The following is a 56512-nucleotide window of genomic DNA, read 5'->3' on the forward strand; positions in this document are numbered from 1 at the left end:
CCGTGCTTGCGCAAGAAGAGCAGCAGATCGAGCTCGCGCTTGACCTCGATCTCGCTCTTCACCTCGTCGATCTTGACGACAAACCTGCCGCGCCCCGTCTCGAGCAGGTAGTGCGTGTTTACAGAGCCCTCGCGGACGGTTCGAACACCCACCACCTTCGGCAGCCCATATTCGGCCGCGAGCAGGTTGGCGTCCTTCTTGGTCAGGTTCGTGTTTGCGGCCATCGTCGCGAGCCGGCGCTCGGGCACCCGAGGGCGTCCAAGCGCCTAACCTCTCAATTTTAGAGCGAGATATGTGGGGGATACATCATGCGTGCCAAAGGTGTCAATCAGAATCTCCGGCGTCGTGATGTTTTTGCAAGCTCCTGCACACCATTTGGGCATGCCGTCATATAATCTTGATTTAGTTCAGGTTTTCCACTGGGCCATGAAGCCATACCGGAGTGTTGCGAATGAGAATTCAGCAAAATAATCGGGCATTTGACCGAGTTGGTCGCGGCGATGAGCGCAGATTCGGTTTCGCCCGCGGCAGCGAGCCGCACGCTGCGGATTGGCGGATCACCGATGCCTGATCACAGAGGGATCGGGGCACGCGTTCATTGGATGGCAAGCATCTTGTGGGTCTGTGGCAACACGCGGACGTCGGCGGCGTGACGCCGGGCGGTGCTGAAGAATCGCTGCAGATCGGTGGCACCGATGGCCACGACGGCTCCGCCGCCGCTGGTGATCGGCTGCAGGTATACTGCCGCTCGATCGCCGACAATGGCGGCGGCGCGCTCGACCTCGACGAGGTCGGTTTCGGCGTCGACCAGCACCTTCACGTAGGCCTTGTCGCCGGCGAGTGCCAGAAAGCGGGCGTGCTGGTCCCAGAACCCGCGTTCACCGCTGTTCGAGGGCAGCTTGATGTCCATGCTGACGACGTCGATCAGCGGCAACACGGCGCGCAGCGACTCGGGCAGCATGCCGTTGGTCTCCAAGAGGACCGGGCGCGGCCAGTCGCCGCTCGCCAGCAGGGTGGAGAGAAACTCAGCCTGCAGCAGAGGCTCGCCGCCGGTGAGCGCGGTGCCATCGACGGGCCCATCCGCGTCCAACAGCGGGCGGACCGCAGCGACAACCGTTTCGGCGGAAAGCGGATTGGGAAGCTCGCGCACGCTCCCGTCGATGCCGTGGACGCGGCAGGTCTTCTCGCGTTCCAGGGAATCCGGCGTGTCGCAGTAGCGGCAGCGAAGGTTGCACCCGGAGAGGCGGAGGAAGAGTTGCCGCCGCCCCACCTGCGTCCCCTCCCCCTGGAAGGAGAGGAAGATCTCGGAGAGGTACCCGTCAGCCACTGGGGCGCACCTATCAGCGTCGTTCACGAGGCGGAACCCACCCCGACGGCGATCTTGAGGTCCATGACGTTGGTGCCGGTGGGGCCGGTGCGGAACAGGTCGCCGAGCCGGTCGAAGAACGCGTAGGCGTCGTTGTCGGCAAGGGACTTCTGCTGGTCGAGTCCGCGCTCGCGGGCGCGGGCGAGGGTGCTGCCGTCCGCGAAGGCGCCGGCCGCGTCGGTCGGACCGTCGATGCCATCGGTACCAGCGCTGAGCAGAACCACCGACGCGCCTTCGAGCTCGGCGGCGGCGGCGAGCGCGAACTCCTGGTTGCGACCACCCCGGCCGGCGCCGCGCACCACCACCGTCGTCTCGCCGCCGGCGATGACGCACCAGCGCGCGATGCCCGGTCGGCGTGTCAGGCGGGGCGCCCACCGGCGGGCCGCGGCGGCGGTGTCGCCGCTGAGCGGGGTGTCCTCGACAACCGGCTCGTACCCCAGCCTGGCGGCGTGGATCGCGGCGGCGCGCCGGGCCGTGGCGTTGCTGCCGATGACGGTGGCGGTCGCTCGACGAGCCTCTGGGTCGCCCGGCTTCACCGTCTCGACGGTCTCCCCCCGCGCCCCCGCCTCGAGCAGGTCTCGCACGGCGGCTGGTACGCGATCCAGCAACGCGTAACGGCGGAGCACGGCGATGGCGTCGGCGTAGGTGCTGGGATCTGGCATGGTGGGGGCCGAGCCGATCACGCTCGGATCGTCGCCGATCACGTCGGAGAGGATCAGGGTCGTCACCGTCCGTCCGCCGGCAGCCCGCAACACTCCGCCTCCCTTGATCGCGGACAGGTGCTTGCGGACGGTGTTGAGCTCTTCGATGGCGGCGCCGGAGGCCAGAAGGAGGCGGTTCGCGGCGATCTTGTCGGCCAGCGTCACTGGCGGCCGCGGCAGCGCCAACAGACTCGATGCGCCACCGCTGATCAGCGCCAGCAGCGTGGCGTCCGGAGCCGCCCGCCCGACGGCGCGGAGAATCTCGTTGGCGGCCGCCACGCTGGCGCGATCCGGGAGCGGATGGCTGCCGATCGCGATGCGGATCCGCCGCAGCGCGGCTTCGCAGCCGGGCGCGGTGACGACGATGCCATCGAGCCGTTCCGAACCCAGCGCCGCTTCCACGCCGGCAGCCATGCGTGCCGCGGCCTTGCCGGCGCCGACCACGAACAGCGGGCGGGTTTGCGGGGACGCCGTCAGGTGGTCCCGCACCAGGCGCGTCGGGTCCACCGCCGCGACGGCGGCGGCGAAGATCGCCTCGAGGTCGCGCCGGGCGGCGGCCGGCGATGGCTGCCCGCCCGGGGGATGTGCGCCGCCGCTCAGGTGTTCTCTTCGTCCACGTCGGCCGAGGCCAGCCGGCGGTAGGCGCGCTCGTCTTCGAAGCGCCGCTGCTGCTTGGCTTCCTTCTCGCGCTCCGCCTGACAGCTCACGCACAGCCGGCTGAAGGGCATCGCCTCCAGGCGGGCCGGCGCGATCTCCGATTCGCAGCTCTCGCAGATCCCGTAGGTGCCGTCCTCGATGCGCTCGAGCGCCTCCTCGATCGCCTGCAGCTTCTCGCGCTCGCGATCGTTGAGAATGAAGCTGATCTCACGGTCGCGCTCCTCGCTCGCCAGGTCGTAGGTGTCCATGCCGTCGTCCTTGGCGCCCTCGCGACCGTGCTTCAGATCCTCGTTGATCTCGCGCAGGATCGTCCGCTTCATGTTCATGAGCAGTTGCTTGGCGTTCTTGAGCGTCGTCTTTCGCATACGTCCTTCCGAGCCCGGAGTTTGAGGGGGCCGGAGCTTAGTGATGGCACCTCGTACTGTCAACGGCGGATGGCAATGACCGCGATGCAAGAAAACGATTGCGTGAAAAGTTCTCTCACAGTATACGAAATTGTACGGGCTATCCCCTGACAAGGGCGGTGGGGATTCTTGGAGTGGTTGGGCTCGGGACCGGGTCGCCCGTTGTGGTCCCCGATGAATCGCCAGTCCAAGCATCATAAGGCCAGGTCAGCCGTGGCCTCCAAGCTCGGCTCCATGGGCTTCGGAGTCGAGGATGTGCCCCGGGCCAAGGGTTACGACCTGCTCGTCAATGGCGAGATTCGCGTCGCCCTGCGGGTCGCGTTCCCGGGTCGCTACGCGCACACGGTAACGGTCGGCGGCAAGCGGTACACCTACAACTACAAGAGCTGGAGCTTCAACTTCCACCGCCACGGCAGGTGGGATCGCAAGTACTGCGACGTCTTCGTCTGCATCGCGAAGCGGCGCAGCGGCACCGACGAGGTGTTCGTCATCCCGGCCAGCGCCGTCTCCGGCCCGACCTTCAGCCTGCACGGCGCCGGCACCAAGCCGTATCGCGGCCGCTACGCTCCCTTCCGAGATCGTTGGACCGTCTTCGCCGAGAGCGAGTTGCTGCAGGCCACGCAACAGCCGCAGCCCGCGGTCGCCTGAACCGGCCGACCGCCCCCTGACACGATTCGCTGACACGATTCGCGGCCGTCCCGCATCGAAGCGGTGATGAGCCAAGCGGATCGCACGCGCATCGTCGTCCTCGGCGGAGGTTTCGGCGGGATCTACGCGGTGATGGAGCTCGAACGGCTCCTCGGCCGCGACCCGTCGATCGAGATCACCCTCGTCAATCAGGACAATTTCTTCGTCTTCACGCCGATGCTGCACGAGGTCGCGGCGTCGGACCTCGACCTCACCCACATCGTCAATCCCATCCGCAAGCTGTTGCGGCGAGCCACCTTCTTCCATGGCGAAGCCCTCGAGGTCGACCTCGCGAGCCGGGCGGTGACGGTCACCCACGGGGTCGAGGGCAGTCACCCGCACCGTCTCGAGTACGATCACCTGGTGCTGGCCCTGGGGTCGGTGACCAATTTCTTCGGCACGCCCGGCGTGGCGGATCGCGCCTTCACGATGAAGACGCTCGGCGACGCCATCGCGCTGCGCAATCGCATCATCGACAGCCTCGAGGAGGGCGATTTCGAGTGCTGCCCGAACATCCGCCGGCGCATGATGACCTTCGTCGTCGCCGGCGGCGGCTTTGCCGGCACCGAGACCGTGGCCGCCGTCCACGATTTCATGCTCGAGGCGCTGTCGCACTATCCGAACCTGACCCCGGCCGACGTGCGCGTCGCGCTCGTCCATCCCGGCGCGGTGATCCTGCCCGAGTTGAGCGAGAAGCTCGGCCGCTACGCCCAGCGCAAGCTCGCCGCCCGCGGCATCGAGCTGCACCTCGAAACCAAGGTGCAGGCCTTCTCGGCCGACGGCGTCACGCTCTCGGACGGCACGTTGATCCCGACCGCCAATCTGATCTGGACCGCCGGCACGGCGCCCAACCCGCTGCTCGCCGATCTCGACTGCGCCAAGGAGCGTGGCCGTCTCGTGGTCGACGAGTTTCTCCAGGTGCCGGAGCGGCCTGGCGTCTGGGCGCTCGGCGATTGCGCGCACGTGCCCGACCGCGCCACCGGCGGCGCCTGCCCTCCCACCGCTCAGCACGCCAGCCGCCAGGGCACGCTGGTGGCGCGCAACATCGCCGCCGCCGTGCGCGGTCGCCGGCCGCGGCCCTTCGCCTTCCGGACCCTGGGTCAACTGGCGGCGATCGGCCGCCGCACCGGCGTCGCCAACATCCTCGGCGTGAGCTTCTCCGGCTTCGTCGCCTGGTGGCTGTGGCGCACCATCTACCTGCTGAAGCTGCCTCGCTTCGAGCGCAAGGTGCGCGTCGCGCTCGACTGGACCCTGGACCTGCTGTTCACCAAGGACCTGGTTCAGTGTCCGACCACACGGGCGCGCGCCGCCGCCGATCCGGCAGACGTCGCCCCCCTACCGGCGCGCGCCGTGTCGTGACCACGGCGGTGGCGCGACCTCGAACGACCGTCCGGCGCCGAGACTGAACCGCCGACACCCGAGCAGCCTGCGGTGGAATCAGGCCGCGGGCTGCCCGGCCACCTTCATGGCGCCAGGAAACCGTCGCAGGTGGTGCGGGTCAGAATGTCGATGACGTTGACCGTGTTGGAAAGGAGGATGCCCACGGAGCCGGCGTTGAAACTGCCGGCACCGGCGACGGCAATGGCGTGGATCGCCGCCTGGGCGTTGCTCAGCGCTGTCTGGTCGGCCGGAGCGAACAGCGCCAGGTCGGCCAGGCCGGCGGTCAGGACCTCGTCGAGGATCACGGCATCGCCGTAGGTCGCCAGCAGCGGCACGCCGGGGGTCGTGAACACCGGTGGGTTGGCGGTGTTGGCCAGCTCGATGGCGACGTCGTAGCCGCGTCGCGTCTGCTTCTCCAGTTTGCCGAAATCGACGACCGAGGGCTCGTCGGCGTTGGTGTGGTAACAGGGCCCCGTGGAGTCGCTGTAGAAGACGGTCGGCACGTTCTTGACGACGAAGTTGACGTAGTCGCTGCGCCCCTGGCCGAAGATGAAGCTGAGCTGCCGCTCGCCCGACAGCCCGACGTCGCCCGCCGCCTGAGCGACGATCGCGCCCAGGCCGATGCCGGTCTCGGCGCCGACGGCGAAGGTGAAATCGCGCAGGCTGGGCAACAGGTTGGCGCCCTGGATGTCGAAGTTGATGTAGCCCACCGTGGCCGCCAGCGGCACCAGCGGATTGTTGGTGTAGTACTGCGAACCGAGCAGGCCGTCCTCTTCGGTGTCCCACAGGGCGATGATCACCGACCGGCGCGGCGCCACCGGCAGCGCGGCGATGCCGCGCGCGATGCCGAGCACGGCGGCGGCGCCGGCCGCGTTGTCGGTCGCGCCGTTGCACACCGTGTCGCCGACGTTCACGGCGCGGCAGCTCGCGAGATGGTCGTAGTGCGCGCCGACGACGACGTACTCGTTGGGCACATCACTGCCCGGAATGATGGCGAGGATGTTGGTGCCGGTCTGGCCACTGAGCACGTAGTGCTGCTTGTACGCTTCGTCACCAAGCTGGCCGACGTTGAGGCCGCCGGCGCCGATCGCCTGCAGCTCGCCGATCAGGTAGCTCTGCGCCACCGCCGATCCCGCGGTGTTGTTGTTGCGGCCGGCGAGCGCGTCGTCGGCGAGCGTGTAGACGTCGTCGGCCCGGAAGCCGGTGAAGCCACCCGGCGGCTCCGCGCACTGCCCCGGCGCCGGCGCATCCTTCCGTTTCAGACCGCCGGCATCGTTCCGCGCGTCGCTGCCGCCGAGCGCGGCGCAGTAGCGCACGGCGGCGACCGTGCCGGCGGGGATCGCCAGATTGACCGCGAGCGTCGCCGCCAAAGGCGGGGTCACGGACACTGCCGCCCCCTTGCACACCGCCTTGATCACCGTGCTCTTGATCAGCACGACGCTGCAGGGGCCAGCGCCGTCCGCCGCCCCCTTGTACTTGTAGCCCTTGCTGCCCGCGGGATTGCCGAGACCACTCCACCCGGCGGCGCCGAGCGCGAAGCTCGCCGCACCGGCGCCGGGCGCGCCGGTGTCGAAGAACGTCAGCGTGGCGCCGCCCAGCGTCGGATCCCCGGCGCCTCCCGGCGACGGCAGCGCGAAGTCGGCCTGATCCTTGGCCACCAGCTTCGCCAGCTTGCCGGGCTTGATGACGCCGGCCTGAGCCGGAATGCCAACATCGAGAGCCGAAGCGGCGACCGCGGTACCGCTCACCGCGAGGCCACAGAACACCGACAGGCCGCGAACCAGTGCCTTCATGATCCCCCCTGAGCAGTCGCCAGCGGGCGCGACGCACCCCAATCTGCCCCGGAGGGGCGGCGATGGTCAATCGACGAAGGCCGCGCGGCGCGGGGCGCTCACTTCACGAGGGTGAAGGTCACCCCCGACACGGCGGCCTTCAGATCGGCTCCCTCGGTGGTGGACACCATCTTGATCTCGACGCCATTGCCGTTGCGCATCGCCTCGACGTCGAAGCCGCCGCCGAACGTCGCGCCGGCATCGCTGCTGGTGTAGGTGCCGTTGAAGTCGCTCAGATGCTTCAGATGATAGACATCGCCGTGCGCCTGGATCTTGGTGCCGCCGAGCTCGCCGGCGCTGAAGCCGCTGATGGTGATCGGGTACGCCTTCCCCTGGAAGTGGAGCGTGCCCCTGCCCCACGTGTAGCCGATGCCGACGCCGCCCGAGCCTTCCTCCAGCTCGATGGTCGCGTCCGCCTTGCCGGCCGTGTCGGCACCGCGCGACATCGCCGGCGCCACCGCGATCAACGCCACCAATCCGACTGCGAATCGCCACATTGCACGCTCCCTCCTGCGGCGCCGTCTGGCAGACGATCGGTTGCAGCGCAAACGCCACGCGCCCGCGGCGCGACGCCCTAGTCCCGGAAGTTGGTGAACTGCAATGGCAGGTCGATGTCCTGCTGCTTCAGCACGTGCATCGCCCGCTGCAGATCGTCGCGCGCCTTGCCCGAGACCCGCACCTGCTCGCCCTGGATCTGCGCCTGTACCTTGAGCTTGGAATCCTTGATCGCCTTGACGATCAGGCGCGCCTTCTCGATGGCGATGCCCTGCTGCACGGTGACGGTCTGCCGGGCCCGCCCACCGGCCGCGGCTTCGATCGCGCCGTAGACGAAGGCCTTCAGCGGGATCTGGCGCTTCGCCGCTTTGCCCTGCAGGACCTCGACCACGGCCTTCACCTTGTACTCGTCCGACGAGGTGATGCGGATCTCGGTCCCCTCGTGCGCGATCTCGGTGTCGCTGCCCTTGAAGTCATACCGCTGCGCGACTTCCTTGCGCGCCTGGTTGACCGCGTTGTCGACCTCCTGCAGGTCAACCTGCGAGACCACGTCGAACGACGGCATCGCTCCCCCTAGTTGCCGATCGGCGCCTCGACCACGTCCACTCCCGGTGGCGCCTCGAACTGGAACGCCTCGTCGGCGAGCCCGACGTTGCGTCGCAGATCCGAGAACTGGAGCTTGGTGACGTTGCCGATCGGATCGGTGACCTCGGCACCGGTGATGTCATAGGTGTGCGGGTCGACGGTCAGGATCAGCGTGCCGAGGTCGGCGTCGCCGCGCGGCTTCAGCCGCAGGCGCAGCGGACCCGCGCCGCTCGCCTCGACGGTGACGTCGAAGTCATCGCGCAGCTTGCCGACGCCGGTGAGGAAGGAGATCGGCGTCGACGAACGAAAGGCGTTCTGGAACGGCGCCTTCAGCACCTGCTGCTCGTCGGGCTCGTAGAACCACAACGTCCTGCCGTCGGCGACGATCACCTGCGACACCCCGTCGCGCAACGTCCAGCGCATCTTGCCCGGTCTCTTGAAGGCGACCGAGCCGCTCGCCTTCATCGTCTTGCCGCCGCTCGCCATCACCAACTCCTGCTGCACGGCGGCGGTGAAGTCCTTCGTCGCGTCGTAGCGCGCCTGCACCCTGTCGACGACGTCGCTGGCCGACACGCGCGTCGCCCACAGACAGAGAGCGAGCATCGCCGACACGGCGACGCGGATCAGCGGAAAGGCGCTGCTCGCGTACGGTCGCATTGGCATTCGCGCTCTCTCTGTCCTGCACTCTCAGGGGGATGGCTGGTGGGGGCCGTCGATGTACGGCCGCCGGACCTCCCTGCTTGGCGGTGTCCTAGTCCGCCTCGATCGGCGGTGCCAGCACCTCGCGCGGGCGGCCGCCCTCGCTCGCCGACACGACGCCTTCGCGCTCCATGCGTTCGATCATGCGGGCGGCGCGGTTGTAGCCGACGCGCAGCCGGCGCTGCACCCACGAGATCGACGCCTGGCGACTGCTGGTGACCAGCGCGACAGCCTGGTCGTACAACTCGTCGCTGAGGTCGTCGGCATCGCCGCCGCCCTCCTCCTCGCCCTCTGGCGCCTCGAGCAGCGCGAACGCGTACTGCGGCTTCCCCTGCCTCTTGATGAATGCGACGGCCTTGTGGATCTCGTCCTCGGTCACCAGCGGCCCGTGTAGACGCTGCAGCCGGGCGCTGCCCGACGACATGTAGAGCATGTCGCCGCGGCCGAGCAGCCGCTCGGCGCCGATCTGGTCGAGGATGGTGCGGGAGTCGACCCGTGCCGTCACCTGGAACGAGACCCGGGACGGGAAGTTGGCCTTGATCAGGCCGGTGATGACGTCCACCGATGGGCGCTGGGTGGCGACGATGAGATGCACGCCGGCGGCGCGCGCCTTCTGCGCCAGGCGGGTGATCGGCTCCTCGACCTTGCGTCCCATGGTCATCATCAGATCGGCGAGCTCGTCGATGATCACCACCACCTTGGGCAGGCGCTCGGGCAGCGCCGTGGCGGTGACGACCTCGTCGTCGTCGGCGTCGTCCGCGACCTCCTTGAGCTCGATCACCGAGCTGCCCGCGTCCTCGGCCCGCATCTCGTCGATCAGCGCGTTGTAGCCGTCGATGTTGCGCACCCCGTGCTTCTTCATCAGCCGGTAGCGCTCCTCCATCAGCTCGACGATGTTGTTGAGCACGTACACCGCCTGCTTCGGATCGGTGACCACCGGCACCAGCAGGTGCGGGATGTCCTCGTAGACCGACAGCTCGAGCATCTTGAGGTCGATCATGACGAAGCGCACCTCGCGGGGCGGCGCCTTGTAGAGGATGCTCATGATCATCGCGTTGATCGCCACCGACTTGCCGCTGCCGGTGGCGCCGGCGATCATCAGGTGCGGCATCTTCACCAGGTCGCCGACCACCGGGTGGCCGGCCGTGTCCTTGCCCAGGGCCATCGGCACCGGCGTCTGCGCCTGCTGGAATTCGTCGACCTCGAGCAACTCGCGCAGCGCCACTTCCTCGCGCCGCGGGTTGGCGACCTCGATGCCAACCACCGCCTTGCCGGGCACCGGCGCCAGGATGCGCACTCCCGGGACGCGCAGCGCCATCGCCAGATCGTCGCCCAGGCTGGTGATGCGGTTCACCTTCACGCCCGGCGCCGGCTCGATGTCGAAGGTGGTGATCACCGGCCCCGGCCGGACTTCCACCACTTTGCCGACGATGCCGAAGTCGGCGAGCTTGGTCTCGAGGATCTGCGAGCTGCGGCGCAACCCGTCCTCGTCGATCCGCACATCGTCGTGCTTCGGCGCGTGCAGCAGGCGCATCGGCGGCACCTGGTAGTGCTCGTCGCCGAACGGCAGCTCCTCCTGGACGACGCGCTTCTTCTTCGGCGCCGCGGCGCGGCGGTCGAGGATGATCACCGGCGCCGGCTCGTCGTCCGGCGGCGGCGCGCGCTTCACGTTCGCCTTCGGCTTGCGCACCAACTGCTGCGCCGCCGGTTCGGCGATCTCCGCCACGGTGCGGGCGCGTCGCAGCGAACCGGCGATGCCGCGGCCGATGCCGCGCGCCATGCCGCCCAGCGAAAGGTGGGTGGCGACGATGAACGCCAGCACGGCGATGCCGCCGATGATGATGAAGGAGCCGCCGGCGCCGAACGGCTCGGCGAGGACGGCGGCGAGGAAGCCGCCGATCCAGCCGCCGGCGCGCGCCACCGGATGATTCGGTCCCAGCGCGAGCCCGAAGAGGACGGCGACGCACGGCAGCAGCAGCGCGCCCGCCACGGCTCGAGACGGCCCGATCTCATGGGCGCGGTGGCGGAAGAGCGCCACGGCGACGGCGAGCAGGCCGAGCGGCAGCAGATAGGCGGCGTAGCCGAGCGCTTGGACCACCAGATCGGCGAGCCCGTGCCCGACCTTGCCGGCGACGTTCAGGCTCGGCAGGTCGCTCTGGTAGGCGAGGAACCCGATGGCGAGGAACCCGGCCGCGGCGAGGCAGACGATGGCCGCCACCTCGTCGAGCAGGCCCGCCTCGCGCTGGATCTCGACCGGCTCCGCCGCCTCGGGGGCGGTCTGGACGCGCGCCCGCGCCATCACATCTCCAGGACGAACGGCACCACCACCGGGCGGCGGTCGAGGGTCTTGCTGAGATAGCGGCGCAGCGCCTTGCGCACTTCTTCCTTCACCTCGAGGGTGTCGGTTCGCGACTCCGGCGCCAGCTCGGCCAGCGTGGCGATGACGACGTCGCGCGCCTCGTCGAACACCCGCTGCTGGTCGCCCTCGGCGACGACCCCGCGAGCCGAGAAGTCCGGGCCCGCGATCACCTCGCCGGTGTGCTGGTCGAGCGCCAACACCGCCAACAGCAGCCCGTCCTGCGACAGGTGGCGGCGGTCGCGGAGGACGATGTCGCTGATGTCGCCGATGCCCTTGCCGTCGACCAACACCCGGCCGGCGCTCACCGGATCGATGCGCCGGGCGCCCTGTTCGTCGAGCGCCAGCACCTGCCCGTCCTCGAGCAGCATGGCGCGGTCCTCGCCGAGGCCCAGCGTGCGCGCCAGACGCAGGTGCTCCGAGAGGTGCCGGAACTCGCCGTGGACGGGGACGAAGTAGCGCGGCCGCACCAGGTTCAGCATCAGCGCCAGCTCGTCACGGCTGGCATGACCGGACACGTGCACGTCGGCGTCGCGCGAGGTGATCACCTGGGCGCCGCGCCGGTACATGTGATTGATCATGTTGGAGATCGGCCGCTCGTTGCCGGGGATGATGCGCGAGGACAACACCACGGCGTCCCCCTCCTCCATCTTCACCGCCGCGTGATCGCCGAGCGAGATGCGGGTCAGCGCCGACATCGGCTCGCCCTGGCTGCCGGAGGTGAGCACGGTGACCCGCTCCGGCGACAGCGTCGCCAACTCGGCGACCTCGGCATAGATCGCCGGCGAGGCGCGCAGATAGCCGAGGTCGGTGGCGATGCGCAGGCTGTTGATCAGGCTGCGCCCGACCACGACGACGCGTCGGCCGGTCGCCTCCGACAGATCGATCACCTGCTGCAGGCGGTGGATGTGCGAGGAGAAGGTGGAGAAGAAGATGCGACCGCGGACCCCCTGGAAGACGCTCTCCAGCCCGGCGCGGACGCTGCGCTCGGAGCCGGTGGAGCCGCCGTGCTCGACGTTGGTCGAGTCGGACAGCAGGAGCAGGACGCCGCGGGCGCCATACTCCGCGAACGTCTGGATGTCCGGGCTGCGGCCGTCGATCGGCGTGTAGTCGATCTTGAAATCGCCGCTGTGCACGACGACGCCGAGCGGCGTCGTGATGGCGAGGCCGACCGCGTCGACGATCGAATGCGTGACGTGAATCGGATCGATGGCGAAGGGACCGGTCGTCCAACCCTGGCGCGGGCGGTAGGGGCGCAGGTCGACGCGGCCATCGAGATTGTGCTCGCGCAGCCGGCTGCCGATCAGGCCCGCCGCCATCGGCGTCGCCCACACCGGCACCGGCAGATCGCGCAGCGCGTACGGCAGGGCGCCGATGTGGTCCTCGTGGCCGTGGGTGATGACGAAGCCGCGGAAGCGATCGCCGAGCTGGCGCAGGTAATCGAGCTCCGGGATCACCAGGTCGACGCCGAGCAGGCTCGGGTCCGGGAACATCACCCCGCAGTCGATCGCGATCGCCTCGCCCTCGTACTCGAGCACCAGGCAGTTGAGACCGATCTCGCCGAGCCCGCCGAGCGGGATGACGCGCAAGGTGCCGCTCACCGCACGCACCTCGGACGGCAGGCACGTTCCCCCGCCTCCCTTCCGCGCCGACGCGGAGCGCTTGGACACCCTGGCGCGGTGAGATCGTTCCACACCTTCCGCAACACCACCGAGGCGGACAGTAGGCCGGGGGGCTGAGGGAGTCAACGCGCCGAAGGCGCCGAGCGACCGCCGTTTTCTCTTCAACCCGCTGTTTCGCGACCACGAGTGGCGGGATGGCTGCATGCCACACGACTTGTGGAGCCACCGCATGCGCGATCTGCCGGAGGGCTTGGTGACCACCGGCGCATTTGTGGTCGATCCCCCAACGTCAGTCCGTCGTTCCCGTTCAGCATCGTCTCGGGGTGGCGGGTGGGCAGGACGAGAATCCTCCCGTGCATGGACCCGGAGGGTCCGCCCGCCGGCGGGTGGGCGGCAGCGCGGTGGCGTCGGTCTGGCATGCGCGCAGGCATGCCCGGGGGCGCTGTCGCGCTGCCTTGACGCTGCCGGAAACGCGTTGCTACGGTCCGCGCCCGGACACACCGGGGCGCCGCCGCCTCGGCTCTTCCCGCCGTCACAGCGAAAGCGAGGGCACCGTGGTCAACAAAGCCATCATCATTGGCAATCTCGGACGCGATCCCGAGGTCCGCTTCACCCCCAGCGGCCGGGCGGTCGCCAAGTTCTCGGTCGCCACCACCGAGCGCTGGACCGACCAGAACGGCCAGAAGCAGGAAAAGACCGAGTGGCACAACATCGTCGTCTGGGGGAAGCAGGCCGAGACCTGCGGCCAGTACCTCGCCAAGGGTCGGCAGGTGTACGTCGAGGGCCGGATCACCAACCGCAGCTACGACGACAAGGACGGCAACAAGAAGTACATCACCGAGATCATCGCCCGCGACGTCCGCTTCCTCGGCGGTCCGGGCCAGGGCAGCGGTGGCGGTGCCGGCATGCGCGACAGCGGCTTCTCGGCCCCGGCCGGCGAGGACGCGCCGCCGCCGGACGACGACATCCCGTTCTGAGCCCTACGGCAGCGCCGCCAGCCGCTGCGGCGGCGCGAGCGAGCCGGGCGCGGCGCACCACGGCACGAGCGGCGACTGCCGCGCCGCCGCCCGGCGCAGCCGCGCCGCGGCGATGCGCAGCCGTAGACTGGCCGTCGGCTCCGCGGCGGGGTCGACGGCGGCGCCATCGGGCGGCGCGTCCGTCTCCAGCGCGAGCAGGGAGGCGCGGGCGAAATGCAGGCAGCCGGCGGTGTCGGTCGCCACGGCGCAGCCAGCGAGCACCCGTTCGGCGTAATCCAAGCGGCGGTCGACCTCGTCGTCCGCCCATCGACCCGCGTCGAGGTCGGCCGGCGAGAGATCGCTCGGCAGCTCGGCCAGGAGGGCCGCGGCGAAGTCGGCCGGCGGGTCGTCGACGGTCATGGTGCCGGTCGGCGTGTCGACCAGTCGCCGCCAGCCGAGGCGCACGGCGCGACGGGCGGACGTCCAGAGGATCTCCGCGTGCGCGCCGCGGATCAGATGGATGACGGTGGCGCCGGCGACGCGGCGCGCACCGACGGCGCACCGCTCGCGCGGACGCGCCGCGCAGGCGCTGGCGCGCCGCGCGTAGCCCTCGAGCTCGTGGCGCAGCCACGCGGCATCGCCGACCTCGTCGATATCGGCATAGGCGCCGACCGCCGATTCCACCCGCTCGTAGCGACGCGGCTCCTGATGGTCGCCGACCATCGCCGGGCGCTCCGGCGAACCGATGATGAAGCGGCCGCGCGGACTGGCGTCGCGCGCCAAGGGCGCGACCGGCGCGGCCAGCGCGAGCAAAGCGAGAATCGCCGTCGGCAACATCGGGAAGGTCCTCCTGTCGACCAGGAGACGCGATCACCGGTGGCGTCCTCAAGAACGCGCGATATCGATGTGCCGCCTCGGCGCGCAGGCTCGATCGCGCGCGGCGACCGCGGACGATCGAGCCGACGCCTGACGGCGGCGCGGAGCCGCACGCCTCCCGGCCGGGCACAGAGCGAGCGACGGTTGCCTTCTCGCCCGCGCTGTGGCGCTGTCGGATCGGCATGGACCCGCTCACCGCCCTCGGCCTCACCGCCGCCACGCTGACCACCTGCTCGTTCGTACCGCAGCTCACCAAGGTGTGGCGGACGAAGTCCGCGGCGGACCTGTCCTACGGCATGTTCACCGCCTTCAGCATCGGCATCCTGCTGTGGCTCCTCTACGGGGTGCTGCGCGCCGACGTGCCGGTGATCATCGCCAACGCGGTGACCCTGGTGCTGAGCGTTGCGATCCTGGTGTTGAAGGGACGCTACGACCGCTGAGCGCGCGCTCAGGTGAGCAGCGCGCGGACGCCGCGCGCCCGCACGGCGCGCCGCCAGGCGTCCTCGATCTCGGCGTGCGAGAGCCCCGCCACCATGCGCTCCGCCTCATCCGGGGTCGGAAAACCCCAGAGCGCGCTCTCGGCGAGGGCCACCGCCAGGTCCAGGCGGCTGTCGGCGAGCACGGCATAGCGGTAGCGCAACTTCTTGCGGGCGCGGTCGAGCTCATCGGCGCCGAAGCCCTCGTCGGCGGCGCGCCGGCAGGTGTCCTCGACGGCGCGGGCGAGCCGGGCGGCGCGGCTGCGGGCACCGCTGGCGGCGACGACCGCGCAGGCCCAGTCCGGCCCCCATTCGAGGTGGGCGCCGACCTCGTAGCTCAGGCCGAGGCGCTCGCGCAGCTCCTGGAAGAGGCGACTGTCGGGATCGGCGCCGACGATGTCGACGGCGACGCCGGTGGCGAGCAGCGTGCGCGGCGCCGAATCGACCGGCATCAACAGCGTCAGGTACGCCTGGCTGCTGTCGCGGTCGCGCACGCGCACGCTGCCGCCCAGGCCGTGCCGCACGGGCATCACCGCGGGCGGCTCGCCCGGCGAGCCGCAATGGAAGTGGCGCCGGACGGCGGCGCGCACGCGCGCCTCGGTGGCGCCGCCGACCACGGCGAGCACGGTGTTGGCATGGGTCAGGCGTCGCCGGAGAAAGCGGGCGACGTCCGTCGGCCGGATGCGCGCCACGCTGGCGATCGTTCCCGCCACCGGATGCGCCAGCGCGCCGCCGAACATGCGTCCCCAGGCGCGGCGGTAGACGCGCTCGGCGGGATCGTCGAGGCGGCCGCGGATCTCCTCCATCACCACCCGCTGCTCCTTGCGCAGCCGGCGCTCGTCCACCGCGGTGCGGTAGAACTGCTCGGCGAGCAGCGCCAGGGCCTCGTCGAGATCCTCGTTGAACACCTCGAAGGTGAGCGAGATGTCCTCGTAGCCGGTGTCGGCGTTGTGTTCGCCCCCGAGCTCGGCGGCGCGGCGATTGAGCGCCACCTGGTCCAGGGCGTCGGTGCCCTGGAAGAGCATGTGCTCGGCGAGGTGGGCGAGGCCGGCGTGCCGGCCATCGCAGCGCGCGCCAGCGCGGACGGTGAGGGCGATCGCGGTGAGGCGTCCCGGCTCGTGCCGGTGCACCACGCGCAGGCCGCGCACGCGGAAGCGATGCGTCATCGACGATGGGGGGAGTCAGGCCGCGCCGCTGCCGAGGAAGTCCAGGGCGCGGTCGATGTCGGCGGCGGGCACCGCGCCGAGGGCGCGCAGGTGCGCGAGCAGGCTGCGGACGTCGAGCACGCTGTGCAGACGCAGGCCGGCGGCGGCCAGCGCGGCGGTGGCGCCGTCGCTGCGATCGACGATCACCAGCACGTCCTCGACCACCAGGCCGGCGTCGCGAAACGGCGTCACCGCCTCGAGCTTGGCGCCGCCGCTGGTCACCACGTCGTCGACCATGAGCGCGCGCTCGCCGGGCGCGTACTCGCCCTCGATGAGCCTCTTGGTTCCGTACGCCTTCGCCTCCTTGCGCACGTAGATCATCGGCCGCTCGGCGACCAGCGACATCGCCACCGCCAGCGGCAGTCCGGCGTAGGGGAGGCCGGCGATGCGGTCGTACCGCAGGTCGGCGGCGCGCTGCAGCAGCGCCCGCGCGATCCGCGCCAGCGCCGCTGGATGCGAAACGAGGACGCGCATGTCGAGGTAGAACGGCGAACGCCGGCCGTCCTTCAGCGTGAACTCGCCGAAGCGCACGACGCCGATGCGGTGCAACAGCTCGCTGAGCTCGCGCGCGACGACCGCTTCCTGATCTGCTCGCTGCATCAGAGCGCTCCTTCGCCTACCGGCGGCGGCGGCGCAAGACCGGGGCGCGGGCTACTTGATGAGCCGGTGGATCGCCTTGAAGCGCGGCGACTCGGCGCTGCGCACCCATTCGAGGCAGACCATCTCGACGCTCGCCGGGACCGCGCCGGAGCCGACCATCTTCTCCCAACCCGCGCGCAGGTCCAGCGCATGCCGGGCGGAGATGGCATCGAGCGGCACGTGGACCTGATGCCCGCGCGCCAGCAGGTCGTGCACGGTCTGGCTGACGCACGCCTGCGCCTCGATGCCGCAGACGACGATCTGGCTCCGGGCGAGGGCATCGACGGCGGCGACGAAGCGCGGTTGGCCGCAACAGCTCATCGACAGCTTCTCGATCACCGGCGTGCCCGGCGGCAGCGCCTCGGCGACTTCCCGCTGCGTGCGGCCGAGGCCCTTGGGGTACTGCTCGGTCACCAGCACCGGCACCTCCATCACCGCCGCGGCCGCGATCAGCGTGCGCACGCCGCGCACCATGCGCTCGTGTTCGACGGTGCGGCCGCGATAACTCTCCTGCACGTCGATGACGACCAGGGCGCTGCGCGCCGCGTCCAGCATGCGGGGATGCGTCATGGCTCGGCCGGCGCAGTCGCGCCGCCGCGGCGGCGCGCGAGGCGATCGCTCATCGTCGCAGACGGCCGGCGGTCAGCGGTAGAGGACGCGGCCGTACTGCTGCACCGGCAGCGGCAACCCACGCGGCAGGAAGGGCGCGAGAGCGGGGCCGACTCCTGGTCGATCCCAGCGGTGGTAGGCGTATGGGCCGGCGCGATCGATCGCGAATTGGTCCTGGAGGAGCATGCGCAGCGTCTGATGGCGCGAGCGTCCGCCGTCGAAGCCGGTGGTGACGAACGGGTAGTAGCCCCCGGGCCAGGCGCCGTACGGTCCCCAGCCGGAGCCAGCGTCGGTGGCGTGCGCGGTTGCGACCGCGAGCGGACCGATGATCTCCACCGCGCCACCCGAGGCGGCACCGCCGCCACCGCCGGCGCCGATCGCGCCGCCTGAACCGACCGCCGACAGCAGATCGAGCCCGGCGGCCAGACCAGCGCGATAGGCTTGGTCGAGCTGGGCGATGTCCGATGCGACCGCGGCGGCCTGCGGAGCCGGCGCGGGGGCTTCCCCGGCGACGGCGGGAAGGGGCTGCGCGACCGCGGCCTCGCCGCGCACCAGCACCTCGGCCGTCGACTCGCTGGGCACCGCGTCGGGGCGGTTGGTGAAGTGACGGACGCCGTCGGCGTCGCGCCAGACCAAGATGTCGGCGCGCATCGACGACGCCGCCAGCAGCGTCATCGCGACGATCAGCCACCCTCGCATGGCCGGATTCTAGGCGGGCGGCCGGAGACCTGGCAACAGGCGAAGCAGGCGCGGTGCTCGCCCTGGCGTGACGGCGACGCCGTCGCTCACGCGGCGGCGATCAGTCGTGCCCGCTCGACAGCATCCACCAGAAGAACCAGATCGCCCACGCGACGGCGGCCACCAGCAGGAGTCCGCCAGCGTTCGACTGGCGCCGCCAGTCCGGGTCGGGCTGCGCGGCGCTGGCCGGGCGACGCACCGGCCGGCCGGTCAGGCCCTCGGGATCGACGCTGACGACGCGACAGTTCTCGAGGCCGCTCTGCTTGAGCTGCTCCTCCACGGCGGCCCGAGCGGCCGATGGCGTGTCGCCATCGACGCCGTTCACGTAGATCGTCGCGCGGTATCTGGGCATGTCCTCGGCCGGTCGAAAATGCTGTGCCTCCTGCCAGGCTAGAACCCGCCGGGCGCAAGAATCAAGCACGCCGCCGCCGCCACGCGCGATCATCTCGAGCGAACCCGGCGCGACGGCGATCACCTCGCATGCGGCGGCGCCGTCCGCGGCGCACGCCATGCGGCCGGCCCGCGACGATCCCCGCGCCGATGGCGCGCTCGCCTCGGCGCGGCGCCGGACCGATCCGCTGATGCGGCGCTACGCCTGCCCCTCGGGCGCGACGTTGAGATTGAGCAGGGCGAAGAACAGCTCGTCGAGCGAATCGTAGCGCAGCCACTTCGGCGTCTCCGGCGTCAGGTCGATCGGATCCATGCTCCACCCGAGTCCTTCGTCGCCATAGACGGGGAAAACCTCCAGCCCGACCTTCAGGAGATGCGTGCTGACGGGCTCGACTGCTCGCTGTCTCATCGCTTCCTCCATTGCCCGATGAGAATTTTGAGCAGGATGCGTGCCACGGCCGTTGCGCGCCCGACCGATCACTCCGCGGCCGAAAGCCGGCGTCGCAGTCGCGTCATTGATCGATCGCTGCCACCCGGCATGCTCGATGTTGTGACATCGTGACAAAACTCGCCCACGAAGCGCGCAGCATCTGTGCACCGCAATGCGCCGCGCGTTGCGCCGGCGAGGATCGGCGTTGCGGCGCGCGGGTTGCTGCAGGCCCGTCGCATGGTGACGCGCGCGCGGCGCCGATCGGCGCAGCGAGAAATTGGTGACGCACCAACATCTGGTGAGATTGAGTTTGACTCGCCACAATTTCTAGTGGTAGCGTCCGCCCACGTCGATGGCATCCACCATGGAGCACACGTGAAGGCCGCAGCATCGGTCTCCGTTCTCCACCTCCGCCCTGCCTCGCTTCGTTCCTCTCTCCATCCTCGTCAACGAACCCTTGCAACAGGGCGTTCGCCCCGGATGCTTGATGACGTGAGGAGTCACCGCACCGTGGACTGATTGACGCGCACAATCAGGTGGCCGGCCACCAGGACGAGGTTGGGAGGCGGTGCCCTTCCGGCAAAGGAGTGGGGTTATGGAGACTGACAAGGCCATCTTCGAAAAGATGATTCGCGAGGACCGCGCCGCGCGGGAGTCGAGCCGCTGGAGCGGGACGTTCCTCGAATACCTCGACCGGGTTCGCGAGGACCCGAGCATCACCAAGCTCGCGCACTCCCGGCTGTACGAAATGATCACGGCGCCGGGATCGCACGACATCCTCGACACCGACGACGGCCGCGTGAAGCGCCTGTTCAAGGACGAGTCGGTCCGGGTGTACGACTTCTTCGCCGGCGAGTTCTTCGGCATCGAGCGGACGGTGGCGCAGATCGTGCGCTACTTCCACTCCGCCGCGCTCAAGGGCGAGGAGAGCCGGCAGGTGCTCTATCTGATGGGCCCGGTCGGCTCCGGCAAGAGCTCGTTGGTCGAGCGCCTGCAACGCGGGCTCGAGGAGTTGCCCCCGGTCTACGCCATCGCGGGCTGCCCGATGCAGGAGGAACCGCTGCACCTGCTGCCGCGGCACCTCCGACGCGAGTTCGAGAAGATGCTCGGCGTCCACATCGAAGGCGACCTCTGCCCGGTGTGCCGCTACCGCCTGAAGGAGGAGTTCGGCACCCGCTACGAGGAGGTGCCGATCGTCATGCGCTCCTTCTCGAAGCGCAACCGGATCGGCATCGGCGTCGTGCCGCCGGTCGATCCGAACAACCAGGACACCTCGGTGCTGATCGGCAGCGAGGACATCTCGAAGCTCGACCGCTACTCGGAGGGCGACCCGCGGGTCCTCGACCTCAACGGCGCGCTCAACGTCGGCAATCGCGGCGTGGTCGAATTCATCGAGGTGTTCAAGAACGAGATCGAGTACCTCCACGCCATGATCACGGCGACGCAGGAGAAGGTGATCCCGGCCCCGGGCCGTCACGGCATGGTGTACGTGGACACCGTGATCGTCGCGCATTCGAACGAGGCCGAGTGGCAGAAGTTCAAGGCCGACCACACCAACGAGGCGATCCTCGACCGCATCGTCGTGGTGAAGGTGCCGTACAACATGCGGCTGTCGGAGGAGGTGAAGATCTACCAGAAGATCATCCGCCACTCCGACTTCCAGGCCCACGTCGCCCCCCACACCCTCGAGGTGGCGTCGATGTTCGCGATCCTCTCGCGACTCGAGCCGAGCGCGAAGTGCGACCTGATGACCAAGCTGAAGCTCTACAACGGCGAGGAAGTCATCGAGAAGGGACGCACCAAGAAGATCGACGTGCGCGAGCTGCGCGAGGACGCGAAACGCGAGGGCATGAACGGCATCTCGACGCGCTTCATCATGAAAGCGCTCGACAACGCGCTGTCCGACAACGTCGCCGGCAACTGCATCAACCCGATCAACGTCCGCGAAGCGCTGATCAGCATGGTGAAGGAGACGGACCTGCCGGACGACACCCGCAAACAGTACCTCGAGTTCCTCCAGGACATCCTCCACAAGGAGTACCTCGAGCTGCTGGAGAAGGAGATCACCAAGGCGTTCGTCTACTCGTATCAGGAGCAGGCGGAGTCGCTGTTCCAGAACTACCTCGATCACGCCGAAGCCTACGTGAACAAGACGAAGGTGAAGGACCGCAACACCAAGGAGGAGTTGCAGCCCGACGAGGCGTTCCTCAAGTCGATCGAGGAGCAGATCGCCATCATCGGCTCGGCGGCGGAGGGATTCCGCCAGGAGGTCATCGCCTACCTGTGGGCGTCCAGCCGCCGCGGCGTCAGCGTCAGCTACCAGAGCTACGAGCCGCTGCGCGAGGCGATCGAGAAGCGACTGATGACCTCGGTGCGCGACATCAGTCGGATCATCACCAAGGCGCGCACCCGCGACGAGGAACAGTCGGAGAAGTACAACGCGATGGTGCAGAACCTGATCGAGAACGGCTACTGCCCGAGCTGCGTCGACGTCGTGCTCAAGTACGCGGCCAACAATCTCTGGAAGGACTGACGGCCGGGCGGCCGGCGCGCCGCGCCGGCCGCCGCCCACAGGTGACCGATGCCGCCAGTCGACAGTGTCTTTCGTCCGTTCCGCCCCGCCGACGCCGAACGCAGCGATCGCGCCGCCGGCGATCGCGCCCGCCATCGCGACAAGGTGCGGCAGGCGATCCGCGACAACATCGCCGACATCATCGCCGAGGAGTCGATCATCGGGAAGGACCGCGATCGGATCATCAAGGTGCCGATCCGCGGCATCAAGGAGTACCGGTTCATCTACGGCAACTCGGCGCCCGGCGCCGGCCAGGGCAATGGCCAGTCGCAACCGGGACAGGTCGTCGGCCGCCAGCAGGGAGACGCGCCGGGCCAGCCCGATCGCGCCGGCGACAAGCCCGGCGTCGACTACTACGAGACCGACGTCCGGCTCGACGAGCTCATCGACCTCATGTTCGAGGATCTCGAGCTGCCCGACCTGGAGCGCAAGCGGCTGCGCGAGATCCCGTCCGACCGCACCGCCAAGCGCAAGGGCTATCGCCAGGTCGGCATCCGCCAGCGGCTCGACAAGCGCCGTACCGTGCGCGCCCGGGTCAAGCGCATGATGGCGACCCGCGAACGCGACCCCGCGGCCGACGAACGCCGCTTCCCGTTCCACGACGACGACCTGACGTACAAGCACCTGGTCACCGACGTGCGCGAGGAGTCGAACGCCGTCGTGGTGTGCATCATGGACACCTCGGGGTCCATGGACACGATGAAGAAGTACCTGGCGCGCTGTTTCTTCTTCCTCCTCTACCAGTTCATCCGCTCCAAGTACCGCAACGTCGAGATCGTCTTCATCGCCCACCACACCGAGGGCAAGGAAGTCACCGAGGAGGAGTTCTTCCACAAGGGCGAGTCGGGTGGCACGCTCATCTCCTCCGGCTACCAGAAGGCGCTCGACATCATCGCCGAGCGCTACCATCCGTCGCTGTGGAACATCTACGCCTTCCACTGCTCCGACGGCGACAACTTCGACACCGACAACGCCAACGCCCTGCGCTGCGCCACCGAGCTGGCCGAGGTGTGCAACCTCTTCGGCTACGGCGAGATCAAGCCGATGGGCGCCCGGGCCTATGAGAGCTCGATGCTGAACGTGTTCCGCCGGCTCGACGCCGACAACTTCCAGACCGTGCTCATCGAGCGCAAGGAGGACGTCTGGCCGAGCTTCAAGGCGCTCCTCGCCAAGGAACGCCTGCCCGAGCCCGCCACCGCCTGACCGCCATGCCGACCGCGTGGGACATCGGCGATCTCGAGACCTGGGACGACCGCGTGCGCGAGCAGGTCGAGGCCTTCGGCCTCGACTGCTATCCGCAGGAGTTCGAGGTCTGCGACCACAACCAGATGCTCGCCTACATGGCGTATTCCGGCATGCCGTCGCACTACCCGCACTGGTCGTACGGCAAGTCCTTCGAGAAGTTGAAGACGCTGTACGACCACGGCGTCTCCGGCCTGCCCTACGAGATGGTGATCAACTCCAACCCCGCCCTCGCCTATCTGATGCGGGACAACTCGCTGCTGCTGCAGATCCTCACCATCGCCCACGTCTACGGGCACAACGACTTCTTCAAGAACAACTTCACCTTCCGCTCCACCCGCGCCGAGTACACGATCGGCACCTTCAAGGCGCACGCGCAGCGCATCCGCCGCTACCAGGAAGACCCCAGCATCGGCCTCGAGCGCGTCGAGGCCATCCTCGACGCCGCGCACGCCCTCTCCCTGCAGTGCCGCCGCAACCTCGCGGTGCGCAAGCTGAGCGACGAGGACGCGCGCCAGGCGGCGCTGGAGGCGGCGCGGCCGCCGGCCGATCCCTTTCATCGCATCCACCGCGCGCAGGATCTCGAGGAACCCGACCTGCGGCGCACGCCGCAGGTGCCGGACGACGACCTGTTGCTGTTCATCCGCGACCACAACCCCTACCTCGCGGAATGGGAGCGCGACCTCCTGACCATCGTCCACGAGGAGGCCCAGTACTTCATCCCCCAGATCGAGACGAAGATCATGAACGAGGGCTGGGCCTCGTACTGGCACAAACGGATCCTCGACAGCCTGGAGCTCGGTCCGGACCTGCAGCTCGAGTTCATCGTCCGCCACAACCAGGTGGTGCGCCCGCACGAGGGCAGCATCAATCCGTACCACGTCGGGCTCCGCGTCTGGGAGCACATCCACCGCAGCGCCGGCGAGGGCGCGGCCGGCGACGCCGCGATCTTCGCCGTCCGCGAGAGCGACCGCGATACCGCCTTCCTCCGCCGCCATCTCGGCGAAGAGCTGGTGCGCGAGCTCGACCTGTTCGAGTATCAGCGCAAGGGCAACGACTACGTCATCACCCAGGTCGCGGACGCCGACGGATGGCGCCAGGTGCGCGACACCCTGATCGCGACCGTCGGGATGAACAGCGTGCCGGTCATCCGGGTGATCGACGGCGACGCCGGCGGCAAGCGGACGCTGGCGCTCGAACACCTGCACGATGGCCGCGATCTCCACCCCGAGTACGCCGAGCGCACGCTCTCCTTCGTGCACCAGCTCTGGCAGCGCGAGGTCCAGCTCGAGACCGTGATCGGCGGCAAGCCGCAGTTGCTCGTGCACAGCGACCGCGGCTTCACGGTCAAGGCGCGCTGAGCCACCGGCCCCCGGCGCGCGCCGGCGCCGTCAGGACGCCGGCGCGACGCGCTGGTGGCAGGAGCGGCAGGCCTCGACGCCGGCGCCGATGATCGGCGGGTCGTTGCCGGGGTCGGCGTCCTGGTAGGCCGCGACCCGCTCCGCGACCCCGGCGCTGCGCGCCGCCGCCAGGCCCTGCAACGCCCAGCCGGCCTCGGTGTTCTTGGCGACGTCGTACCAGCGCGATGCCTCGAGCTGGCGCCCGGCCTTCGCATAGACGTCGCCGAAGAGGACGAAGGTCCCGGGGAGCGAGCCGGGGCCGAGGCCGTTGCCGGTGCACACCTCGGGCTGGGTGAAGGCGCACTGGAAGGTGCTCGGCGCCGCCAGATAGGCGTCGATCCGCGCGAAGGCGTTCTGGTAGGCCTGGCTGTTCGCCGGCTCGGCCTGCAGCACCGTCATCAGGTCGAAGACGTTGAAGAAGGCGTTGATCTCGACCGCGTAGTCCAGATCGGCGAGCGCCTGCTCGCGCAGGGTCGCGTCGCTGGTCGCCACCGCCAGGGCATAGCGCGCGGCGGCGCCGAAGCCCGGGACGCGCGAGTCGCCGGTGCGCGTGGCGCGGTCCCACAGCAGCGGCTCGGCCTCGGCGAAGGCGGCGACCCCGGCACGCAATTCGTCGAGCGCCGCCGGCGGCGGCGCGGCGATCGACTGGCTCATCTGGCCGAAGCGGTAGAGGTGCAGCATCGCGAGCAGGAACCGGGAGCGCCCGTCGCGTGACGAGGCGGCACTCGCCTGCCGCAGCGTCGCCAAGGCCGCCTGCTGCGCCGCCTCGGAGTCGTCGTCGCCGGTGAGCACCGCCCAGAAGCCGCGTTCGCCCTCGGCCGCTACCCGCGGCGTGGTCTGACTGACGATGCGCGTGGCGCCGTTGCGGCGGAACTGATGGAAGCGCCCGTGATAGCGCCGCCCCCCGACCTCGAGCCAGATGAACGCGTAGGCCAACGGACCCTCCGCCGGCAGCGCGCCGGGCCCGACGAGCTTGACGGTCACCCCGGCCGGTCCGTAGACGATCGCGCGCACGCCACCCGGCGCCGACGGGTCGTTGTAGACCCAGCCGCCCTGACGCGGGTGCCACTTGGCGCAGTCGAGCTGCGCCTTGGCGCCGCGGATCACGGCGTTGGCGCTGCCGGTGAAGAGCCCCAGCTCGAAGGTCGAGGCGGTCGGACAGGTCGGATCCGGCGCATCCGCCAGCGCCGGGTCGGCAGCGAAGCGCACCACGCCCCGCCCCCGCTGCGGATCGTCGGCGCCGATCAACCGCAGCGACTTGCCGCGCGTCAGGATGGTCAGATCGATGGCCGCCGCCGGTGCGGCGGCACCGGCGACCAGCAGGCTCAGGACGAGAAGGATCGATCGCTGCCTCATCGGTCCAACAAACCCCAGGACCCACGGTAATGTCCAGCGGCGCGACGGATCCGCCGCGCGCCCGGCGCCAGGCTGGGCCCGAGCGGCGCACGGGATGCCCTGCCGTCGATGCGACATCGGTCGGGGCCATGACGGGCCGGCCTCGGCCGCCGCCGTTCGCCGCGCAACGCCGTGGCATGTCTCATGCTATCCCGACGGGCGGATGACCAGCGCTCTGGCCGAGCGCGCGGTTCCGATCCGATGTTCGACTCCGACGCTGACGAAACGCTCTTTCGCTTCCTGACCCGCTACGGCGCCCTCGATCCCAGCGTGCGCGAAGCCGTCGAGAGCGCCGCGCGCAGCGCCCAGATGACGGCGGCGGAGGCGTTGTGCGACGGCGGCTGGCTGGACGAGAACGCGCTCGCGGAGGTGTTGCAGCAGCACCTCCGCCTCGCCCGCGTCGGCGTCGAGGAGATCCCGGCGGCGACCGACGGGCTCGATCCCGACCTCCTGCGGGCCCATCTCGTCGTCCCGGCGGCGGTGAACGACGGCCGGCTGCTGCTGGCGATGGTCAACCCGTTCGACCACGCGGTCATCGAGCGGCTTCGCTTCGCCTCGGGCCGCCGCGTGATGCCGGCCGTGGCGCTGCTCAGCGAGGTGCGCGCCGTCCACCAGCAGTGGTTCTCGCGCGCCCACTCGATCGTCGAGCCGGAAGCGAGCGCGCCCGAGCCCAGCCTCGAAGCGCTGCGCGCCGAGGCGAGCGACAGTCCGATCATCCGCCTCGCGGCCCGCTTCATCGAGCAGGGCGTGTCGGTGCGCGCCAGCGACATCCACTTCGAGCCGACCGCGGACGGGCTGACGGTCCGCTTCCGCATCGACGGCGTGCTCGAGGAGACGGCGCGCGTGTCGGCGGCGGTGCGCAATCCGCTGATCGCCCGCCTCAAGGTCATGGCACGGCTCGACATCGCGGAACGCCGCGTGCCGCAGGACGGCGGCCTCACCGCGCGCGTCGCCGGGCGCCGCATCGACTGCCGGGTCTCGACGCTGCCGACGCAATACGGCGAGAAAGTCGTCATCCGCCTGCTCGACGCGCAACGGGCGCTGGCCCGCCTCGACGAGCTCGGCTTCGAACCGCACGAGCTGAGCAGGCTCGAGACCTGCCTGCGGCAGCCGGAGGGCATGATCCTCACCACCGGCCCGACCGGCAGCGGCAAGTCGACGACCCTCTACGCGATGCTGCGCGCCATCCATTCGCCCGAGGTGAACATCGTCACCGTCGAGAACCCGATCGAGTATCGCCTCCTCGGCATCAACCAGACCGAGGTGAACGAGCGCCAGGGCATGACCATGGCGGCGGCGCTGCGCTCCATCCTGCGCCAGGATCCGGACGTCATCCTGGTCGGCGAGATCCGCGATCGCGAGACCGCCGAGATCGCCCTGCAGGCGGCGCAGACCGGCCATCTCGTGCTGTCGACGCTGCACACCAACGACGCCGTCGGCGCCATCAGCCGCCTGGTGAACCTCGGGGTCGAGCGGGAGATCCTCGCCTCGACGCTGCTGGCGGTCATCGCGCAGCGCCTGGTGCGCCGCGTCTGCGACCAGTGCGGCGCCCCGACGCCGATCGCCGACGGTTGCCCGCCGGCGATCCGCCGCGCCCTCGGCGACGCCATGCCGCGCCGTGGCCTCGGCTGTCAGAGCTGTCGCAACACCGGCTACCGCGGCCGCATCGGCATCTACCAGGTGGTGTGCAACTCGACCGAGATCAAGCGCCACATCCACGCCGAGGCGTCGGAGCTCGAGCTCCTCGGTCTGGCGCGCCAGCAGGGTTCGCGCACGCTGTTCGAGGCGGCCATCGACAAGGTGCGCCTCGGCGCCACGACGGTGGACGAGATCGTCGCCGCGGTGAAGGACGCCCAGCAGGTCGAGGTGTGCCCGGCGTGCGGCGCGCTGCGCGCCGCCGGCGACGCCGGCTGCGGCGGGTGCGGCAGCGGCACCGACACCGCCACGCGCGCCTGGCGCCCGACCGCGCCGCCGTCGACCGAGCCCGCCGTCACGGCGCTGCCGGACGCGGAAGCGATGGCCAAGCCGACGATCCTCACCATGCTCGCCCCCAAGGTGCTGGCGGTCGGATCGGTGCTCGGCGGCGGCGTGCGCGGCCTCTGCATCGCCGGCGGGTTGGGCGACACGGCGGCCGCCGAGCTCGAGATGGCGGTGGTCGAAGCCTGCGGCATCGCCACCGCCAACGGCACCCAGGGCGACCTGCGCATCGAGGTGGAGATCTGGGCCGAGGGCTGCGGCGTCTGCGTCGCCGACGAAGGCCCCGCCTGGCCATGGCCGCGGCCGAGCGCCCGGGCCCCGGATCTCGACTCGTTCGCCGGCGAGGTCGTGAGCCCCGAGGCGCGCGCCTACCTCATCCGCTCCTCGGTCGACGAAACGAGCTACGAGCGCACCGGCAGCACCAACCGCCTGTGGCTGATCAAGCGCCAGGCGGCCGCCGGCCGGGACGCGGCGCGTGCGGACGACGCCGACGCGCTCGCCGAGGCGCCCGTTCTCGCCTGACGGCGGCGCGGCGGCGCGGCGGCGACAGCGCGACCAGCACCACCGCCTGCGCGGCGATCGCCTCGCCGGCGCCGATCGCGCCGAGACCTTCCATGGTGCGCGCCTTGATCCCGACGCACGACGCGTCGACGGCGAGCAACGCCGCCAGGCGCGCCCGCATCGCCGCCATGTGCGGGGCGAGTTTCGGCTGCTCGGCCAGGATGCTCACGTCGGCGTTGACCACCCGCCCGCGGCGCGCCGCCAGCATCGCCATCACCGCGCCGAGCAGGCGCGCGCTGTCGGCGCCGTGCCAGCGCGGGTCGCTGTCGGGAAAGTGCTGGCCGAGGTCGCCGGCGGCGATCGCTCCGAGCAGCGCATCGGCGACGGCGTGCAGCACGGCATCGCCGTCGGAATGGCCGAGCAGGCCGCGCCCATGCGGAATGCGCACGCCGGCGAGCAGCAACGGCCGATCGGCCACCAGGCGGTGGATGTCCCAGCCCTGGCCGATGCGCAGCGACGGCCCCTGGCTCGGCATCAGAACGGCGGCCCGGCGACGGCGTCGGCGTTGAGCAGCACGACCCGCACCCGCGCCCCGGCGTCCAGGTGCGCCGCCTCGGGCGGGCCGACGATCAGCGCGTCGCCGAGCGACAGCGAGCGCAGCGCGCCCGAGCTCTGCGTGCCGGTCGACCGCGCCCGGTAGTCGTCCGGCGATCCCTGCAGGCTGCAGCGCACGAACTCGGTGAGGCCCGGCGCCTTGCGCACCCCCTCCACCAGCGTCGCCGCGGCGCTCGCCAGGTGCACGCGGTCGAGCCCCAGCATCGTGCGCAGGGCCGGCAGCACGTAGAGGTAGAAACACACCAGCGACGACACCGGATTGCCCGGCAGCCCGAACACCGGGGCGCGACCGCAGCGACCGAAGGTGAGCGGCTTGCCCGGCTTCTGCGCCACCCGCCAGAAGCGCTCCTCGTATCCGAGCTCGGCGAGGATCGTCCGCACGTAGTCGAAGCTGCCGACGGACACGCCGCCGGTCGAGAGCACCACGTCGGCGTTCAACGCGTCGGCGAACGCGGCGCGGATCAGCGGCGGCCGGTCGCGCACGATGCCGAGGTGGAGCGGCTCCGCCCCCGCCTCCTCCACCGCCGCCGCCAGCGTGTAGGCGTTGCTGTTGACGATCTGGCCCGGCCCCAGCGGCTCGCCGAGGTCGACCAGCTCGTCGCCGGTCGAGACAATCGCCACCCGCGGCCGCCGCGCCACGCGCAGCATCGACATCCCGAGCGAGGCGAGCAGGCCGATATCGGCCGGCCGCAGCAGCCGACCGGCCTCGAGCACCGTCTCGCCGGCGCGCATGTCCTCGCCCGGCTCGCGGATGTTGGCCCGCGGCGCGACCGCGGCGCGGATCGCCACGCCCTCGGATACCTCGCTGGTATCCTCGACCCGGACGACGGCATCGGCGCCGTCCGGCATCGGCGCGCCGGTCATGATGCGGATCGCCGTGCCCGGCGCCACCGGTTGGCTCGCCACCGCGCCGGCAGCGACGGTCTCGAGGACGCGCAACACCACCGGGCCGCTGGCCGACGCGGCGCTGACGTCGGCCTGGCGCACCGCGTACCCATCCATCGCCGAATTGCGGAACGGCGGCACGTCGCGCGGCGCCTGGATGGCCTCGGCCAGCACGCGGCCGCGCGCCACGGCCAACGGGACCTGCTCGCCGCCGACCCGCGGCAGGTCCTCGAGCACGCGGTCGAGCGCTTCGCGCACGCTGATCATCGCCGGTTCGCGGCGGCACGCTATGCGGGCCCCGGAACCTTGTCAACGCGCTCCATCATTCGTGGCTGCGGTCCCTGCGATCAGCCGACGTGATGCCACAGGCTGGGCGTCCCTCGTTTCCCTCGCCGGCGCCCTATGTTAACTCACGGGCTCGCGTGCCAATCATGAAATCACGCCTCCGCCACGCGCGTGCCCGGCTCGCGCCGCGCGTCGCTCCGGCGCCCCCGCTCGCCGACGTCCTGGCGGCGTTCAACGACGCCGTGGTCGTGCTCGACCACGAACAGCGGGTGGTGCTGTTCAACCCCGCCGCGGAAGAGCTCACGGGAGTGCCGCAGCGCCGCGCCCTCGGCGAGCCCTGCGCCCGCCTGTTCCAGGACACGCCCCTGATCGGCGAGGTGGTGGATCGGGTGATCCGCCTCGGCCAGAGTGAGTCGCGCACCGACGAGGGACTGGTGCGCGGCCGTCGGCGGGTCCCCGTGCGCGTGAGTTGTGCGCCACTGTGGGAACGCGACCGGGTGACGGGCGCCGCCCTGGTGATCCACGATCTCGGCTACCAGCGGACCCTCGAGGACTCGGCGCGGCGCCACGAGAGCCTGGCCCGCCTCGGCACGCTGGTCGCCGGCCTCGCGCACGAGGTCCGCAACCCGCTCGCCGGCATCAAGGGCGCGGCGCAACTGCTCCAGCACCATCCGTCGGCGCCCGCCGATCTCGCCGAGTACACCGCGGTGATCACGCGCGAGGTGAACCGCCTGAGCGCGCTGGTCGAGGACCTCCTCACCCTCGGCGCGCCGCCCAAGCCGCGGCTGGCGCCGGTCAACGTGCATCGCATCCTGCAGGAAGTCGTGGCGGTGGTCGAACCGGAGCTCACGCGCGCCAACGTGCGCCTGCAGTTCGCCTTCGACCCCAGCCTCCCCGACCTGCAGGCCGACGCCTCGCAGCTCAGCCAGGTGTTCCTCAACCTGCTGCGCAACGCCCAGGAGTCGATGGCCGTCGACGGCACCGCCCCGCCGGAGCGCAACGCCATCACCCTCGGCACGCGCATGGAAACCGACTTCCACATCCAGCGCGCCTCCGCTGGCAGCCGCAGCTTCCTGCGGGTCGAGGTCGCGGACCAGGGCTGCGGCATCGACGCGGCGACGGCGGCCCAGATGTTCGAGCCCTTCTTCACCACCAAGGCGCGCGGCACCGGCCTCGGTCTGGCGATCTCCGCGAAGATCGTCTCCGAGCACGGCGGCATCATGCGCGCCGCGCCCAACCACCCGTACGGGACGGTGATCACCGTCTCGCTGCCGGTCGCCAGGGGATGAGCATGGAATCGACCTCGCCGGGCACCATCCTGGTGGCGGACGACGAGGAGAGCGTCCGCTTCGTCCTCGCCAAGGCGCTGGAGAGCGCCGGGCACGTGGTGCTGCAGGCCAGCGGCGGCCGCGAAGCGCTCGACCGCCTGCGCGAACGCCCGTTCGACATCGCCTTCATCGACCTGCGCATGCCCGATTACGACGGCCTCGCCGTGCTCGGGTCGGCGCGCGAGTCGGGCATCACCACGCCGATCGTCATCGTCACCGCCCAGAACACGATGGACAACGCCATCGAGGCGATGAAGCGCGGCGCCTACGACTACATCGCCAAGCCGTTCAACATCGACGAGGTGCAGGCGGTGGCGCATCGGGCGCTGGAGATGGCGCGCCTCTCGACCGATCTGAAACGGGTCGAGCGCGAGCTGCGCGGCCGCTTCGAGGTCGGCGTCGCGATCATCGGCAACAGCCCGGCGATGCAGGAGATCTACAAGATCATCGGCCGCATCGCGAACACCGACACGACGGTGCTCATCCAGGGCGAGAGCGGCACCGGCAAAGAGCTGATCGCCAAGGTGATCCACTACCATTCGCCGCGCTGGAGCGGGCCGTTCGTCGCCATCAACTGCTCGGCGATCCCGCGCGAGCTGCTGGAGAGCGAGCTCTTCGGCCACGAGAAGGGCGCCTTCACCGGCGCGACCGAGCAGCGCCCGGGCAAGTTCGAGCTCGCCCAGGGCGGCACGATCCTGCTCGACGAGATCGCCGACATGCCGCTCGAGCTGCAGGCGAAGCTGCTGCGCGTCCTGCAGGAACGCGAGGTGACGCGCCTCGGCGGCCGCGACACGATCAAGGTCGACTGCCGCATCCTCGCCGCCACCAACCAGTCGCTCGAGCGCGCCGCCAAGCAGGGCCGGTTCCGCGAGGACCTCTTCTTCCGCCTCAACGTGGTGCCGGTCCAGGTGCCGCCGTTGCGCGATCGCCGCGGCGACATCGCCGAGCTGCTCACCTTCTTCATCGACAAGATCAACCGCGAGATGGGCACCTCGATCACCGGCATCTCGCCCGAGGCGCGCGACCTGCTGCTGCGCCACAACTGGCCGGGCAATGTACGCGAGCTGGAGAACACGCTGATCCGCGCCGCCGTGCTGGCGTCGGGCTCGACCATCATGCCGCGCGACCTGGCCCTGGCGGCGCAGGAGTCGACGCCGGCGATGTACGGCGACATGTCGCTCGAGGAGATCGTCCGCCTCAAGCTGCGCGAGTATTTCCGCCAGACCGGCGACGTCGAGCCGTCCGACCTGTACGCGCTGATCCTCGAGCGCGTCGAGCGGCCGCTGATCGAGCTCACCCTGGAGCGCACCGGCGGCAACCAACTGCAGGCCGCCGCCATTCTCGGGATCAACCGCAACACCCTGCGCAAGAAGATCTCGACCCTGAAGATCACGCCGCGGCGCGGCGCGGCGCAGGAGTGATGGCGGCGTTCGCCTTTCCGGAGCCGCTCTATCCGATCGCCGACGCCGACAGCAGCGCCGACGTCATCGCCCTCGCGGAGGCGATCCTGGCCGGCGGCGCCCGGCTGCTGCAGTTGCGCGCCAAGCGCGCCACGACGCGCGAGCTGATCGCCCTCGCCCGCGCCGTGCAGACACGCGCGCGAAGGGCCGGAGCGCAGCTCATCCTCAACGACCGGGCCGACGTCGCCAAACTGGTCGGCAGCGGCCTCCACCTGGGACAGGACGATCTGCCACCGGCCGCGGCGCGCGCCATCCTCGGGCCCGAGGCGGTGATCGGCTTCTCCACCCACACCCTGGCGCAGCTCGATGCCGCCGTCCGCGCCGGCGGCGTCGACTACCTCGCCTTCGGCCCGATCTTCGCCACCCGCAGCAAGGCGAACCCCGATCCCGCGCTCGGTCTCGCGACCCTCGCCGCCGCCCGCCCGCGATGCCCGCTGCCCCTGGTCGCCATCGGCGGCATCAGCGCCGAGACGCTGCCGGCCGCGCGCCGCGCCGGCGCCGACGCCGTGGCGGTGATCGGCGCGATCGCCTCGGCGGCGGACCCGGCGGAGGCGACGCGTCGCCTCCGCGCCGCCTGTTGACCGCGACCGGCGCTCACAGCTCGTCGATCTGCGCCGGGTAGTCGATGTCGTCCTGGGCCCGATTGTCGAAGCGGGTGTACTCGGAGAAGAAGGTCACGGGCACCGTGCCGATGGGGCCATTGCGTTGCTTGGCGATGATCACCTCGGCCTCGCGCTCGTCGGCGTTCTTGTCGTATACCCACGGCCGGTAGAGGAACATGATGACGTCGGCGTCCTGCTCGATGGCGCCCGACTCGCGCAGGTCGGCCATGATCGGCTTCTTCTCGCCGCCGCGCGATTCGACGGCGCGGTTGAGCTGCGACAGCGCGACCACCGGCACGCTGATCTCCTTGGCCAGGGCCTTCAGCGAACGCGAGATGCCGGAGATCTCCTGCTCGCGGCTGTCGGTGGCGTGGCCGCGCATGAGCTGGAGGTAGTCGACGACGATGAGGCTGAGGTTGGCGTCGCGTTCGCGCTTGAGGCGCCGCGCCTTGGCGCGCAGCTCGAGGACGCTGATCGCCGGCGTGTCGTCGATGTAGATCGGGGCCTCGGACAGCCGTTCGGCGGCGATCGCCAGCTTCGGGTAGTCGCGCTGCGCGGCGAAGCCGGCGCGCACCTTGGACTGGTCGACGCGCGCCTCCGAGCAGAGCATGCGCAGCACGAGCTGCTCCTTCGACATCTCGAGCGAGAAGACCGCGACCCCGGACTTGCCCTCGAGCGCCGCATACTGCGCCATGTTCAGGGCGAAGGCGGTCTTGCCCATGCTCGGCCGGCCGGCGACGATCACCAGGTCGCCGGGCTGCAGGCCGGCGGTCTTCTTGTCGAGGTCGACGAATCCGGTCGGCACCCCGGTCACCAGCTCCTGGCGCTCGTAGAGCTGCTCGACCGCCTTCATCGACTCGACGACGATGTCGCGCACGCGGAAGAACGACGGACGCGCCTTGCGTTCGCTGAGCTGGAAGATCTGGTGCTCGGCCTCGTCCAGGAAGCTCTCGACGTCCGCCGGCGCCTCGTAGCCCTTGAGCGCGATCTCGGTGGTGGTGCTGATCAACGAGCGCAGGATCGCCTTGTCCTTCACGATGCGCGCGTAGTAGCCGACGTTCGCCGCCGTCGGCACCCGCTCCACCAGCTCGGCCAGGAAGGCGGCGCCGCCGACCTCCTGCAGCTCGTTGCGCGAGCGCAGGGCGTCGGCCAGCGTCACCAGGTCCACCGGCTCGTGCCGCTCGCTGAGATCGAGCATGGCGCGGAAGATCCGGCGGTGCGCCTCGCGGTAGAAATCCTCGGCGATGATCAGCTCGACGGCGCGGTCGAGGGCATTGTTGTCGAGCAGGATGCCGCCGATCACCGCTTCCTCGGCCTCGATGCTCTGGGGCGGAACCTTGCGCAGTGACTCGTCGGCCATGGCAGGGCTCCATACTCCAGTCACCGCGCCGCGGCGAGCCCGCTCGCGCGCGAGGTGCTGGAACATGAGCGCGATGCCATGCCTCGGCGCAAAACACCGTCACGAATCGCACGTTCACAGTTGAATCGGCTGCTCATTTCGGTCACAAGCAGCTAGAGGTGTCGGTGGTGGACGGAGTGAGCGTGCGGCGGACCGCGAAGCATATCCTTCCCATCGCGTTCGTCGCCCTGGCGATGGCGAGTGGCGCCCGGGCGGTCGAGGATCGCGAGCTCGGCCGGCTGACGGCGCGGGCCGCCGTCGCCGTCGATGCCCGCAGCGGCGCCGTGTACTTCGCCCGCAACCAGGATCTGCCGCTGCCCCCCGCCAGCACCACCAAGCTGCTGACCGCGATCATCGCGCTGCGCCACACGGCGCCGGACGAGCTCATGCGGGTGAGCGCCAACGCCGCCAGCATGCCGCCCTCCAAGGCGTACCTGAAGGCGGGGACCGTGTTCACCAGCCGCGCCATGCTGCAGGCGCTGTTGATGAAATCGGCGAACGACGCCAGCGTCGTCATCGCCGAGCACATCGGCGGCTCGGTGCCGGGCTTCGCGCGCCTGATGAACCAGACCGCGCGGTCGCTGGGCGCCAGCAACTCGAACTTCATCACCCCGAACGGGCTGCCGACGCCCGGCCACTACTCGACGGCGCGCGACATGGCGGCGATCATGCGGACCGCCCTGCAGACCCCGGGGATGCGCGGCATCCTGTCGACGCCGACCGACGCCATCGAGCCGGTCAGCGGCGGGCCACGGCGCATCGCGCTGCGCTCGACCAACCGCATGCTGTGGCGCGACGATCTGGCGGTCATCGGCAAGACCGGCTGGACGCGCGAGGCGAAGCGCTGCTTCGTCGGCATGACCTCCGCCAACGGCCACGAGGTGATCATCGCCATCCTCGGCTCCAACAATCTGTGGGCGGACGTCGAGCTGCTGAGCCGCTACGGCCTGGGCCAGGCGATGCCGGGGTACGAGGACTGGCGGCAGCGCAATGGCTGGCAGCAGGCGGCGGTGGATCCGCCGGCCGCGGCCGCGCCGCCGGCGGTGACCTGGTACCGCGGCACCGGCGGCGTCCAGGCCGCGCCGCCCTCGGAGCGCAGCGAGCGCAGCGCGCGGGTCGCCAGCGCGCCGGCGATGACGACCTTCCAGAAGGGTGGCACGGCGGCGAAGCGCCCGGCGGGCGCCGCGATGGCCCAGGGCGATCGCGAGGATCCCCGGCGCGCCACGCTGCGCTACCACGTCGAGCTCGGGCGCTACCGCAGCAAGGTGCGGGCGGAGCAGATCGCGCGCGACCTCACGAAGCGCGGCTACCGCTCCGAGATCGCCTCCAGCGGCGGCGCGTACCGCGTGGTGGTGAAGAACTTCCCCTCGCGCGACGCGGCGCGCAAGGCCGCGACCACGCTCGGCCGAGCGCTGAAGGTCGAGCCGGTCGTCACCGCGAGCCGATAGCCGCGCCTCCGCGTGGCGGCGCGCAACGCGGCCTGACGGACCCGTGCGCGCTCCGCCGGAGCGCGCACGGGTCCGTCAGGCTAGCGGCCGTACCGTTCGTGGATCAGGCGCAGCAGCGCGATATTGTCGCTGTGGCCGGTCTTGCGGGCGACGACCCGGCCGCGCAGCGGTCGGCCGAGCAGGTAGAGATCGCCGAGGATGTCGAGGATCTTGTGGCGCGCCAGCTCGTCGGGAAAGCGGAGCCGGGTGTTCACGACCTTCTCGTCGTCGATGAGGATGAAATTGTCGAGGCGGCCGCCGCTCGCCAGCCCCATCGAGGCGAGCGCCTTCATGTCGCGCATGAATCCGAACGTGCGCGCCGGCGCGATCTCGGCGCGGAACGAGTCGCCGTCGCAATGCTCGTAGGTGTACTCCTGTCGGCCGACCGGCGCCGGGTAGACCAGCGTGTAGTGGACGCTGAAGCCGTCGGCGGGCTCGATCGCGATGCCCTCGCCCTGCGGATCGTCGCTGCCGACCCGCAGCGGCTCGTCGACGACGATCGGCTCGATGCCGCCGCCCTGATCCTCGATCCCCGCCTGTTCGACCAGCTTGCAGAACTCGACCGCCGAGCCGTCCATCGCCGGCACCTCGCTCTGCACCTTGATGAGCGCGTTGGTGATGCCGTAGCAGTGCAGGGTCGCGAGCAGATGTTCCACGGTGGCGACAGTCATGCCGCCGCCGTGCAGCGTCGTCGCGTAGCCGGTGGAGTCGACGTAGTCGAGGTGCGCCGGAACCGAGGCGCCGCTGGTGAGGGCGGCGAAGACGATGCCGCGCCCGGCCGGCAGCGGGTTGAGGATCAGGCCGGACTTCACGCCGGTGTGCAGACCGTGACCGCTGGCGATCACCGACTTGCCGAGGGTGCGCTCCGGGACGACCCGAGCCATGGCGTGGCCGTTGAGCGCCGGCCGCGCCGCGGCGCGCGGCGCCCCATCGGCGCGCAGCGCCCGCTGCTCGAGAGCGCGCCCGACGACGCTCAGCAGGGCGTCGATGGAGAAGGGCTTCTCGATGAAGTCGAAGGCGCCCAGCTTGGTCGCCTGCACCGCGGTCTCGATGTTGCCGTGGCCGGAGATCATGATCACCTGCGGCCGCTCGGGCTCCTCCTGCAGACGGCGCAGCAGCTCGATGCCGTCCACCTCCGGCATCCACACGTCGAGCAGCACCAGTTCCGGGCGCTCGCGGCGCACCAGGGTCAGCGCGTGGCGACCGTCCTCGGCCTCGAGCACCCGCAGCCCTTCGTCGCTCAACACGCCGCGCAGCGAGGCGCGGATGTCCCCTTCGTCGTCCACGACCAGTACGGTTGGCATCGTGAGCTCCTCCCGATCTCGAGCGGCCGACGAGCGCGTCACGCCCCGACGGCGGCGCGCAGGCGATCCGGCTGACGCAGCGGAAACTCGATCACCACCCGCACCCCGCGCGGCTCGTTGTCGCGGACGCGGATGTACGCGTGGTGATCGGCGACGATCGCGGACACGATCGCCAGCCCGAGACCGCTGCCGTCCTTCTTGGTGGAAAAATACGGCTCGAAGACCCGCGCCTGCACGTCGGGCGTCATGCCGTGGCCATTGTCCGCCACCTCGAGGCGCACCAGGCCGATGCGCGGATCGTGGGCGATCGAGACCTCGATGCGGCCGCCGCCCTCGCCGCCCTTGCAGGCGTGGACGGCGTTGTCGAGCAGGTTGATGACCACCCGCTTGATGGCGTCGGGATCGATGTCCACCGCCGGCAGCCTCTCGGGCGCCGTGAAGGTGAACGCGACCTCGCGATGCCCTTCGCGGAACAGCACCAGCGCCTCCTCGACGACGGCGCGCAGATCGTGCGGCGCGACCTCCAGCGCCGGCAGGCGGGCGAAGGCGGAGAACTCGTTGACCAGCCGCTTCAACTGCTCCACCTGGGCGCCGATGGTGCGCGTGCACTCGTCGAGCAGCGCCCCATCCTCCCCCTGCAGGGTGCTGGCGTAGCGCTTGCGCAGCCGCTGCGCCGAGAGTTGGATCGGGGTGAGCGGGTTCTTGATCTCGTGCGCGATGCGGCGCGCCACCTCGCGCCATGCCTCCATCCGCTCGACGCGGAGCAGGAAGGTGACGTCCTCGAAGAAGAGGATCATGCCGAGCGGCATCCCCTCCTCGTCGCGCAACGCGGTCGCGGTGGCGAAGGCGGTCACCGGCCGGGCACCGCCCGCCAGTTTGAGCTGCAGCTCGAGTCGATCACGGCGCTCGCTGCGCAGGCGTTCGATCAGCTCCGCCACCGGCTGCAGATCGGCGCGCGCGAAGACGTCCTGCCAGCGCCGGCCGCGCGCGTCCTCGCAGCGCAGCCCGAGCATGCTGGCGGCGGCCGGGTTCACCGTCGCCACCGCGCCGGTGGGATCGAGCGAGACGACGCCGGCCGTGATGTTCTCGAGGATGCTCTCGATGTAGCGATGGCGCTCGGCGAGCTCGCCGTGGATCGTCTTGAGATCGCCGGCCATGCGGTTGAACGAGGTGACCAGCGTGCCGATCTCCTCGTCGCCGCCGGCGGCGGCGCGATAGTCCCAGTTCCCCTGCGCCACCTCGCGCATGCCCTCGCCGAGGCGCTGGATCGGCACCGTGATGCCCTTGGCGAAGTAGAAGCCGAACCAGGTCGCCGAGAACAGCACCACCAAGGTGATGAGGAAGAAGGTGATCGTGTAGCCGCCGCGGATCGGCTGCTTCAGCACCTTGAGCTGACGGTACTCGTCGACCGCCTTCGCGGTGCGGCGCGCGGCGGTCGACACGTCCTGCGAAATGGCCCGCGCCACCACCACGGCGGCGACGACCCCGCCCTCCGGATCGCGCGCCGGCACGCCGCCGACCACGAGATCGCCGCGGCCGAGGCGTTCGGTGCGCGCGAACTCCTGCCCCTGGGCGAACAGCGCCCGCAGCTCGCCGCGCGGCAGCGGCACGCCGCGCGCGGCGATGCGCTCGCCGTGCGCGGTGGCGATCGGACCGGCGGGGCTGACCACGTCGATGCCGTCGACGCGCTGGTTCTCGCGCTCGGTCGAGAGCAGCGAGTTGAGCTCGGCGCGGCGCGCGCTGGCGAGCAGGCCGCGGCGCTCGATCTCGCGCGCCACCCGGTCGCCGACCACCAGGGTGTCGTCGGCCGCCTGCTGGTAGTAGCGGTGCGCCACGTCGAGCGCGCCGGTGAGCGCGGTCTGCACCCGCAGGCCGAACCAGTTCTCGATCACGCTGGCGAAGAAGCCCTGGGCGACCACGAACAGCAGCACGGTCGGGATCAGCGACAGGCTGGCGAAGGCGAGCACCAGGCGGGTGCGCAGGCGGGCGCCGAGGATGCGGCGCCGCCGCTCGACCACCAGCTTGGTGAGATTGCGCGCCACCAGGAACACCAGCAGCACGAGCAGGATCAGGTTCAGGTTGATCAGCAGGAAGAAGACGATGTTGCCGGACTGCGACGGGCTGTCCTGGAAGTCCGGCAGGCGGGTCTGGAAGAAGGCGAAGACGACGAACGCCACCGCCGTCACGGCAATCAGCACCGCCTCGCGCCGCCGCCTCCGCACCTCGTCCCGGGGCAGGTCCGACGAGGCCAAGCGGAGCTGTCTGAGCCACCGCGGGATCAACGGGGGGAGTCTAGGAGGGGCGGAGGTTGGGGGCAAGCACGCCCGGAAGCGGGATGCCTACGCCCCGTGCCCGTGCCTGGGCCCGACCGGCCGCCGGCTTCGCACGCGAGCACAGGGGGAAGGGCGACGTGGGCCGGTCAGCGCCGGAACAACCAGAACAGGAGCGTCAGGGCGATGCTGACGAGGATCGAGGTGGCGAGCGGGAAGTAGAAGGTCACCGGGCCGCGTTCGACGACGATGTCGCCGGGCAAGCGGCCCAGCCACGGCAGGCGGCCGGCGAACGTGAGGACCAGGCCGACGGCGAAGAGGACGCCCCCGGTGATCATCAGGAAGCGGCCGAGGTCGCCCATGGGTTACTCGAACAGCGAGCCCTGCGGCGCGCTGCTGGGCCGGCGGCGGCCGAAGTGGCCGTAGGCGAGTGGGGTCGCGACCCGGCCCTTCGGCGTGCGGTTGAGGAAGCCCTCCTGGATCAGGAAGGGCTCGTAGACGTCCTCGATGGTGTCCGCCTCCTCGCCGATCGCGGCGGCGAGGGTGTCGACGCCGACCGGGCCGCCGCCGAACTTGTCGATGATCGCCAGCAGGAGGGCGCGGTCCATGCGGTCGAAGCCGCGCCCGTCCACCTCGAGCAGCGCCAGCGCGTCGTCGGCGACGGCGCGGGTGATGACGCCGCCGGCGCGCACCTGCGCGAAGTCGCGCACCCGGCGCAGCAGGCGGTTGGCGATGCGCGGCGTGCCGCGGGCGCGGCGGGCGATCTCGTCGGCGCCGGCGTCCTCGATCGGCACCTCGAGCTTGGCGGCGGCGCGGCGGACGATCTCCGCCAGCTCGTCGGCGAGATAGAAGTCGAGCCGCAGGCTGACCCCGAAGCGGTTGCGCAGCGGCGCGCTCAGCAGCCCGGCGCGGGTCGTGGCGCCGACCAGCGTGAAGCGTTTCAGATCGAGTTTGATCGAGCGCGCCGACGGTCCCTGGCCGATCATGACGTCGATCTGGAAGTCCTCCATCGCCGGGTAGAGGATCTCCTCGACGACGCGATTCAGGCGGTGAATCTCGTCGATGAACAGCACGTCGCCCTGCTCGAGGTTGGTGAGCAGCGCCGCGAGATCGCCCGGGCGCTCGATCACCGGGCCCGAGGTGGAGCGGACGTTGACCCCCATCTCGCGAGCGATGACGTAGGCGAGCGAGGTCTTGCCGACGCCCGGCGGTCCGTACAGCAGCGTGTGGTCGATACTCTCGCCGCGGGCGCGCGCCGCGTCGATGGCGACGCGCAGGTTGTTCTTCACCGAGGTCTGGCCGATGTAGTCGGCGAGGTTGGTCGGGCGCAGCGCCGAGTCGAGCGCCGACTCGTCGTCGACCGGATCGCCCGACACCAGGCGTGGGGTCTCGTGCTCGCTCATCCGCTCAGCTTCTGCAGCGCCTTCCGGATCACGTCCGCCAGCTCGTGCGCCCCCGCCGCGCTGGCGGCGCGCACGGCGCGTTCGGCGTCGGCGGCACGGTAGCCCAGATTGACCAGAGCGGAAACCGCCTCGGCATCGCTGGCGCCGTCCGCCGCCGCGTCCGCGGACGGGGCCAGCATCAGCTTCCTCACCCGGTCCTGCAGCTCGACGACGAGGCGCTCGGCGGTCCGCTTGCCGACCCCGGGAATCGCCACCAGGCGGGCGACGTTGCCGCTCGCCAACGCCTCGCTCAAGTGGTCGGCCGGCAGCCCGGACAGGATGTTCAGCGCCATGCGCGGGCCGATCCCGGAGACGGTGATGAGCGCCCCGAACAAGGCCTGCTCGGCGGCGCTGGCGAAGCCGAAGAGCTCGAGCGCGTTCTCCCGCAGGTGGGTGTGGATGCCGAGCGTCACCTCCGCGCCCTCCGCCGGCAGGGCGCCGAAGGCGGTCAGCGACACCAGCACGCGATAGCCGACGCCGTGCACGTCGACGATCAGCGCCTCCGGGGACTTGAGCGCCAGGCGACCGGTGAGGCGCGCGATCATCGCCGCCAGCTCACCCGCCGACCGCGGCCGGCGCCGCCCCAGCCACGCGCCGCGGCGGCGGCGAGCAGCGCGTCGCCGTGGCCGGCGTGGGCGTGGCAGATCGCGGCGCCCAGCGCGTCCGCCTCGTCCGCCGCCAGCGCCTCGCCGACGGCCAGCAGTCGCCCGACCATGAGCTGCATCTGCGCCTTGGTCGCCCGGCCGCTGCCGGCCACCGCCAGCTTGATCCGCGCCGGGCTGTACTCGGCGACTCCGATGCCGGCGCGGCTGGCGGCGACCATCACCGCGCCGCGCGCCTCGCCGAGCCGAAATGCCGACTGGATGTTGTCGCCGACGAAGGTCTGCTCGAGGCTCAACGCGCTCGGCCGGAAGCGTTCGCAGAGGTCGAGCATCGTGTCGCAGATCAGCGCCAGGCGGTCGGCACGGACGCCCTGGCAACGCAGGATGCCGCTGGCGACCCGCGCCAGCCGGGCGCCGCGCGCGTCGATGACCCCCCAGCCGAGCACGACGGTGCCGGGATCGACGCCGAGCACGCGCAACGCCGGCGGCAGCGCGCCGGCGCGTGGGCCGTCTCCTGCTGCGGCGCGTCGGTTCCCGTCCACTCCCCCTCCCCTCCGCCGCCGGGTCCCGCCCCGCGATCAGGCGGCGCTCAGCCGTTCCAGCTCTTCCGGCGGGATGTCGAAGTTCGACGCCACTTCCTGGACGTCGTCGTGGTCCTCGAGCTCCTCGACCAGCTTCAGCGTCTGCTCGGCCTGCGCGCCGGTGAGGCTCAGGGTGGTCGACGGGACCATGCTCAGCGCCGCGCTGCTGGTGGCGATCTTCGCCTTCTCCAGCGCCTCGCGCACCGCCTCGAACGCGTCCGGCGCGGTGCTGACGGTGAAGACGTCGCCGTCATCGCTGACGTCGTCCGCGCCGGCGTCGAGCGCCACCTCGATCAGCCGCTCCTCATCGACCGCCGTCCTGTCGACGGTGAGGATCCCCTTCTTGCTGAACATCCAGGCGACGCAGCCGGCCTCGCCCATGTTGCCGCCGAAGCGGCCGAAGAGGTGGCGCAGCTCCGACACCGTGCGATTGCGGTTGTCGGTCATCGCCATCACCAGCACCGCCGCCCCGCCGGGTCCGTAGCCCTCGTAGGTGACTTCCTCGTAGGTGACACCCTCGAGCTCGCCGGTCCCCTTCTTGATGGCACGCTCGATGTTGTCGGTCGGCATGCTCTGGGCGCGCGCCGTCGTCACCGCCGTGCGCAGGCGCGGGTTGGCGTTGATGTCGCCGCCGCCCAGCTTGGCGGCGACGGTGATCTCCTTGATCAGCTTGGTGAAGAGCTTGCCGCGCTTGGCGTCCTTCGCGGCCTTCTTGTGCTTGATGGTGCTCCACTTGGAGTGGCCTGACATGGATGCTCTCCCGCAGCGGATTCGGGCTGATCGTTAGCACACGCGCGGGCGCCGCTTCAACGCGTTCCCGCGCCGCCCGCCCGCGGGCAAGTCTTCGAAGTCACACAACTTTCGGCGCGCAGCCGGCGTTCAGGATGGACCTCGGAGCAGGCCGTCGAGGTGGCCGCCCTGCTCCAGCTCGTAGAGCTCGTCGAACCCGCCGATCGCCTGCTGATCGATGAAGATCTGCGGCACCGTGCGTCGGCCCGACGCCTCGATCATCTCGGCGCGCCGCGCCGCATCGCCGGTGACGTCGATCTCCTCGTACGCCACGCCTTTGCGATCGAGCAGGCGCTTGGCCTGGACGCAGTAGGGGCAGGACACACTGGTGTAGATGCGCACGGGGGCGGCCATGGAGCAGTTGTAACGAGGGGGTCCGGGGGGAGCAATCCACCTCGACCCGCGCGCCGAGGCGCGTTGATTCCCCATCCGGTGCGCGCTAGCAGCCGGGCATGACCGTCGGCGAAGCCTTCGAAGGGCTGGTGCGCATCATGCACCGGCTGCGCAGTCCCGGCGGCTGCCCGTGGGACGGCGAGCAGACGCACGCCTCCATCAAGCCGTACACGATCGAGGAGGCGTACGAGGTCGCGGAAGCGATCGACAGCGGCGACGATCGCGAGCTCTGCACCGAGCTCGGCGATCTGTTGCTGCAGATCGTCTTCCACGCCGAGATGGCCGGCGAGCGCAACGCCTTCACGGTCGCCGACGTCATCGCCGCGATCAGTGACAAGATGGTGCGCCGCCACCCGCACGTCTTCGCCGACGTGCAGGTGAGTGGCGCCGACGACGTGCTGCGCAACTGGTCGCGGATCAAGGCCGCCGAACGCAGGGCCGGCGGCGACGCCTCGGCGTTGGCCGGCGTGCCGCGCGCCATGCCGGCGCTGCTGCGCGCGCAGCGGCTGGGCGAAAAGGCCGGCCATGCCGGGTTCGACTGGAGCGATGCCGGGGGGGTGCTCGCCAAGGTGCGCGAGGAGCTCGGCGAGCTCGAGGCGGCGCTGGCGACCGGCGATCGGGCGCACGCCGCCGCCGAGCTCGGCGACCTGCTGTACGCCGCCACGTCGCTGGCGCGGCATCTCGGCACCGTCGCCGAGGACGCGCTGAACGGCGCCGCCGACCGCTTCAGCGATCGCTTCCGGCACATGGAATCGGCGCTGGCGGCCGACCAGCGCGACGTCCACGGCGCAACGCCCGAGGAGCTGGACGCACTCTGGCAGGCGGCGAAGCGCGCCCTGGCGCGGTAGCCGCTGCGCCCGCGCTCCCGGCCGCGCCGAGCGCCCGCGGGTCACGCACGCCGCGCGCGTCGGATGCGCGCCGCGATGGTCCGGCGGACGCTGGCCACCTCGGGCCCGCCGAGCGCCACCGCGGCGGCCCCGTACAGGGCGCCGCCGGCGGCGATGATGCCCGTCAGCGCCAGCGCGCGATGCAGGCCGGGCGCCATCCAATCGACCATCGGCGCCAGCCCGGCGAGCAGCGCCGCCATCGCCAGCGACGCAACGGCGGCGCGCAGCAGCGAGCCGCCGATCGTGCTCGTCTCCAGGCCACCGAGGCGACGGTTGATCGGCACCGCCAGCAGCGCGGCATTGACGGTCACCGCGATCGACGCCGCCATCGCCAGGCCGACGTGGCCGAGGTCGGCGATGCGCAGCGCGCCCGCGACGCCACCGATCGCCGCCCCCAGGGACGAGCCGCCGGCGTAGGGCAGCGCGCCGACCAGCGCCAGGCTGGCCAGCAGGTTCACCGCGAAGGCCCCCGCCGCGGCCCACATCGGCAGGCGCGGCTCGCGCAGGGCATAGAACGCCGGCGCGATCACCCGCACGAGCGCCAACGCCCACAGCCCGGCGGCGTAGGCCTGCAACGCCGCCGCCGTCAGCTCGACATCGGCGGCGGTGAAGGCGCCGCGCTGGAACAGCACCGCGGTGATCGGCCGTGCCAGCAGCACCAGCGCCACCGTCGACGGCACCGCGACGTAGTTGGTGAGCGCGATCGCGAAGCTGAGGCTGTGGCGCATCTCGGCGTGCGCCTGCCGCACCGCCTGCTCGGCAAAGCTCGGCAGGGCGGCGGTGCCGAGGGCGACGGCGACCAGACCGATCGGGAACTCGAGCAGTCGGCCGGCGTACCACAGCGCCGAGACGCAGCCGGCGGGCAGCAGGGAGGCGATGCTGGTGCTGAGCAGGACGTTGATCTGGTACATCGCCGTGCCGAGCGTCGCCGGGGCCAGCAGGCGCCAGATCGCGCCCAGCGCCGGATGGCGCGGCTCCCACGCCGGCATCACCGCGGTGCCGTCGCGGCGCAGCGCCGCGATCTGCAGCAGCAGTTGCAGCGCGCCGCCGAGCAGGACGCCGACCACCAGCGACGCGACGCCGAGGCGCGAGGTCAGCGCCACCGCGGCGGCGATGATGCCCAGGTTGAGCAGCACCGGCGACAACGCCGGGGCGAGGAAGTGGCGGCGGGCGTTGAGGTACCCTCCGTAGACCGCGACCAGCGAGATCAGCAGCAGGTAGGCGAACAGCCAGCGCGCCAGGCGATCCGCGAGGGCCCGGGTGGCCGGCTCGGCCGCGAACCCCGGGGCCAGCAGCGCCATCCAGGCCGGGGCGAAGATCACCCCCAGCAGCGTGAGGGCGACCAGGGCCAGCCCGAACGCGGCCACGGTGGCGCGCAGGGCGCGCTCGGCGGCGGGTGGCGGGCCGGCGGCGAGGTAGGAGCCGAACACCGGGACGAAGGCGGCGCTCATCGCCCCCTCCCCCACCAGCCGGCGCAGCAGATTGGGCAGCCGGAAGGCGACGAAAAAGGCATCCGCCGCCGGCCCGGCGCCGAAGTAGTAGCCCGTGACGGCATCGCGCACGAGACCGCTGACCCGGCTGGCCAGGGTCAGGGCTCCGACCTGCCCGGCGGCGCGGGCGATGCGGCGGTTCTCGCTCATCTCCGGCGGTCAGATTGCCTTGCCCAGGCACCCATGGTAGGCGAACGGTTTCCAGCGAGGAGGACCATCTGTGGCCAACCGGCACGCGTCCGCGATCAAGCGGAACCGGCAGAACGAGAAGCGACGCCTGCGCAACCGCTCGGTGCGCGCCAAGGTGCGCTCGGAAGTGCGCAAGGTGCGCGAGGCGGTCGCCGGCAAGGACGCCGGGGCCGCGGCGACGGAGCTCAAGACGGCGATCAAGGAACTGAGCAAGGCGGCCTCGAAAGGCATCCTGCACAAGAACGCCGCTTCGCGTCGCATCGGTCGTCTCAGCAAGCAGGTGGCCGCGCTGCAGCGCGGCTGATCCGCCCCGCCGCCTCGGGCGGCATCAGAAGTCGTCCAGAATCCGGTCGTGAACGTCACGGGCGATCGAGCGCACCATGCGCTGGATCGCCCGTTGTTTTTCGGTCTCGGCGAGCTGGATGTCCGTCAGGTCGGCCAGGTTGGCGAAGTCGAGCGTGCCCTGCTGGAACTGCGAGGAGCTCGGCACCACGGTCTGGCGGCTGACGCTGTAGTCCTCGATCGCCAGCATGCGCTTGCCGCGCCACAGCACGGCGCCGTCGCTCTGCCGGGTGAGCACGACGTCGAGCACCAGCTTGGCCTCGTACTCGAGCGCCTCGTCGTCGGAGTTGAACGCCACCGGTCGCGTCTTGAACTCGCGGATCGTGCCGCTGATCACGCCCTCGCCCTCGCTCGGGTGCTCGCGCAGCGCCAGCGCGCCGTGCTCGTAGAACTCGCGCTCGACGGCGAAGGCCAGCGTCTTGCTCAGTCCCTCCTGATGCGACTCGTTGCGGAACTCCCCCACGGCGACGCTGGTGATGTTGCCCGGCACCTTCGTCTGCTGGCCGGCGAGCGTGTAGCCGCAGCCGGACAGCAGCAGGCCGGCGAGCACCGCGGCGCGGACGCGGGGGCGCCAGGCGTCAGGCGACCACATTGACCAATCGCCCGGGGACGACGATCACCTTGCGCGGCGGCTTGCCGTCGAGCGTGCGGGCCACGCCGTCGCTGGCGAGCGCCAGCCGCTCGATGGTGGCGGTGTCGGCGTCGCGTGGCACGCTGATGACGTCGCGCCGCTTGCCATTCACCTGCACGGCCAGCTCGATCGTGTCCTCGACGCACAGCGCCGCGTCGTAGCTCGGCACGCTGGCCAGCGCGATCAACGACGCCTCGCCGAGCCGCGACCACAGCTCCTCGGCCAGGTGCGGCGCGTAGGGCGCGAGCAGGCGGAGGAAGTCGCGGACGATGGCGCGCGGCAGCGTGGCGCTGGCGGTCGCCTCGTTCACGAACACCATCATCTGCGCGATGGCGGTGTTGAAGCGCAGCCCCTCGGTGTCCTCGAGCACCTTCTTGATCGTCAGGTGGAGGGTGCGGCGCAACGCCGCCTCGCTCTCCGCCGGCGCGTCGCAGAGCCGCGCCGCGGCGCCGCCGCTGCGCTCGTCGACCACCAGGCGCCAGGCGCGCTGCAGGAAGCGGTAGACGCCCTCGACGCCCGACATCTGCCACGGCTTCACCTGATCGAGCGGGCCCATGAAGAGCTCGTAGAGTCGCATCGCATCAGCGCCATACGCCGCGATCACGTCGTCCGGGCTGACGACGTTGAGGCGCGACTTCGACATCTTTTCGATCTGCGTCGCGAGTGGCTCGCCGGTGGCGCGGGCGCAGGCGATGCCGTCGCGCTCCTCGACCTCACTCGGGTGATAGTACTTGCCGCGCGCGTCCTGGTAGCTGTAGGCGAGAATCATCCCCTGGTTGAACAGGCGCTGGAACGGCTCGCTGGTGTGCACCAGGCCGCAGTCGTAGAGCACCTTGTGCCAGAAGCGGGCGTAGAGCAGGTGCAGCACGGCGTGCTCGACGCCGCCGACGTACAGGTCGACCGGCATCCAGTACTGCTCGGCCGCCGCCGACCACGGCTCGCGGTCATTGGTCGGATCGAGGTAGCGCAGGTAGTACCAGCACGAGCCTGCCCACTGCGGCATGGTGTTGGTCTCGCGCACGCCGACGCGACCGTCGGGCAGGCGCACCATCAGCCAGTCGTCGCCGGCGCGGGCGAGCGGCGGCTTGCCGTCCTCGGTCGGCCGGTACTCGTCGATCGGCGGCAGCGTCACCGGCAACTGATCGGGCGGCAGCGGCAGCGAGGTGCCGTCCTCGAGCCAGACCACCGGGATCGGCTCGCCCCAGTAGCGCTGGCGCGAGAACAGCCAGTCGCGCAGGCGGTACTGAGTGCGGACCGTGCCGAGGTTCCGCTCCTCGAGCCAGGCGATCATGCGCGCCTTGGCGGCGTCGACGGCGAGCCCGTCGAGGAACTGCGAGGCCACCAGCGTGCCGTCGCCGACGTAGGGCGCCTCCTGCACTGGGACGCTGCCGCCGGACACCACCTCGCGGATCGGCAGATCGAAGCGGCGCGCGAACTCGTGGTCACGCTCGTCGTGCGCTGGCACCGCCATGATCGCGCCGTGGCCGTAGGTCATCAGCACGTAGTCGGCGATCCAGATCGGCAGCCGTTCGCCGGTGACCGGGTGGAGCGCGTCGGCGCCGGTGTAGACGCCGGTCTTGCCCGCGTCGGCGCCGCCTTCGACGCGGCGCGCGGCGGCGGCGACGTACGCCTCGACGGCGGCGCGCTGTGCCGGGCTGGCGATCCGCGCCACCAGCGGATGCTCGGGCGAGAGGACGCAGTAGGTGCAGCCGAACAGCGTGTCGGGTCGCGTCGTGAAGACCGGGAAGGTGAGCGCAGAGTCGGCGACGCGGAAGGTGATGTCGGCGCCCAGCGACTTGCCGATCCAGTTGCGCTGCATGTCCTTGACCCCCTCGGGCCAGTCGAGGCCGTCGAGGTCGTCGAGCAGGCGCTCGGCGTAGGCGGTGATGCGCAGCATCCACTGCTGCATGTTGCGCCGCTCCACGGGATCGCCGGTCTCGACGTACTTTCCGTCCTTCACCTCCTCGTTCGCCAGCACCGTGCCCAAGGCCGGGCACCAGTTCACCGGCATCTCCGCGACGTAGGCGAGTCCGCGCTCGTACAACTTCAGGAAGATCCACTGCGTCCAACGGTAGTAGTCGGGCAGGGCGGTGCTGATCTCGCGCCCCCAGTCGTAGCTGAAACCGAGGCGCTTGATCTGGCGGCGGAAGGTGTCGACGTTGCGCTGCGTGATCACCGCCGGGTGGATGTTCTCGCGCATCGCCGCCCGCTCGGCGGGCAGGCCGAAGGCGTCCCAGCCCATCGGGTGGAGGACGTTGTAGCCCTGCATGCGCTTGAGGCGCGCCAGCACGTCGGTCGCGGTGTAGCCCTCTGGATGCCCGACGTGCAGCCCGGCGCCCGACGGGTACGGGAACATATCGAGGATGTAGTACTTCGGCTTCGCCGCCCACTCGGCGGGCTCGGTCGGGGCGCGGAACGTGCGCCGCTCCTCCCAGACCTGCTGCCACTTGGGCTCGATGACGGCGGGGTCGTAGCGCATGGCGGATTCGGTGGCAGCTACCAGAGGGTCGGGGTCAACAAAAGGATCGCGGATCACGCGGATTTCACGAATCGGGCTCCCGCTCGATCCGTGCGATCCGCGCCATCGCCGGCTGGTCTTCCGCTCACGACGCCACGGGCTTCTGGCCGCGTTCGAGGCCCATTCGCTTGGCGACGGCGTCGAGCACGCCGTTGACGAAGGCGGCGGATTCGCTGGTGCCGAAGCGGCGCGCCACCTCGACGGCCTCGTTGATCGCGATCTCCTTCGGCAGGCCGTGGGTCATTTCGTAGACGGCGATGCGGATGACCGTCGCGTCGATCTGCGCCAGGCGATCGAGCTTCCAGTGTTCCGACACCGACTCGACCTGGGCGTCGATCGCGGCGCGCTCGGCGCGCACGCCGCGCACCAGCACCCAGGCGAACTCGCGGGCGCGCGGGCTGGCATCGAAGCTCTCGGCGAAGCTGTGCAATCCCTGCTCGGACATCTCGCCGCTCATGTCGAGTTGGTAGAGGACCTGCAGCGCGAGCTCGCGCCCCTTGCGGCGCACGCTCATGCGAAGTCGCGCGCCAGGTTCGCCATTTCGATCGCCACCACCGCCGCCTCGGCGCCCTTGTTGCCGTGCGCGCCGCCGGCGCGCTCCAGCGCCTGCTCGAGGGTGTCGGTGGTGAGCACCCCGAGGGCGATCGGCAGGTGGTAGGCCGTGCCGAGCCGGCCGAGCTCGGCGACCACCCAGGTGGCGATCATGTCGAAATGCGGCGTCTCGCCCCGCACCACCGCGCCGAGGGCGACGATGGCGTCGACGCGCCGGCTGCGGGCGTACAGGTCGGCGAGCAGCGGCAGCTCGAAGGCGCCGGACACGTGCGCCACCTCGATCGCCGCGTCGGCGACCCCATGCTGCGCGAGCGCCGCGAGCGCGCCCGCGAGGAGGCGCTCGGTGACGACGCTGTTGAAGCGCGAGACGGCGACGCCGACGCGCAGGCGCGATCCGTCGCGGGAGGTGTCGTGGCGACGCATCGCGGGCTCAGCTCAGCTTCAGACCGCTGAACAGGTGACCGAGCTTCTCCTGCTTGGTGCGCAGGTAGCGGATGTTGCCCGGATGCGGCGGCACCTCGATCGGCTCGCGGGAGGCGACGGCGATGCCGTAGGTCTCGAGCCCCTCGATCTTCTTCGGGTTGTTGGTCACCAGGCGGATACTGTTCACGCCCAGGTCGCGCAGGATCTGGGCAGCGATGCCGTAGTCGCGCCCGTCCTCCTTGAAGCCGAGCTCGAGGTTCGCTTCGACCGTGTCGCGGCCCTGGTCCTGCAGCGCGTAGGCGCGCAGCTTGTTGGCGAGGCCGATGCCGCGCCCCTCCTGGTGCAGATAGACGAGCACGCCGCGCTTCGCGGCGCCGATCATGTGCAGCGCGCGTTCGAGTTGGTCGCCGCAGTCGCAGCGCGCCGAGCCGAACACGTCGCCGGTGAGGCACTGCGAGTGCAGCCGCACCATCACGTCGTCGCGGCCGTCGACGCTGCCCTTGACGAGCGCGAGGTGCTCGTGGCCGTCGACCGCGTTGCGGTAGACGACGGCGCGGAAGCGGCCACCGCTGCGGATGGTGAGCGGCCGCTCGACGACGCGCTCGACCAGCGATTCGGTGCGCAGGCGATAGGCGACGAGATCGGGGATGCGCACGATGCGCAGCTCGAACAGCTCCGCCAACGCCCGCAGGTCGTCCTCGGCGGCGAGGCTGCCGTCGTCCTTCAGGATGGCGCACACCGCGGCCGCGGGCGCGCGACCGGCGAGGCGGGCGAGGTCGATCGCGGCCTCGGTGAGGCCGGGTCGGGCCAGCACGCCGCCGGCGCGGCCGACGATCGGGATCACGTGCCCGGGCATGACGATGTCGTCGGGGCCGGCGTCGGGCGCCATCGCCGCCTGGATGGTGGTCGACCGGTCGCTCGCCGAGATGCCGGTGGAGACGCCGCGCCGCGCTTCGATGGACGCGCCGTACGACCGGCGGAGCACGGACGGCGCGTCCGGCGCCATGAGCGGAATGCCGAGCTTGCGCAGGCGGTCGTCGGTGAGCGCCAGGCACACCAGACCGCGGGCGTGCATGGCCATGAAATTGACCGCCTCGGGCGTGACCAGGTCGGCGGCCATGCAGAGCTGCGATTCGCCGCTCTCCGCCTCGGTCAGGATCACGAAGCGGCCGGCGCGCAGGTCGGCGAGCGCCGCGTCCATCTCGTCAGCGCGCATCGGCACCCTCCGGCACGGCGCGCAGCAGCCAGTCGTCGCCGACGCGGTCGGCGCCGAGCAGGCGGAGGCGCGGCGCCTCGCCGAGGTGGCGCACGCCGAGCGAGGCGAGCATCGGCCGGCCGTCGCCGCCGATCAGGCGCGGCGCCACGAACAGGGCGAGCCGGTCGACGAACCCCTCGCGCAGGGCGCTGGCGGCCAGGGTGGCGCCGCCCTCGAGCAGGACGGAGGCGATGCCGCGCTGGCCGAGGGCCTCGAGCAGCCGGCGCAGCGAGACGCGACCGCCGCGCCCGGGCAGGGACAGCACCGTGGCGCCGCGGGCGCGCAACGCCGCCAGCTTTCGGCCCGAGGAGATCACCGTGGCGACGACCGTAGCCGGCGCCGCGTCCTTTGTCAGCACCAGGGCCGAGGCGGGAAGGCGCAGGCGGCTGTCGACGATGACCCGCAGCGGATCGCGGCCGCCGCGGCGGCGGCAGGTGAGCTGCGGATCGTCGGCGAGGACGGTGCCGATGCCGACCATGACGGCGTCCATCTCGTCGCGCCACTGGTGCACGAGGCGGCGCGCCGTCGGGCCGCTGATCCAGCGGGAATCGCCGTTGCGGGTGGCGATGCGGCCATCGAGCGTCGCCGCCAGCTTCAGGGTCACCAGCGGCCGGCCGCGCCGCACCAGGCTGGTGAAGGCGGCGATCAGCTCCTCGCAGGCGGGGCGTTCGACCCCGGGCAGCACCTCGACGCCGGCGCGACGCAGGCGGGCGGCGCCGCCGCCGCGGACCCGCGGATTGGGATCGCGGGCCCCGAACACCACCCGGCGCACGCCGGCGGCGAGGATCGCCTCGGTGCACGGACCGGTGCGGCCGTGATGGTTGCAGGGCTCGAGGGTCACGTAGAGCGTCGCGCCACGCGCCCGCGCCCCGGCATCCGCGAGGGCGGCGGCCTCGCCGTGCGGGGCGCCGGGGCGGCGGTGCCACCCGCGGCCGACGACGCGGCCGCGATTCACGACGACGGCGCCGACCGGCGGATTGGGGCTGGTGCGGCCGAGACCGCGGCGCGCCAGGGCGATCGCCTGGCGCATGTAGTCGGCGTCGCGGTTCACGCCGAGCCGGAGCTCACCTGGCCGCGACCGCGCCGCGATCGCTGGCCTTCCTTCACCAGGTCCTGCAGCTCGCGCATGAACTCGCCGACGTCCTGGAACGAGCGATAGACCGAGGCGAAGCGGACGTAGGCGACCTGATCGAGCTTGTGCAGCTCGCGCATCACCGCTTCGCCGACGACCGAGGTCGGCACTTCCTTCTCGCCGCGCTCCTGCACCAGGCGTTCGACGCGGTCCGCCGCGTGCTCGATCGCGGTCGCGCTCACCGGCCGCTTCTCGCACGCCTTCTTCAGCCCGGCGACGATCTTGGCGCGATCGTAGGGCTCGCGGCGCCCGTCCTTCTTCACCACCAGCGGCAGCGTCTCTTCCACCCGCTCGTAGGTGGTGAAGCGGCGTTCGCACTTGGCGCACTCGCGGCGGCGACGGATGGCGCCGTCGTCCTTGGTGAGGCGCGAGTCGATGACCTTGTTTTCCAGGTCGTGGCAGAACGGGCACTTCATGGGCGCAGGCGAGGGTTACCGCATGGGGGGGACGGCGGCAAACCGGGCTGCCCGGCCACCCAGGCGGACCACGGATGGTCGGATCCGCCTGCGCACCCCCTCGACGATCCTCGCCGTCCGTGGGTCGGGGGGTCTCCCGTCGCTACGGGTTCCGCACCTCGAACAGGACGAGTTGGCGGGATCTGGTCTCGTCGGACACCGGCAGGGGGTAGCGACCGGTGAAGCAGGCGTCGCAGAAGCCCTCGCCGTCGCCGTTGGTGAACGGGTAGAGGCCCTCCTGGCTGAGGAAGCCGAGGCTGTCGGCGGTGATGAACTCGCGGATCGCCTGGACCGAGTGCTCGGAGGCGATCAACTCCTCGCGGGTGGGCGTGTCGACACCGTAGTAGCAGGGTCCGATCGTCGGCGGCGAGCTGATCCGCATGTGCACCTCGCGGGCGCCAGCGGCGCGCAGCATGGTGACGATCTTGCGACTGGTGGTGCCGCGAACGATCGAGTCGTCGACCACCACGACGCGCTTGCCCTCCAGCACCTGGCGCTGGGCATTGAGCTTCACCTTGACGCCGAAGTGGCGGATGGCGTCCTGCGGCTCGATGAAGGTGCGGCCGACGTAGTGGTTGCGGATGAGGCCGAAATCGAAGGCGAGGCCGGACTCCTCGGCGAAGCCGAGCGCCGCCGGCACGCCGGAATCCGGCACCGGCACGACCAGGTCGGCCTCGGCGGGGCACTCGCGCGCCAACTGGCGACCGAGGCTCTTGCGCACCTGGTAGACGTTGCGGCCGAAGACGGTGCTGTCGGGGCGGGCGAAATACACGTACTCGAAGATGCAGCGGGTGAGTGGCGCCCGGGGGAAGGGGAACAGGCTGCGGACGCCGTCCCGCGACGCGACCACCACCTCGCCGGCGGCGAGCTCGCGCTCGTAGGTGGCGCCGATGAGGTCGAGGGCGCAGGTCTCGGACGCGAACACCACGGCATCCTTGATCCGCCCCATCACCAGCGGTCGGAAGCCGTTCGGGTCGCGCACGGCGACCAACTCGTTCTGGCTCTGGAACAACAACGAATAGGCGCCGCGCACGGCCCCGAGCGCGGCGACGATGCGATCGACGAGGGCCTCGCCGCTGGCGTTGGCGATCAGGTGGACGATCACCTCGGTGTCGACCGACGACTGGAAGATGGCGCCGCGCGACTCCAGCATCTCGCGCAGCTCGAGGGCATTCACCAGATTGCCGTTGTGCGCGACGGCGAGGCCGCCGCGCGCGAACTCGACCACGAAGGGCTGGGTGTTCTTCAACAGCGTCCGGCCGCTGGTGGCGTAGCGGTTGTGGCCGATGGCCATATCGCCCACCAGGCGGTCGAGCACCTCCTGGTCGAACACGTCCGCCACCAGCCCGAGGCCGCGGTGCGACAGCAGCAGCGAACCGTCGGACGAGACGATGCCGGAGCCCTCCTGGCCGCGGTGCTGCTGCGCGTACAGGCCGAGGTAGACGAGGTTCGCCGCTTCCGGGTGGCCGAACACGCCCATCAGCGCGCATTCCTCGTGGAAGCGGTCCGGACGCATCGGCGGTTCGCTCATCCGCCCATCCGCGCCGCCAGGGCGTCGGTCCAGGCGTGCCGCAGGTCGGCGGTGCTGACGTCGATCAGGGTGCCGATACGCAACCGACGCCCGCGCACCTCGCCGAGCACCGCGCACGGCACGTCCGCCTCGCGCGCCAGCTCGCGCAGCCGGCTCACGTGCTTGCGTCGCACCGACACGAGGATGCGCGACTGGCTCTCGCCGAACAGCCAGGCATCGGGGCGGATCGCCGCCTCCATCTCGATCTCGGCGCCCAGCGCTTCGCCGGGGCCCGACATGCAAGCCTCCGCCAGGGTCACCGCCAGGCCACCCTCCGACAAGTCGTGGGCGGAGCGCACGATCCCCTCGCGGATCGCCTGCAGACAGACGCGCTGCACCTGGATCTCGACCGACAGGTCGATCCACGGCGGCGTGCCGCGCACCAGGCCGCGCTCCAGCGCCAGGTACTCGCTGCCGCCGAGCTCCTCGCGGGTGCGGCCGAGGAGGAGGACGACGTCGCCCTCGCTCTTGAACCACTGCGTCGTGTGGTGCGCGACGTCGGTGAGCAGGCCGACCATCGCCACCGTCGGCGTCGGCGGGATCGGCCGGCCGTCGGTCTCGTTGTAGAAGCTGACGTTGCCGCTGACGATCGGCACCTCGAGCGCGTTGCAGGCGTCGCGCAGGCCACGCACCGCCTCGCGGAACTGCCACATGATCTCCGGCTTCTCGGGATTGCCGAAGTTGAGGCAATCGGTGACGCCGAGCGGCTCGGCGCCGCCGCAGACGACGTTGCGCGCCGCCTCGACCACCGCGGTCATGGCGCCGACGTAGGGGTCGAGCAGACAGTAGCGGCTGTTGCAGTCGACGCTCAGGGCGATGGCCTTGGTCGTCCCCTTGATGCGCAGGATCGCGCTGTCGGAGCCCGGCCCGGTGACGGTATTGCTGCCCACCAGGCAATCGTACTGGCGGAACGCCCAGCGCTTCGAGGCGATGTTCGGGGCGGCGAGCAGGCGGAGCAGCGTCTGCCCATAGTCGCCGGGCAGCGGCAGTTGGCCGAGGTCGAGCCGCTGCACCTCCTCCAGGTTCTCCGGCGGCGCCGCGGGGCGCTCGTAGATCGGGGCGCCGTTGGCCAGTGGATCGAGCGGCAGGGCCACCACCTCCTGGCCGGCGGCGCTGACGCGCAGCATCTGGTCGTCGGTGACGGTGCCAATCACCACCGCGTCGAGATCCCAGCGGCTGAAGATCTCCATCACCTCGTGCTCGGCGCCGGCGCGAGCGACGATCAGCATCCGCTCCTGCGACTCGGACAGCATGATCTCGTAGGGCGTGAGATTGGCGTCGCGCTTCGGCACCCGGTCGAGGTCGATGGCGATGCCGAGGCCGCCGCGGGCCGCCATCTCCACGGACGAGCTGGTGAGGCCGGCGGCGCCCATGTCCTGAATGGCGACGATGGCGTCCTTCTCCATCAGCTCGAGGCAGGCTTCGATCAGCAGCTT

General features: G+C 70.8%; 53 protein-coding genes (2 of these 53 only partly in view). 14 read left to right on the top strand and 39 right to left on the bottom strand.

Features of this window, described 5'->3' with window-relative positions; genetic code table 11:
• The 4 genes from KF840_00260 to KF840_00275 all read right to left on the bottom strand — a co-directional run.
• Window positions 1-224, bottom strand: the start of a protein-coding gene (locus tag KF840_00260; protein ID MBX3023323.1) for a homoserine kinase. The gene continues 811 nt to the left of window position 1, outside the view; the window shows 224 of its 1035 coding nt (coding positions 1-224); its start codon is at window positions 222-224; the stop codon falls past the left edge of the window.
• A 371-nt stretch (window positions 225-595) separates the two neighbouring features.
• Entirely contained in the window at window positions 596-1354 is a 759-nt protein-coding gene (locus tag KF840_00265; protein MBX3023324.1) for a 7-carboxy-7-deazaguanine synthase QueE, read from the bottom strand.
• Window positions 1351-2574 carry a DUF4147 domain-containing protein gene (locus KF840_00270; GenBank protein MBX3023325.1) on the bottom strand — a complete coding sequence of 408 codons (1224 nt, stop codon included), beginning with the start codon at window positions 2572-2574 and terminating at the stop codon, window positions 1351-1353. The genes KF840_00265 and KF840_00270 overlap by 4 nt, the downstream gene beginning before the upstream one ends.
• Before the next feature lie 89 nt (window positions 2575-2663).
• The gene (locus KF840_00275; protein MBX3023326.1) at window positions 2664-3089 is read right to left on the bottom strand and encodes a TraR/DksA family transcriptional regulator; all 426 of its coding nucleotides are present in this window, start codon (window positions 3087-3089) and stop codon (window positions 2664-2666) included.
• A gap of 273 nt (window positions 3090-3362) precedes the next feature.
• Here KF840_00275 and KF840_00280 point away from each other — a divergent pair, with 273 nt between their 5' ends.
• Both KF840_00280 and KF840_00285 read left to right on the top strand, forming a co-directional pair.
• Window positions 3363-3776, top strand: a complete 414-nt coding sequence (locus KF840_00280) for a hypothetical protein (GenBank protein MBX3023327.1) — start codon at window positions 3363-3365, stop codon at window positions 3774-3776.
• A gap of 66 nt (window positions 3777-3842) precedes the next feature.
• Entirely contained in the window at window positions 3843-5174 is a 1332-nt protein-coding gene (locus KF840_00285) for an NAD(P)/FAD-dependent oxidoreductase (protein MBX3023328.1), read from the top strand.
• Window positions 5175-5278: 104 nt separating this feature from the next.
• Here KF840_00285 and KF840_00290 read toward each other — a convergent pair whose 3' ends face one another.
• The 6 genes from KF840_00290 to KF840_00315 all read right to left on the bottom strand — a co-directional run bounded on the left by KF840_00290 (window position 5279) and on the right by KF840_00315 (window position 12988).
• A complete protein-coding gene (locus KF840_00290) occupies window positions 5279-6988 on the bottom strand; it encodes a M28 family peptidase (GenBank protein ID MBX3023329.1) in 1710 nt (569 codons plus the stop codon).
• Window positions 6989-7086: 98 nt separating this feature from the next.
• On the bottom strand, window positions 7087-7524 hold the full coding sequence (locus KF840_00295; GenBank protein ID MBX3023330.1) for a DUF1134 domain-containing protein: 438 nt from the start codon (window positions 7522-7524) through the stop codon (window positions 7087-7089).
• Window positions 7525-7601: 77 nt separating this feature from the next.
• Window positions 7602-8087, bottom strand: coding sequence for a YajQ family cyclic di-GMP-binding protein (locus KF840_00300; GenBank protein ID MBX3023331.1), 486 nt, complete (start codon window positions 8085-8087; stop codon window positions 7602-7604).
• 8 nt (window positions 8088-8095) lie between these two features.
• Window positions 8096-8770 carry an outer membrane lipoprotein chaperone LolA gene (gene lolA, locus KF840_00305; protein ID MBX3023332.1) on the bottom strand — a complete coding sequence of 225 codons (675 nt, stop codon included), beginning with the start codon at window positions 8768-8770 and terminating at the stop codon, window positions 8096-8098.
• Between the two features lie 88 nt (window positions 8771-8858).
• Window positions 8859-11105 carry a DNA translocase FtsK 4TM domain-containing protein gene (locus KF840_00310; GenBank protein MBX3023333.1) on the bottom strand — a complete coding sequence of 749 codons (2247 nt, stop codon included), beginning with the start codon at window positions 11103-11105 and terminating at the stop codon, window positions 8859-8861.
• The gene (locus KF840_00315; GenBank protein ID MBX3023334.1) at window positions 11105-12988 is read right to left on the bottom strand and encodes a ribonuclease J; all 1884 of its coding nucleotides are present in this window, start codon (window positions 12986-12988) and stop codon (window positions 11105-11107) included. Before KF840_00315 ends, KF840_00310 begins: the two co-directional genes overlap by 1 nt.
• 350 nt (window positions 12989-13338) lie before the next feature.
• Between KF840_00315 and KF840_00320 the strand changes: the two genes are divergently transcribed.
• The gene (locus KF840_00320; GenBank protein MBX3023335.1) at window positions 13339-13761 is read left to right on the top strand and encodes a single-stranded DNA-binding protein; all 423 of its coding nucleotides are present in this window, start codon (window positions 13339-13341) and stop codon (window positions 13759-13761) included.
• Between the two features lie 3 nt (window positions 13762-13764).
• Here KF840_00320 and KF840_00325 read toward each other — a convergent pair whose 3' ends face one another.
• Window positions 13765-14577, bottom strand: coding sequence for a hypothetical protein (locus KF840_00325; protein ID MBX3023336.1), 813 nt, complete (start codon window positions 14575-14577; stop codon window positions 13765-13767).
• A gap of 221 nt (window positions 14578-14798) precedes the next feature.
• Between KF840_00325 and KF840_00330 the strand changes: the two genes are divergently transcribed.
• Window positions 14799-15056, top strand: a complete 258-nt coding sequence (locus KF840_00330; GenBank protein ID MBX3023337.1) for a SemiSWEET family sugar transporter — start codon at window positions 14799-14801, stop codon at window positions 15054-15056.
• An 8-nt stretch (window positions 15057-15064) separates the two neighbouring features.
• Here KF840_00330 and KF840_00335 read toward each other — a convergent pair whose 3' ends face one another.
• The 6 genes from KF840_00335 to KF840_00360 form a co-directional block, all read right to left on the bottom strand.
• Window positions 15065-16258 carry an insulinase family protein gene (locus KF840_00335; protein MBX3023338.1) on the bottom strand — a complete coding sequence of 398 codons (1194 nt, stop codon included), beginning with the start codon at window positions 16256-16258 and terminating at the stop codon, window positions 15065-15067.
• Between the two features lie 15 nt (window positions 16259-16273).
• A complete protein-coding gene (locus KF840_00340; GenBank protein ID MBX3023339.1) occupies window positions 16274-16897 on the bottom strand; it encodes an orotate phosphoribosyltransferase in 624 nt (207 codons plus the stop codon).
• A gap of 51 nt (window positions 16898-16948) precedes the next feature.
• On the bottom strand, window positions 16949-17506 hold the full coding sequence (locus tag KF840_00345; protein ID MBX3023340.1) for an isochorismatase family protein: 558 nt from the start codon (window positions 17504-17506) through the stop codon (window positions 16949-16951).
• A gap of 72 nt (window positions 17507-17578) precedes the next feature.
• The gene (locus KF840_00350) at window positions 17579-18244 is read right to left on the bottom strand and encodes a DUF4124 domain-containing protein (protein ID MBX3023341.1); all 666 of its coding nucleotides are present in this window, start codon (window positions 18242-18244) and stop codon (window positions 17579-17581) included.
• Between the two features lie 100 nt (window positions 18245-18344).
• Entirely contained in the window at window positions 18345-18794 is a 450-nt protein-coding gene (locus KF840_00355) for a hypothetical protein (GenBank protein MBX3023342.1), read from the bottom strand.
• Between the two features lie 78 nt (window positions 18795-18872).
• Window positions 18873-19082: a hypothetical protein gene (locus tag KF840_00360; GenBank protein ID MBX3023343.1), complete on the bottom strand. Its 210-nt coding sequence runs from the start codon at window positions 19080-19082 to the stop codon at window positions 18873-18875.
• Between the two features lie 616 nt (window positions 19083-19698).
• Here KF840_00360 and KF840_00365 point away from each other — a divergent pair.
• From KF840_00365 to KF840_00375, 3 genes are read left to right on the top strand one after another with little or no spacing between them, the layout of a single operon-like run.
• A complete protein-coding gene (locus KF840_00365) occupies window positions 19699-21636 on the top strand; it encodes a serine protein kinase (GenBank protein ID MBX3023344.1) in 1938 nt (645 codons plus the stop codon).
• A 48-nt stretch (window positions 21637-21684) separates the two neighbouring features.
• The gene (gene yhbH, locus KF840_00370; GenBank protein MBX3023345.1) at window positions 21685-22878 is read left to right on the top strand and encodes a sporulation protein YhbH; all 1194 of its coding nucleotides are present in this window, start codon (window positions 21685-21687) and stop codon (window positions 22876-22878) included.
• 5 nt (window positions 22879-22883) lie between these two features.
• A complete protein-coding gene (locus KF840_00375; protein MBX3023346.1) occupies window positions 22884-24278 on the top strand; it encodes a SpoVR family protein in 1395 nt (464 codons plus the stop codon).
• Window positions 24279-24308: 30 nt separating this feature from the next.
• Here KF840_00375 and KF840_00380 read toward each other — a convergent pair whose 3' ends face one another.
• Window positions 24309-25673 (bottom strand): hypothetical protein, encoded by a 1365-nt coding sequence (locus KF840_00380; protein ID MBX3023347.1) that lies wholly within the window; start codon window positions 25671-25673, stop codon window positions 24309-24311.
• 240 nt (window positions 25674-25913) lie between these two features.
• Between KF840_00380 and tadA the strand changes: the two genes are divergently transcribed.
• A complete protein-coding gene (tadA, locus tag KF840_00385) occupies window positions 25914-28211 on the top strand; it encodes a Flp pilus assembly complex ATPase component TadA (GenBank protein ID MBX3023348.1) in 2298 nt (765 codons plus the stop codon).
• Here the strand turns inward: tadA and ispF are convergent.
• Together ispF and KF840_00395 are read right to left on the bottom strand one after the other, a co-directional pair.
• The gene (ispF, locus tag KF840_00390) at window positions 28129-28725 is read right to left on the bottom strand and encodes a 2-C-methyl-D-erythritol 2,4-cyclodiphosphate synthase (GenBank protein ID MBX3023349.1); all 597 of its coding nucleotides are present in this window, start codon (window positions 28723-28725) and stop codon (window positions 28129-28131) included. The two genes, tadA and ispF, sit on opposite strands and share 83 nt — an antisense overlap.
• A complete protein-coding gene (locus tag KF840_00395; GenBank protein MBX3023350.1) occupies window positions 28725-29957 on the bottom strand; it encodes a molybdopterin molybdotransferase MoeA in 1233 nt (410 codons plus the stop codon). The genes ispF and KF840_00395 overlap by 1 nt, the downstream gene beginning before the upstream one ends.
• Before the next feature lie 164 nt (window positions 29958-30121).
• Between KF840_00395 and KF840_00400 the strand changes: the two genes are divergently transcribed.
• Genes KF840_00400 through thiE form a run of 3 tightly spaced genes read left to right on the top strand, consistent with a single transcriptional unit; the run spans window position 30122 to window position 33344 of the window.
• On the top strand, window positions 30122-31264 hold the full coding sequence (locus KF840_00400) for a PAS domain-containing protein (GenBank protein ID MBX3023351.1): 1143 nt from the start codon (window positions 30122-30124) through the stop codon (window positions 31262-31264).
• Window positions 31261-32724 carry a sigma-54-dependent Fis family transcriptional regulator gene (locus KF840_00405; GenBank protein ID MBX3023352.1) on the top strand — a complete coding sequence of 488 codons (1464 nt, stop codon included), beginning with the start codon at window positions 31261-31263 and terminating at the stop codon, window positions 32722-32724. Before KF840_00400 ends, KF840_00405 begins: the two co-directional genes overlap by 4 nt.
• Window positions 32724-33344, top strand: coding sequence for a thiamine phosphate synthase (gene thiE / locus KF840_00410; GenBank protein ID MBX3023353.1), 621 nt, complete (start codon window positions 32724-32726; stop codon window positions 33342-33344). Before KF840_00405 ends, thiE begins: the two co-directional genes overlap by 1 nt.
• A gap of 13 nt (window positions 33345-33357) precedes the next feature.
• Here the strand turns inward: thiE and dnaB are convergent, their stop codons facing one another.
• On the bottom strand, window positions 33358-34725 hold the full coding sequence (dnaB, locus tag KF840_00415; GenBank protein ID MBX3023354.1) for a replicative DNA helicase: 1368 nt from the start codon (window positions 34723-34725) through the stop codon (window positions 33358-33360).
• A 182-nt stretch (window positions 34726-34907) separates the two neighbouring features.
• Here dnaB and KF840_00420 point away from each other — a divergent pair, with 182 nt between their 5' ends.
• Complete coding sequence (locus tag KF840_00420; protein ID MBX3023355.1) at window positions 34908-36212, top strand: SPOR domain-containing protein; 1305 nt, start codon at window positions 34908-34910, stop codon at window positions 36210-36212.
• An 80-nt stretch (window positions 36213-36292) separates the two neighbouring features.
• On the opposite strand, the gene lpxC is transcribed toward KF840_00420, so the two are convergent.
• The 8 genes from lpxC to grxC all read right to left on the bottom strand — a co-directional run bounded on the left by lpxC (window position 36293) and on the right by grxC (window position 43593).
• Window positions 36293-37555, bottom strand: a complete 1263-nt coding sequence (gene lpxC / locus KF840_00425) for a UDP-3-O-[3-hydroxymyristoyl] N-acetylglucosamine deacetylase (protein MBX3023356.1) — start codon at window positions 37553-37555, stop codon at window positions 36293-36295.
• Window positions 37556-37593: 38 nt separating this feature from the next.
• Window positions 37594-39753 carry a PAS domain-containing protein gene (locus KF840_00430; GenBank protein MBX3023357.1) on the bottom strand — a complete coding sequence of 720 codons (2160 nt, stop codon included), beginning with the start codon at window positions 39751-39753 and terminating at the stop codon, window positions 37594-37596.
• Window positions 39754-39974: 221 nt separating this feature from the next.
• Complete coding sequence (locus KF840_00435; protein MBX3023358.1) at window positions 39975-40187, bottom strand: DUF2905 domain-containing protein; 213 nt, start codon at window positions 40185-40187, stop codon at window positions 39975-39977.
• Between the two features lie 3 nt (window positions 40188-40190).
• Window positions 40191-41228 carry a Holliday junction branch migration DNA helicase RuvB gene (gene ruvB / locus KF840_00440; GenBank protein MBX3023359.1) on the bottom strand — a complete coding sequence of 346 codons (1038 nt, stop codon included), beginning with the start codon at window positions 41226-41228 and terminating at the stop codon, window positions 40191-40193.
• Window positions 41225-41812 (bottom strand): Holliday junction branch migration protein RuvA, encoded by a 588-nt coding sequence (gene ruvA / locus KF840_00445; protein MBX3023360.1) that lies wholly within the window; start codon window positions 41810-41812, stop codon window positions 41225-41227. Before ruvA ends, ruvB begins: the two co-directional genes overlap by 4 nt.
• Entirely contained in the window at window positions 41809-42411 is a 603-nt protein-coding gene (gene ruvC, locus KF840_00450) for a crossover junction endodeoxyribonuclease RuvC (GenBank protein MBX3023361.1), read from the bottom strand. The genes ruvA and ruvC overlap by 4 nt, the downstream gene beginning before the upstream one ends.
• A gap of 36 nt (window positions 42412-42447) precedes the next feature.
• Window positions 42448-43200, bottom strand: coding sequence for a YebC/PmpR family DNA-binding transcriptional regulator (locus tag KF840_00455; protein MBX3023362.1), 753 nt, complete (start codon window positions 43198-43200; stop codon window positions 42448-42450).
• A 129-nt stretch (window positions 43201-43329) separates the two neighbouring features.
• Complete coding sequence (gene grxC, locus KF840_00460) at window positions 43330-43593, bottom strand: glutaredoxin 3 (GenBank protein MBX3023363.1); 264 nt, start codon at window positions 43591-43593, stop codon at window positions 43330-43332.
• Window positions 43594-43691: 98 nt separating this feature from the next.
• Between grxC and mazG the strand changes: the two genes are divergently transcribed.
• Window positions 43692-44480: a nucleoside triphosphate pyrophosphohydrolase gene (gene mazG, locus KF840_00465; GenBank protein ID MBX3023364.1), complete on the top strand. Its 789-nt coding sequence runs from the start codon at window positions 43692-43694 to the stop codon at window positions 44478-44480.
• Window positions 44481-44521: 41 nt separating this feature from the next.
• Here the strand turns inward: mazG and murJ are convergent, their stop codons facing one another.
• Entirely contained in the window at window positions 44522-46159 is a 1638-nt protein-coding gene (gene murJ, locus KF840_00470; protein ID MBX3023365.1) for a murein biosynthesis integral membrane protein MurJ, read from the bottom strand.
• A 70-nt stretch (window positions 46160-46229) separates the two neighbouring features.
• Here murJ and rpsT point away from each other — a divergent pair, with 70 nt between their 5' ends.
• A complete protein-coding gene (gene rpsT, locus KF840_00475) occupies window positions 46230-46502 on the top strand; it encodes a 30S ribosomal protein S20 (GenBank protein MBX3023366.1) in 273 nt (90 codons plus the stop codon).
• 24 nt (window positions 46503-46526) lie between these two features.
• On the opposite strand, the gene KF840_00480 is transcribed toward rpsT, so the two are convergent.
• The 9 genes from KF840_00480 to purL all read right to left on the bottom strand — a co-directional run.
• Window positions 46527-47132 (bottom strand): hypothetical protein, encoded by a 606-nt coding sequence (locus tag KF840_00480; GenBank protein MBX3023367.1) that lies wholly within the window; start codon window positions 47130-47132, stop codon window positions 46527-46529.
• The gene (gene leuS, locus KF840_00485) at window positions 47119-49650 is read right to left on the bottom strand and encodes a leucine--tRNA ligase (GenBank protein ID MBX3023368.1); all 2532 of its coding nucleotides are present in this window, start codon (window positions 49648-49650) and stop codon (window positions 47119-47121) included. The genes KF840_00480 and leuS overlap by 14 nt, the downstream gene beginning before the upstream one ends.
• Before the next feature lie 124 nt (window positions 49651-49774).
• Window positions 49775-50203, bottom strand: coding sequence for a transcription antitermination factor NusB (gene nusB, locus KF840_00490; GenBank protein MBX3023369.1), 429 nt, complete (start codon window positions 50201-50203; stop codon window positions 49775-49777).
• Complete coding sequence (locus KF840_00495) at window positions 50200-50664, bottom strand: 6,7-dimethyl-8-ribityllumazine synthase (protein MBX3023370.1); 465 nt, start codon at window positions 50662-50664, stop codon at window positions 50200-50202. The genes nusB and KF840_00495 overlap by 4 nt, the downstream gene beginning before the upstream one ends.
• Before the next feature lie 7 nt (window positions 50665-50671).
• The gene (gene ribA / locus KF840_00500) at window positions 50672-51880 is read right to left on the bottom strand and encodes a GTP cyclohydrolase II (GenBank protein MBX3023371.1); all 1209 of its coding nucleotides are present in this window, start codon (window positions 51878-51880) and stop codon (window positions 50672-50674) included.
• On the bottom strand, window positions 51870-52970 hold the full coding sequence (gene ribD / locus KF840_00505; protein MBX3023372.1) for a bifunctional diaminohydroxyphosphoribosylaminopyrimidine deaminase/5-amino-6-(5-phosphoribosylamino)uracil reductase RibD: 1101 nt from the start codon (window positions 52968-52970) through the stop codon (window positions 51870-51872). Before ribD ends, ribA begins: the two co-directional genes overlap by 11 nt.
• Complete coding sequence (gene nrdR / locus KF840_00510) at window positions 52967-53467, bottom strand: transcriptional regulator NrdR (protein ID MBX3023373.1); 501 nt, start codon at window positions 53465-53467, stop codon at window positions 52967-52969. The genes ribD and nrdR overlap by 4 nt, the downstream gene beginning before the upstream one ends.
• A gap of 142 nt (window positions 53468-53609) precedes the next feature.
• Window positions 53610-55022 carry an amidophosphoribosyltransferase gene (locus KF840_00515; GenBank protein MBX3023374.1) on the bottom strand — a complete coding sequence of 471 codons (1413 nt, stop codon included), beginning with the start codon at window positions 55020-55022 and terminating at the stop codon, window positions 53610-53612.
• 11 nt (window positions 55023-55033) lie between these two features.
• A protein-coding gene (gene purL, locus KF840_00520) for a phosphoribosylformylglycinamidine synthase subunit PurL (protein MBX3023375.1) crosses the window boundary here: on the bottom strand, window positions 55034-56512 show its 3' portion. 744 nt of this gene lie beyond the right edge of the window; the window shows 1479 of its 2223 coding nt (coding positions 745-2223); its start codon lies off the right edge, out of view — the gene reads right to left on this strand; its stop codon occupies window positions 55034-55036.

This window comes from bacterium, from assembly GCA_019637795.1.
In the GTDB taxonomy this organism is placed as follows: domain Bacteria; phylum Desulfobacterota; class Binatia; order HRBIN30; family CADEER01; genus JAHBUY01.

Excerpts from the sequence above, each read along its gene's own strand:
- KF840_00275 (MBX3023326.1), bottom strand. The coding sequence starts at position 3,089 with ATGCGAAAGACGACGCTCAAGAACGCCAAGCAACTGCTCATGAACATG.
- KF840_00280 (MBX3023327.1), top strand. The coding sequence starts at position 3,363 with ATGGGCTTCGGAGTCGAGGATGTGCCCCGGGCCAAGGGTTACGACCTG.
- KF840_00285 (MBX3023328.1), top strand. The coding sequence starts at position 3,843 with ATGAGCCAAGCGGATCGCACGCGCATCGTCGTCCTCGGCGGAGGTTTC.
- KF840_00290 (MBX3023329.1), bottom strand. The coding sequence starts at position 6,988 with ATGAAGGCACTGGTTCGCGGCCTGTCGGTGTTCTGTGGCCTCGCGGTG.
- KF840_00295 (MBX3023330.1), bottom strand. The coding sequence starts at position 7,524 with ATGTGGCGATTCGCAGTCGGATTGGTGGCGTTGATCGCGGTGGCGCCG.
- KF840_00300 (MBX3023331.1), bottom strand. The coding sequence starts at position 8,087 with ATGCCGTCGTTCGACGTGGTCTCGCAGGTTGACCTGCAGGAGGTCGAC.
- lolA (MBX3023332.1), bottom strand. The coding sequence starts at position 8,770 with ATGCCAATGCGACCGTACGCGAGCAGCGCCTTTCCGCTGATCCGCGTC.
- KF840_00310 (MBX3023333.1), bottom strand. The coding sequence starts at position 11,105 with ATGGCGCGGGCGCGCGTCCAGACCGCCCCCGAGGCGGCGGAGCCGGTC.
- KF840_00315 (MBX3023334.1), bottom strand. The coding sequence starts at position 12,988 with ATGCAGCCATCCCGCCACTCGTGGTCGCGAAACAGCGGGTTGAAGAGA.
- KF840_00325 (MBX3023336.1), bottom strand. The coding sequence starts at position 14,577 with ATGTTGCCGACGGCGATTCTCGCTTTGCTCGCGCTGGCCGCGCCGGTC.
- KF840_00330 (MBX3023337.1), top strand. The coding sequence starts at position 14,799 with ATGGACCCGCTCACCGCCCTCGGCCTCACCGCCGCCACGCTGACCACC.
- KF840_00335 (MBX3023338.1), bottom strand. The coding sequence starts at position 16,258 with ATGACGCATCGCTTCCGCGTGCGCGGCCTGCGCGTGGTGCACCGGCAC.
- KF840_00340 (MBX3023339.1), bottom strand. The coding sequence starts at position 16,897 with ATGCAGCGAGCAGATCAGGAAGCGGTCGTCGCGCGCGAGCTCAGCGAG.
- KF840_00345 (MBX3023340.1), bottom strand. The coding sequence starts at position 17,506 with ATGACGCATCCCCGCATGCTGGACGCGGCGCGCAGCGCCCTGGTCGTC.
- KF840_00350 (MBX3023341.1), bottom strand. The coding sequence starts at position 18,244 with ATGCGAGGGTGGCTGATCGTCGCGATGACGCTGCTGGCGGCGTCGTCG.
- KF840_00355 (MBX3023342.1), bottom strand. The coding sequence starts at position 18,794 with ATGGCGTGCGCCGCGGACGGCGCCGCCGCATGCGAGGTGATCGCCGTC.
- KF840_00360 (MBX3023343.1), bottom strand. The coding sequence starts at position 19,082 with ATGAGACAGCGAGCAGTCGAGCCCGTCAGCACGCATCTCCTGAAGGTC.
- KF840_00365 (MBX3023344.1), top strand. The coding sequence starts at position 19,699 with ATGGAGACTGACAAGGCCATCTTCGAAAAGATGATTCGCGAGGACCGC.
- yhbH (MBX3023345.1), top strand. The coding sequence starts at position 21,685 with ATGCCGCCAGTCGACAGTGTCTTTCGTCCGTTCCGCCCCGCCGACGCC.
- KF840_00375 (MBX3023346.1), top strand. The coding sequence starts at position 22,884 with ATGCCGACCGCGTGGGACATCGGCGATCTCGAGACCTGGGACGACCGC.
- KF840_00380 (MBX3023347.1), bottom strand. The coding sequence starts at position 25,673 with ATGAGGCAGCGATCGATCCTTCTCGTCCTGAGCCTGCTGGTCGCCGGT.
- tadA (MBX3023348.1), top strand. The coding sequence starts at position 25,914 with ATGTTCGACTCCGACGCTGACGAAACGCTCTTTCGCTTCCTGACCCGC.
- ispF (MBX3023349.1), bottom strand. The coding sequence starts at position 28,725 with ATGCCGAGCCAGGGGCCGTCGCTGCGCATCGGCCAGGGCTGGGACATC.
- KF840_00395 (MBX3023350.1), bottom strand. The coding sequence starts at position 29,957 with ATGATCAGCGTGCGCGAAGCGCTCGACCGCGTGCTCGAGGACCTGCCG.
- KF840_00400 (MBX3023351.1), top strand. The coding sequence starts at position 30,122 with ATGAAATCACGCCTCCGCCACGCGCGTGCCCGGCTCGCGCCGCGCGTC.
- KF840_00405 (MBX3023352.1), top strand. The coding sequence starts at position 31,261 with ATGAGCATGGAATCGACCTCGCCGGGCACCATCCTGGTGGCGGACGAC.
- thiE (MBX3023353.1), top strand. The coding sequence starts at position 32,724 with ATGGCGGCGTTCGCCTTTCCGGAGCCGCTCTATCCGATCGCCGACGCC.
- dnaB (MBX3023354.1), bottom strand. The coding sequence starts at position 34,725 with ATGGCCGACGAGTCACTGCGCAAGGTTCCGCCCCAGAGCATCGAGGCC.
- lpxC (MBX3023356.1), bottom strand. The coding sequence starts at position 37,555 with ATGCCAACCGTACTGGTCGTGGACGACGAAGGGGACATCCGCGCCTCG.
- KF840_00435 (MBX3023358.1), bottom strand. The coding sequence starts at position 40,187 with ATGGGCGACCTCGGCCGCTTCCTGATGATCACCGGGGGCGTCCTCTTC.
- ruvB (MBX3023359.1), bottom strand. The coding sequence starts at position 41,228 with ATGAGCGAGCACGAGACCCCACGCCTGGTGTCGGGCGATCCGGTCGAC.
- ruvA (MBX3023360.1), bottom strand. The coding sequence starts at position 41,812 with ATGATCGCGCGCCTCACCGGTCGCCTGGCGCTCAAGTCCCCGGAGGCG.
- KF840_00455 (MBX3023362.1), bottom strand. The coding sequence starts at position 43,200 with ATGTCAGGCCACTCCAAGTGGAGCACCATCAAGCACAAGAAGGCCGCG.
- grxC (MBX3023363.1), bottom strand. The coding sequence starts at position 43,593 with ATGGCCGCCCCCGTGCGCATCTACACCAGTGTGTCCTGCCCCTACTGC.
- mazG (MBX3023364.1), top strand. The coding sequence starts at position 43,692 with ATGACCGTCGGCGAAGCCTTCGAAGGGCTGGTGCGCATCATGCACCGG.
- murJ (MBX3023365.1), bottom strand. The coding sequence starts at position 46,159 with ATGAGCGAGAACCGCCGCATCGCCCGCGCCGCCGGGCAGGTCGGAGCC.
- KF840_00480 (MBX3023367.1), bottom strand. The coding sequence starts at position 47,132 with ATGTGGTCGCCTGACGCCTGGCGCCCCCGCGTCCGCGCCGCGGTGCTC.
- leuS (MBX3023368.1), bottom strand. The coding sequence starts at position 49,650 with ATGCGCTACGACCCCGCCGTCATCGAGCCCAAGTGGCAGCAGGTCTGG.
- nusB (MBX3023369.1), bottom strand. The coding sequence starts at position 50,203 with ATGAGCGTGCGCCGCAAGGGGCGCGAGCTCGCGCTGCAGGTCCTCTAC.
- KF840_00495 (MBX3023370.1), bottom strand. The coding sequence starts at position 50,664 with ATGCGTCGCCACGACACCTCCCGCGACGGATCGCGCCTGCGCGTCGGC.
- ribA (MBX3023371.1), bottom strand. The coding sequence starts at position 51,880 with ATGCGCGCTGACGAGATGGACGCGGCGCTCGCCGACCTGCGCGCCGGC.
- nrdR (MBX3023373.1), bottom strand. The coding sequence starts at position 53,467 with ATGAAGTGCCCGTTCTGCCACGACCTGGAAAACAAGGTCATCGACTCG.
- KF840_00515 (MBX3023374.1), bottom strand. The coding sequence starts at position 55,022 with ATGCGTCCGGACCGCTTCCACGAGGAATGCGCGCTGATGGGCGTGTTC.